Below are 56638 nucleotides of genomic sequence, written 5' to 3'. Positions count from 1 at the left end.
AATCATTCAGGCTGCCGCACTCCCTTCCCGGTATTTCCGATAAAGCTGCTAGCGTCTTGACACCCCCAACATTTGGCAGATGCCCACTACTGGTAGGGATACCGGCAGGCTGGATTTTTGTTGTTTGGTAAAGTGAACGCAGTTTCTCACGGAACGTTTGTCCAACGGTAAGTTTGGTCATGTAAATACTTCCTTATATTTCTGATGATGTTTTTTTAGAAATTTATCAGGAAATTATTTTTATTGGTTCAAAGTGTCATCAACCTGACGCCAAACCCTACCGAAGAAATACGTATAGGGCGACGGCAGCGCATAGTTTAGGGCAATATCATGGCGACGGCTGGGCATCCGATGCCCTGATGGGGCTTTAATGCTGCTTGTGCAAGCCTCCATCACTTAAGGGTTTACGCCTGCAATATAATTTGTATATAATTTAATCAGCATCAGCGCCCTGTAGGAGGGGATGGCTCCCGGTAGGTACTTGCCCCATCGGTTATAAGCTATAATCATGCTGAGCCTACTAATAAATATATAAAACAAGCCAAAATAAGGAATAAATCATGAAAAACAATGCACAACTAGCCACTCCAGTAAGCAACCGGGAAATGGAAAAGCGGCTGGCAAGTTTGTACAAACGCGGGGATGCAGGTGCCATGCGCTGGATGATGAGGGTGATAGCATCACAACTCCCCCCTGTTGCGGCCCCACACCCAGTAGCTTTATCTGGTTAATTGCCACGAAATAGCGCTATACACCCGTCGTGAATGCTGATGGGCTTCAGGTATCCTGATCGGGCGTGAAAATGGTTGCCGGGGCGGGCATCCCCGGCATAACCTAATAAGGCAGCAACAAATCCGGGAAAGGCAAGGATCGTACTGCTTGCTTTCCCTCAATACGCAAAACCCACTACGGGGCTTGGGTCTCCTGCCTATTTTTATTGTCATCACATTGGCACGCAATTGAATGTAGGCCGGATAAGGGATTTTGTTATGCCCATTTGCGGAATAGATGAAACTTTGTTCAATTGGCACAGTGCCATGGGCGGAAGTGTGTAAGTGCCGGGGGACATCAGGGACTGGGCATAACTGCCTCCCCAAAAACGGCAGCTTAGCAGGGGAAACTGCCTAAGCTGCTGAAGGTTGAGGGTGTGGTAAACCACATCGTTTTTGTTATTTTGGAAGGAGTAAATGGAAGCGCGGCAGGATACGCCCTACCCTACCAAGCGACAATTGCTATTGACCAATCCATTGATATTTGTCATTTACCCCAGCAACAGGCCACCCCAATGGGGCTGTGAAAAGGCACGGCATTGTGCCCATCTTTTATGGGTTTGTCTTGGCGAGGCGGAAGCCAACGTAGCTGCTAAGGTATTCAGGCGTGTTGTAGTTGCGGCTGGCGGCACGTAGGAACCATGGCCCGTTGTCCCATGACCCGCCCCGGAATACATGCGGGGCAGCCGCATCGCTGGGGCAAGTACGGGCACTGCCATCGTTTGGGGCATCCTTATAGCTGTTTACATAACAATCCTCCACCCATTGGGACACATTGCCCAGCATGTCATACAGGCCAAACTGGTTTGGCGCAAAACTACCCACCTCAGAGGTGTACTCCCATTGGTCTTTGCCACTGGCCTCCCCTCCGCAGCAATCCCCCTTACCGTAGTTGGCAAACTCATGGCTAGCTTGGTTGCCCCATGGATAGGTTGTGGCAGCCCCCGCCCTTGCGGCATATTCCCATTCTGCTTCCGTTGGCAGGCGGTAGGTTTTACCTGTCATCCTGTTAAGCCATTGGATATAGGTGTGGGTGTCCCCCCAAGTGACATTGAGCACAGGCCGGTTGCCCCTCCCCCAGCCAACGTCATCCACATGGGGGCAAGCGTTTGCTGCCTCACAGGCATCCCACTGTGCAAACGTCACATCAGCCGTAGCTAACTGGAAGGCACTGATACGGGTTTCATGCGCGGGCTTTTCATCATCGCTACAATTGCCAACCCCATTATCACGGTCTGGTTTGCAACCCATCGTGAAAGTGCCTGCTGGGATTGTCACCATCCCCGGCTCAATGGGTACAACGGGGAGTGCTGACGGGGGTTGCCCGTCACTGGCTGCTTGTGCAAATGGCAACAAGGGGAACAATAGGAGCCATAGAACCAACAACAGGGGGGAAGCCTTGGATGTCATGGGGATTCTTCTGCGGGGGTGGGTTATGTTGCTTTCTTTTTTAGCACCATTATAAACATCTTGCAAGCCGCATGACCCCGTAAGCACGGCGCTATCTGGGCCAGCATTCAAGGCTGGGGGGGACAGTGTTTTTCAAGACGGTCGTCGCCAACAGGACAAAGTAATTGGCGCGGGATGGCAATCCCCATTAATGCCTGCTGGCAGACAAAAAAAGGGGCACAGGCAGTGAGTCCGTACCCCAAAGGGTTAAAATAATCGGCGGGGCTTCAATGGATGTTGGATATGTTGGCTTCAGTTCGTGACGGGTGATGCCGGTGATGGGCTTGCACCGGCATCGTGTCACTGGACGGTAAAAGTGGAGTACCGCCCAATTCCCTCTCTATCCAAGATGTAGGAAGCCAGTTAGGGAAACTTCCATGTTATTTTGTCATTCCCTTGGTTGAGAATTGAATGGTAGAAAAAAATCAGGCTTATGGATGGCATTTGCCTGATTTTTTATGTTTCATCCGAAAGTACCGGGTCATCAGTGGTGCACCGTGTTTATCAGGGCCAGTTGTGGGGGAGACTCTTCCGGGAGACCCGCAATTCAACGCTGATGGACAGCAAGGCATTCCCGGAGGTGTCGCTGACAAACACTTGTACCAGTGTCCCGCTCCCGGTTGTCACTGCCCCGACGTTGGTGGTCAACCCGCCCCCCGTAGGGAGGCCGGAACGCCCACGCAGCAGCGCGGCAATCTCACCCGCCATTTCGCCCAATGCCTCTTGGTCTAACACATCCCCTCTCATGCGCGGATTATAAGCACATGATTGATTGTTGGGCAATTCCTATTCTGGCCTAGTCACCAAAAGTAAAAGGTCAACAACAACAGTACAAAGTTGGCTGCGATCACTAATAGGATTATTTTTATATCTTTCGTCATGGGGGTTTCCTCGTTTGGGGACGAAGATAGCCAACGGCGGCAACACCCGCCAGCCTATTCTGGAGCCAGCCGACCAACGGCAAACGGGGCTGACTGGCTCCCCCCTTACTGTCCCCTGACAATAACCCCATGACATGCATGGGCGTACCAAATTCAAGCCGGACAAATCCCAATATACCCCACGCCTTGGCGGGGCTGCGCCATCATCCCAGCCACCGTGTCACGCCACTGCGCGTAATGCGCAGTAGTCTTGTGGGCAGCAGCATCGGCAGCCGTTGCATAAGCTTCGTACAGTACGAACCGGCAGGGGTCATCGGCTGATTGCAGGATGTCGAAACGGTGGTTGCCCGGCTCTTGCACCGACTGTTCGTGGTTGCTGCGGCAGGCAGCGATGAAGGCATCAAGGCAATCAGGCTTGACATGGACATGGACAAGGGTGGTATGCATGGGTGTGGCTCCTGTTATTTGCTTTATGGCGCTTGCTCCTGACAAAACAGGCTAGGACTGTCGTGACACGTACTAAAGAGCAGATGATTTTAGCGGATTTTACAATTTCGGGGGATGGGTAAAGTTAGCCTTGATCAGCAGGGGGCAAAAAGAGAATTGCGGCAGCATATGCCCTTTGCCATTCTTAGCCCTTTCTGGGTAAGTCCTCTTCCTTTAATTCCCCCTTCCCTTACAAGCCCTTTTACCCTTTCCTTTTTACTTCACTGGAGGAGTTTAGGGTATACCGGCAATGCCAAGGCATTCGACATCAGGCGGAAATGCTTGTCTGAATAGTAAAGCCTGCACTGTTGTTGCTGCACATTAGACATTATTCCAAAATCCCGTACTTGTCCCCCAATCAGCGAATTGTTTGAAAAATCAACGGAAATGCGCTACAACCTATGATCAATGATCTTCTCCAAGGGAACGGGACACTCATGGCAGAGTACAGCTACAACGCCATCAAAGGCAAGGCTAAAACCTTCCGCGCCATGACAGGCATTGATCTGGGTGAATTCAACAAACTGTTGCCGTATTTTCACCGGGCATACACGGCACAGTTAATTGTTGACGGTCATGACAGTGAAACAAAGCGTGGTCGCCCCGGTAATTTGGCAACGATAGAAGATAAGTTATTCTCTATTATTTGAAGGCTTACCCGCTGCAAGAAGTGCTGGGTTATTCCTTCAACCTGTCACAAGGGTTAGCCAACCGCTGGATACATCGCCTGTGCCCCGTTTTGCAGTCGGGCTTAAAAAGCATGGGACATGCCCCAGCGCGGCTACCGGAAGAGGTATTGGAGCGCCTTTCCCATGAAATGCCGCAAGCCCTTGGGTTGGACGCAACAGAACGCCGCATCCAGCGTCCGGTTGATAGGGGTGTGCAGGAGGAATATTACAGCGGAAAAAAAATTCCATTCAGTGAAGAACAACGTGATAGCAGGCTTGGAAGACCGTGAAATCAAGTATTTGGGTGAAACGCGGCGCGGCAAAGACCATGACAAACGTATCGCAGATGAGGAAGGCGTGAAAGTGCCGGAAGGGTATGAGGTTTACCGTGACTTAGGTTATCAGGGGCATGATCCTGGTGACGGGGCAGTTGTCCATCAACCCAAGAAAAAGCCACGGGGTAAGCTATTGAGCGATAAGGATAAGGCGCATAACCGCGCCATTTCCAGCATTCGGGTGGTCATTGAGCATGTGAACAGCGGCATCAAGCGGTGTCGGTGCGTCAAGGACATCTTCCGCAATTACGTGGAAGACTTTGATGATTTAGTGATGGAAATCGCTTGTGGGTTGCACAATTTGCATACTGCCATGCGAATCCGAAACTATTGAATCTATCTATTTATCAATAAGTTGTATTTTTGAGATAATGTCTATTATGTATTTGATTATCTGCAAATTGCCAACCAGTTATTGAATTTGGTACGCCCTTCCCCATGCTTGCGAGGGCGATGTCACCACCGATATAAAACTGACCCACCCCATCAATTGAAAACTGACCCACCTCCTACAATGACCGCCCTGATTGACCCAACAGAGGAGCAGGGTGGTGCTGATACAGGAGCGTTATATGGAGATCACAATATTGCACCGACAAGGGTATGGAACCCGCCGTATTGCCCGCGAACTGGGCATATCCCGCAACACGGTGCGGGAGTGCCTGCGGCACGGTGACGGGTTGCCGCGCCGTTACTGCCGCCGCGTGGGGCGGGAAGCCAAACTGGCGGCATACCACGGCTATTTGACGGAAAGGGTGAAGCAGGCACAACCGCACCGCTTACCCGCCACGGTGTTGCTGGGTGAGATACGCCAGCAAGGTTACACGGGTGGTGTGACCATGTTGCGGGTATTTTTGCAGGGCTTGTACCCGGCGTTGCCAGTTGAACCCGTGGTGCGTTTTGAGACGGAGGCGGGCTTGCAGATGCAGGTGGATTGGACTGTATTGCAAAGCAAGCCGGTACGGTTGTCGGCATTTGTGGCGCCGCTAGGTTATTCGCGTGCTTACGTGGAGTTTGTCAGCGATGAACGTCTGGAAACGTTGCTGGCCTGCCATGTGGCGGCGTTTGGATGGTTTGGCGGCGTGCCCAAAAAGGTGCTGTACGACAACATGAAGACGGTGGTGCTGGCACGGGATGCGTATGGCGAAGATACCGTCTTGCCAGTCAAACATTTTGATAGCTTGGCTGGTAGTTTTGTTGGGTTTTCACGACCCCGAAGCAGAGGTGAACCAGTTTACGCATAGCCGCACCCAATGCAGACATTTTGGTCTTTCCCCGTGCCAGCAGGCGTTCATAAAGCGCCTTGACATGGGGGTTGTACCGAACCGCGACCACCGCAGCCATATAGAGTATTGCGCGGATATGTAGTGGTAGCAATACGTCGGATAGCTTTTGAGTGGTCGAAAATAGGTTGGATGCCTGCTAGATGATCTGGATACGCCCGACAGTAGTTCCGGGTCAGCCTGCAATACACTTAGTAAGGGGTTCAGAATCTCATCACCGTGCAAATTTTTCATTGACATGGCTTCAGAGCTAGGGTGCGGCGATATTTGACCGAGAACTGCTGTGCGCCCGATATTATGATCTTGTGCTTCATCACGGGAATTCCCGAAGAACAAAAATGGCTGGTATGTATTTGATGGCTGATTATATGCCATGTTTTTGGTAGACTCCGCGTCAAAATGCCAATGTGATGGTGTTTTGATCATGAGATGTGTTCTGTATCGAGAAGGGACTTTAATTTGAGGGTCATATCAATGCCCTGCTACGTGGCAAGTGCTCTTGTCTTGGGCTTTTCTGGGGTCGTCAATGCTGCCGACATAAGTACGGTGCGTCCCCAAAAGCCTTTTGGTATTTCCTATAGTATGGATACCCAGCAACAAGACCTCCGGTTGTCGGCGCTGGCGTTGAGCAATCCCCTACTTGCGCCCTTGGTTGCCGCTCAGGGGCAAATTCAAACCCGCAGCGACATCCAGTCCACGGGGATTAAGGCTGATTATTGGATTGCCCCCCACGTCAATGTTTTTGCCGCTGCCAATAAAATCACTGGGAATGTTATCGTGAAATTCCCCTCGCTGCCTAGTTTTGCGCCATTGCCGGACGTGACCATTAACGCGGATGGCACGACCTACAATGCGGGGGCAACAGTGGTGGCGGGGTCAGACAAACTGTTTGGTGCGTTGACGTATATCCATACCACCTATACCGCTGATGCCAGCGGCAAGACGGATACCAGCCAAACGCTTATTCCCAGTGTTGGACGGGGGTTGGGTGATGGCACTATTAACCTTGGGTTGCTTTATCAGAAGGCAGAAGCCCATTATGCCGGGCAGATGAATGTCCCCTTGTTGGGCAGTGTAACGGCCGACGTTACTGCCGAAAACAAACACAATGCCAGTTGGTTGGTTTCCTACCGCACCCATTTGGGAAGTGAAACATACCTGCGCACCAGTGCCGAATTGGGGGAGCGTGAGGGTATCCATTTAGAAGTGAGTAAACGCTTTTGATCAAAGTATTACTGGCAGATGACCACGCATTGTTTAGGGAGGGGCTAGCCATGGTCTTCAATGCATTGCTTCCACAAATGGAATTGTATCAAGTCAGCACATGGGGGGAAGTGCGTAGCACTTTGCAACAACGTTCGGTTGATCTGGCGTTGCTGGATTTATCCATGCCCAGTGAGTGTGCTTGGCAGGAAGAGTTGCCGCGTTTGTGTCAGCAATATTCCACGGTAAAATTTTGCATACTGTCTGCGTGCGCAGTACCTCAGGTGATTCAAGAAACTTTCCAATTGGGGGTTAAGGGTTATATCACCAAACTGATGGATATTGAGGAAATGCAGGCCGCCTTGGTGAAAATCATGGCAGGTGGTATCTACTTTCCACCCCAATTTTTCCCCGCCCAAGCTGCCGTTCCTGCTGCTAGCCCACCACTATTGACACGGCGGCAGCAAGAGATTGTCACCTTGCTGGCACGCGGCAATAGCAATAAGCAAATAGGCTTAACGTTGGGTGTGACGGAGAATACGGTTAAACGGCATGTTTATGACCTTTTCAAAGTGCTGAATGCCACAAATAGGGTTGAAGCGATTGAGGCTTCGCGGCGTAGGGGACTTATCGCCTGATGACCCTGAGCGGAACAACAGTACCATTAAGCCTGAAAAACGCCCTCGGAGGCAGGCTTAACCAACAACAATTAGCCATTTTCATGCGTAAGGCTATCCCGGAACTGAAGCGGGATTATGCGCAGCTTTGTCTGCATCTGGAAAACCAGCAGTGGGTGGAAGCATCAAAGGTCGCACACCAGCTAAAAGCCATCGTCAAACTGCTGGGCATGGATGAGTTACTGCCTTACCTGCAAACCGTTGAAACGGCTGCTGCTGAGGGTATCGACTCCCAACACTTGGCAGATGCACTCATACAACTCGGGGTACTCAAACGGCTTGCTTAGGAACGCATCCATGCCCGCCGCCCGCCCTGCCTGTTCAATCTGCGGCAGGGTATGGGCGGTCAGGGCAATGATTGGCAGTTTACGGTTGCGCCCGTAATGGCGTACCCACCGTGCCACTTCAAAACCGTTCATCCCCGGCATGTTGATGTCCAGCAGCAACACGTCGATGTCCTGCTGCCCCAGTTGCAGCACTGCTTCTTCCCCGCCCGGCGCAAATTCGACTTCAGCACCCATATTGCGAAGCATTTCCCCGCCGACAAAGCGGTTTGTTTCTGAATCATCCACCACCAACACCCGCAAGCCCGGTGGCAGGTGAAGTTCCGTCATTGTCTGTGCGTCCGGTAAAATACTTTCGGCGGAAACCAGCCCCAGTTGCACCTCGAAGGCAAAGCGGCTACCTTCCCCAACGGTGCTGTCAACGCTTAGCCGCCCGCCCATGGCTTCCACCAATTGTTTACTGATCGCCAGCCCCAAGCCAATGCCTTCCTGCCTTGCCGTGCCTACCGCCCGGATTTGGGAAAACGGCTCAAACAACTGCTCCAGCTTGTCTGCGGCAATGCCAACGCCGGTATCCGTGACCTCACAACGCACCTTCACCATTCCGGCCCCCACCGCCGAATTGACTTGCACGGTAAGTGTCACCTCCCCGTAGTCGGTGTACTTGATGGCATTGCCCAGCAAATTGACCAGCACTTGGGAAAAACGCACCCGATCACCCACGACGGCCACCGCAAGACTACTATTGCAGTCAGCATTATTTGCCAAAGTCAGTTCCAGCCCTTTCTGGGTGGCTTGTTGCCCCAGTAGCCCGATAACGGCATGGACGGCAATATCCAAGCGGAAGGGCTGCGCTTCCAGATGGAACGATTGGTTGCCGATCTTGGCGAGGTCAAGCACGTTACCCACCAACTGCAACTGGTAGCGGGCAGTGCGGTTCAGGCGCTCCACATAGTCTGCGGCAATCCCCCGCAGCGGTTGCAGCCGCAGCAATTCCCCCAAGCCGACAATCGCGTGTAAGGGGGTACGTAATTCATGGCTCATCGTCGCCAGAAACTCATCCTTGACCTTGTGTTCGGCTTCGCTATGTTGTATCCGTTCCCGCAAGCCACTGACGCGCAACATCTGAATCCATGACACCAAGAACATCAGGATCAAATTCGCCACGGCAATGCTTAGGTCGTGGGAAGTGTCCCAGCGGTTGTTATTGAAGGCGAGTGCCCACCCATTCCCCATCTGCAACAACAGGGCAGCGAGGTAGCTGAGGAAAAAATACGTGGCAATCTTGTTGCCCCGCTGCGCCAAGACCGCCCCGACACCCAAGTTCAAAAAAAATACTGCGGCGGTAATCCACACGATCAGTACAGTCCCCCCCGGAATGGCTCCAATAACACCGATCAGGGCAAGGACAAGCCACGCCAGCACCTGATAGAGCCTGTCCAGACGGGGGAGGTGCTGCTTAATGTCCAGCAAGACGCGGCTGAACCACAGCAGAGAGGCATCGCCCAGTAATGCCGGGGTGGTAAAAAAATAGGAATGGGTATTGCCCAAAAAGGCGAGGCTGGCAAAGACTGGGTTGGTGCGGTGGATGGTCGCCATCACCATCAGGATATTGAACGCGAACAAAAGGTAGCTGGTTTCGCGCAAGTTGAAAAACATCAGCAGTTGGTAGACCGCCAGCATTAGCATGGTGACATACAGGCTACCCAGCCACAGGTGTTCAGCAGCGCTGCGTTCCAGTATCGCACTGCTGGACAAAAATTCGATGGGAAGTTGGAGGATGGCATCGCCGTTGGTGGCACGCATGTAGACATCGAAGGTTTCGCCCTTGGGCAAATCCAGCAACCATGCCCTGCGCCGGTAATCGTCCAGCGGTTTGGCGTAGCGGGCGGTAGTCGTGGCATTCCCCGCTTGCGGGCTACCGGATGGAAATAGGTACAAGTCAAACTCATCGCCCAATAGTGCATCCAGCCGCAGATACCACTTTTCGCCAGTCTGGTTGATCACGGCAAAATGTACCCACCACGCGGAACGGGTGCGCCCGAAGTTCAGACGGTCGTTGGTGTTAGGGGTGAAATGGGCGGCAGTGGCGGGGGAGATGATTTGTTGCAGTGTCAGGTGGCGGGTGGGGTCTTCAAGGACTTCCGCAGATTTTGCCGCCGATAGTGACAATGTATGCGGGGTAAGCACGACGGGGGGCAGATTGGTCGCTACGGCAACGTTCAAGGCAAAGCAGCCCAGTAACAAGCACCATGACCAGAGAGTAGCTTTTGTCTTGCGCACTGCATCATCTCTTGGGGAAAGGTTAATGCCCAGTATATCAATGATGATCTCAGAGAACAGGAAATTTATGGGAACTATTGCTCCCCTTTGGCGGAAACTACAACTTTAGTTGTAATCGCTGGTACTTAATGCTTATTTTTCATTCAATGTGAATTTGTTAGAATTATGGAATCTATAGAAACAATGAATAGCATTCTCCTCGGCAAAGGGGAGATTCAAAATACAGCAGGATATAAGCACTAATATTTATGAACAACAGAATAATCCCGCAGAAGGGTGGCTTTCCTATCAATCCCCGCAGTTTTATCAGATGCTTTTTTATGGCGAGCCTATTAATTCCTACGATTACTTGGGCACAAACCCAAGCAGATGTTGACGCAGCACAACGTCAGTCAGAGATAATTCAGCGTCAAGAACAGGAACGGCTACGGCGTGATCAAGAAGAAGTCCGGCAACGGACTGAACGTGTCGATGGCATAGATACTAAAACATTACAACCGAAGATTGAAGTGCCAGCCATCGGTACATCTTGCCGTACTATTAGTAATGTTGTTATCAATAATGCTCCCAATCTTACCCCTTCGGTACGCCGACGTATTGCCGATGAGTTTAGTGGTCGTTGCCTTAATGCGGGTGATATTGAGCGCGTAATGGCTGAAATTACTAAGGATTACATTGACCGGGGTTATATCACCGCTCGTGCCTACCTTCCATCACAAGATTTAAGTAAAGGTCATCTTAAAATTCTTGTTGTTGAGGGGGTTCTAGGGGAAATTACAATAGATGATGATAATGCCAATAGCGTTTCAGTTAATAATGTATTTCCAAATCTCGAAGGAAATTTATTTAATTTGCGGGATATAGAGCAGGGTGTTGATCAGATCAATAGGCTCTCTTCTAATAATGCCAAGATCGACATCCAACCCGGAGAAAAGCCGGGAGTGAGTAATTTGGTAGTTCATAACCAACCCAGTTCTCCTTTTCATTTTAATATCGCCCTAGACAACCAAGGTTCTGAATCTACAGGTGCTACACAAGCTGGCCTTACTGCCAGTGCAGATAATTTGCTTGGTTTTAATGAACTGTTTTCTGCTACTCACAGGGAATCCACCCCAAGCGATCCGGGTCATAAAAATTCCAAGAGTGACAATCTAAATTTTAGCATCCCTTTCGGTTACACTACCCTGTCGATGGGTACGAGCCATTCAGAATATGCAAGCACGGTTCCCATGCCGAGTGGTCTTGCATTGGTGGCAAGTGGCAATAACAAGACTGATAATATCCGTATTGATCGGGTGATGTACCGTGATCAATCGACCCGCGCTTCATTGGCTGCAACAATTACCACAAAACAATCAAAGAATTACTTAGACGACCAATTTTTGGGGGTCAGCAGCCGTGACCTTACCGTGCTTGATTTAGATGGCAATATCAATACTAAATTTGCTGGAGGAACACTGACGCTGGATATTGGCTATGCCAAAGGTTTGAAATCAGCGGGTGCGCTACGTGACCCAGATAATTTGTTGGCTGATATGCCGCACGCCCAGTTCGGCAAGATCAAGGCTGGGATTAACTATGCACGCCCATTCAAACTCTTTAATAGGGATTTCAGTGTTACCAGTCAATTAACTGCCCAGAAAGCTGAGGACGTGCTTTATGGTTCCGAGCAAATATCCATTGGTAGCCTGTCTTCAGTGCGTGGTTCTGTCCGTAATACACTGGCGGGTGATGATGGTTACTACTGGCGCAACGAGGTATCTGTCCATCAACCGCTATCTATCGGGGGTGAAGCTGTTCCCACCCGCTTCTATGCTGGCTATGACACGGGTGAGGTGAAAAATATTGCCCCCAATATTCCACAGGGTCGCATGGATGGCATGGTGGTCGGCCTATCTGCAAAGCGGGGTAATGCCTCCTTAGACTTATTCAATACCCGCCCACTCAAACTACCTTCCTCAATGACCAAAGAATCTAGTCAGACTTGGGTCGGTATGGCGTATTCATTTTAGGAGCATCTCATGAATCATATCTATAATCTTGTCTGGAATGAAAGCCTTAGTTCTTGGGTTCCTGTTGCGGAAATAGCACGTTCCAAACACAAGGGAGGTCGTCGTTCTGCCTGCAAAGCAAGCCTTGCCGTATTGACAATTTCTGGTTTTTTGGCAACCTCCGTGTATGCTGAATTACCTGCCACCACGGTTATACCTGATGGCGGTAAAACTAATGCCTATATATCAGCTAATGGCGTACCTGTCGTGAACATCGAGACGGCAAATGCCGCTGGACTCTCCCATAACCGCTATACCCGTTACGATGTCGAGGCGAATGGCTTAGTACTTAATAATGGCAACAATGCTCAAATAGCACGTCAATCCCAGTTGGCAGGGCAAGTGATTGCTAACCCTAATTTGGTGCAAGAAGCCAGAGTCATCCTTAATGAGGTGACATCCACCAACCGCAGCACACTCGCTGGTTTTACGGAAGTGGTCGGGGGCAACGCTGATGTGATTGTCGCTAACCCTAACGGTATCACTTGCAAAGGTTGTGGATTCATTAACACTGATCGAGCCACTCTCACCACTGGCACATCCAATATTGCTGCTGATGGCAGTCTGAACGGTTTTACGGTGAACCGTGGTGACGTATTAGTGGAAGGGGACGGTGCAAATGCCAGTACGCAGCAAGTTTTTGATATTGTCGCACGATCAACCAAAGTGAATGGAAAAATTAACACAGCAGCGGGCGGTAGCCTTGGCATAACCACAGGTAAAAATGTTTGGGATTACAAGAACCGAAATGTAACGGGTACGACGGCGGGAAATGGTGCAGCCCCTTCTTATGCGGTTGATTCTACCGCGCTGGGTGGTATGTACGCAGGGCGTATCCGCATCGTTGCCACAGAGGCGGGAGTTGGCGTGCGCACATTGGGGGATGCGGCTGCCAGTGCTGATGATTTTACGTTGGACAGTGCAGGCAAAGTCGAAGTTAAGTCGGCAATCAGTGCTACTCGCGATATAAAAATAACATCAAGTTCGGACAGTGGTAGCCAAGATATATCGGTGAGCGGTGTCAATGGCAAACTGTCTGCTAACCATGACCTTGCGTTATCTGCGGCAGTGGGGGAGGTCAACTTAAACGAAGGGGAACTGTATGCAGCGAATAACCTCAACCTCACAAGCGCAACGCTGACGGATGTTTCTACCACTGGGAAAACCCGATTTGCTGGGGGTAACAATACACTGGCAACCACTGGGGCTACCAATATAGACGGCGGAACATGGGGTGCCGGAAATACACTATCGAGTACCTCAGATAGCCTTGCCATCGGGACGAAAGGAGCCACTATCTACGCCAAGGAAGGAACACTGGAATTAAAAACTACCCACAACCTTGCCTTGGCTAAAGCTAAAGTACGCTCTAAAGGGGACATGAAGCTTTCGTCCAACAATGCTGCAATCAGTACGGAGCACGGAACAGAGCAAGGTATACAAACTACGGCTGGAGACCTGACTCTGAGCGCAGCAACCGGAATCACCAATGCAGGAACAATTACTGCTGATTCGGGAAAGGTGACTGCCCGCGTTAGCGGAGCGTTAAACAATAGCGGTTCTATCCATGCGAAAACGATGCTGGATATTGCTGACCAAGCTAACGGCAGCACAGAAAGCGTCACCAACAGTGGTGTGCTGCTTGCAGACGGTGCGATGACAACCCGTGCTGCCAATATCACTAATTCTGGCTCAATACAAGCGACGACTGGAACAGTACTGAGTGCAAATAATCTGACCAATTCTGGCACTTTCATTGCATCAGATACTGCGGGAGCGGATGCGTCCCTTACTCTGTCCGGCACATTTGATAACCAGATTTCAGGCACGTTGCAGTCTAAAGGTGCGCTGACCGTTAATGCGACTGATACATGGAACAATGACGGCAAATTGCTGACACGTTCGGTCGCCAATGGAGGGAGTGCGGGCGCACTGACGTTATCGGGAAAAACGCTTATAAATAGCGGTACAATTGACGCGGCAGGCATCTCGCAACTGAGTGCAACGGGTAGCAGCGGCACCGTATTTACCAATAGCGGTATTTTGCAAGGTGTCGGTGCAATGATGCTCAATACAGAGGCGGTATTAAATAATATGGGTAGTATTATTGGTGATGCTGCCCTATCCCTTACTACGGGGCAAAGCAGCGTCAGTGTTGACAATAGCGGGCGGGTGCAATCCGGTGGGGCAATGACATTGGGTAGCACAAACCACGTTTTGGCACTCAGTAACCAGTCAGCAGGTGTTATCCAGTCTGGTGGCACGTTGGCACTGACTGCTGGTGCAATCAGCAATGCGGGAACAGTGCAGGCAGCGAGAGGTACAACGGCGAGCGGTACAACATTCTCCAATACCGGGGCTGTTGCCAAGTTCCTAAGCTCAACCACGGCAGGTTCAGAGGACAACCTGACATTTAGCGGTGCTGTTAACAATGAGGGTACACTGCAATCGGCTGGCCTCTTGGATGTCAACACTGCCAGCACCCTCAATAACAGCGGCACAATCAAAGGTACGGGCAGCGGTTTGGCACTAACTGGAACGGTATTGACCAACAGTGGCTTTATCGACAGCAGCGGTTTAACTATGCTTACCGCAACGGATACCAGTGGCACAACGATTAACAATAGTAAGCAGTTGCACAGCGACGGCGCACTCTCACTGGTAAGCGGCGGCAATGTAGTGAATACGGGTACGGGCAGCATCATCGGTGATGCGGCACTCTCCCTCATCACGGGTCAGGGCAGTTTCAACCTTGACAACAGTGGGCGGGTACAATCCGGTGAGGCAATGGCACTGGGCAGCGCAAACCATCTCTTATCGCTAGTCAATCAGGCTGCGGGGGTTTTATTCTCAAACAGAACTTTATCCCTGATCGGCAGCACCCTCAACAATCAGGGGAAAATGTACGCTAATTCTGGTACAACTTTAAACGTGGATAGCTTAACTAATGGGGGGGCAAGTAACAGTAGTGCGTTGATTTTTGGAGCGATGGACAACGGTGTCAGTAATATAGCTTCCAGAGGTATTATCAACAATTACGGGGCTATCCATTCCAATGATAACTTCACCATCAGCGGAACGGGCATTACTAACCGCGATACGGGGGGGGTGTCATCACTTAAAACACTGGGGCTGACTGCTAATACGGGTAATCTGGACAACTACGGGGCGTTGTATGCGGGTGAGCAATTGACCGCTGGTGCTACTTTGGGCAACCTGACTAATTATGTTTCCACAGGGAGGATGGACTCCTCTGGTAGCATGACGTTGACAGCAGGCAATACCTTCACCAATAACAGTGCGATCAACGCAAGCAATGATATTGCCATTACAGCCCCTGTCTTCCGCAATGAAGTTCCGGGCGGTGTCCCATCACGGTTATGGACACCAATTTCTTGGAATGCTACGTTTGATGGTGCACCTTATACGAACTGTGGGGACGGCAACCACTGTCACCACAGAGAAGGCTACACGCAACAGTACTTTGCAACGCCCCTACCTGATACTAAGCCGCAGATTATTGCCGGGCGCAATATGGGTATTACTGGTTTTAGCTCCGCATACAATACCGGGGCACTGTTGTCAGCAAGTTCTGGCAACATGACCATTAGTGGTGTGAATGGTAGCACTTTTACCAATGATGACCTTTCTCTACAAAGAATGGCTCCTTGGGAGACGTGGAGGAGGCAGGACGACGGTAACGATCCTTGGGGTACATATGATCAGGTGCGTGGCGACACCCCCCTGTCATCGTACTATGCAGCGGGGACGGGTCAGGGTGCAGGTATCTTCGCAAGAAACCTGACGGCGACAGGATTTGCGCTGGTCAACCAAAGCTCTGTTTGGGGGCCGTCAGTAGGTAGCCGTTCAGCAAGTGCGAGTACAGGTACAAGTGCTACGGGTGTAGATACCGTCAGTAGTTTAGGAATGGGTAGCAGGAACACTGTTGTGGCTGGAGCTAGCCTATCATTCGCCGGGCTTAATTTGACGTTGCCTTCCAGTCCCAATGGTTACTTCGTTGCCATCGTCAATCCGAGTGCTGAATACCTTATTGAGAGCAATCCGTTATTCAAAGTAGGGTCTGTTTTTGTCGGCTCAGACTACATGGCAAAACGTTACGGCTATAACCCGGATACTGTTATCAAACGTCTGGGGGATTCCAACTATGAGGCTTATCTGATTCGCCAGCAATTGATCCAGCAAACAGGCAATAATATGCTCAAGGGTTATGGCAGTGAAACGGCACAAATGCAACGCCTGATGGATCAGGCAGTCAAACAAGGCAAAGAATTAGGTCTTACTTATGGGAAGGCACTCAGCCCCAGCCAAAGCGCGGCTCTTAAGGAAGATTTGGTTTGGATGGAGGAAAGCATCGTTGCAGGGCAGAAAGTATTGGTTCCCCGTGTCTATCTCGCACAATCGACTAAGGACATGATTAAGACGGGTGCAGTCATTGCTGCTAACGACGTTAAGATGGATTTAACCTCACTGAGAAATACGGGTGGCACGATAGCAGGCAGTGATAAGTTAGACATCGCTTCCAAGGGTGATATAACCAACACCAGCGGCACTATCACAGGTGGAGATGTTAGCCTGAAATCTACCGAGGGCAGTATCAATAATGAAACGGTCACTTCCGGCAGTGGTAACGACAAAGAGTACAGAACCTCCATCGCTAGAACAGCAGGCATAACAGCCACAGGCAATCTTAATTTAGATGCCAAGAAAGACATCAAAGTAATCGGTGGCGATGTTGAAGCTGGTGGTGATGCCTCACTCTCAGCAGGAAAAGGTATTACTTTTGATACGATTGTGGATAAGAGTACAAGCACATCAAGAAGTGGCTCTAGTTCGTGGTTAGGAAGTTCTACCACAATCACTACTACAAGCACGGAGAAGAATGTTGGCTCTAATTTGAAAACAGGCGGTACGCTAACAACCAAAAGCGGTGGTGACACAACCATTGCAGGGAGTAATGTAGTAGCAGGCGGTGGTATGGATGTTGATGCAGGTGGTAGCTTCAATGTGCTGGCACGTCAGGACAAAACCACAACCCATACCACAAAAACCGAATCAGGATTTGGTGTCGGTGGAGGGCTTTATGGCAGTACCGCCACCACTACTGATAATTTTAAAGGCACTAACAAGGGGTCTACCATCCAAGTAGGCAGTGCTGAAGATCAGGAGACACGTATTTCGACTTTGCAATCATTGCGTGACAAGAGTAAGGAGTTGTCTTCATCCGCAGATAGTCTATTGGCACTTAAGGCCGACTACAAGAAAGCCACACCCGGTTCACCCGAAGCGGTTGCCATTAAGGAGAAATACCAAGCAGAACTTGCCACGTACAAAACACAACTTGCCGAATCCAAGGATATACAGGTGCAGCTTGATGCCATTCCATCAGGAGATTTGAAGGTCAAAGCTGAAAATTCCATGACACTGCAAGGCTCCAATTTGAACGTGGCAGGCGACGCAGACATTGATGCTAAAGAAGGTATTAACATTCTCGACGGACTGGATGAAACACGTACTACTAGCACCACGACTACCTCGACATTTATGAAGCTAGATGGTGGTGGAAGTCAGGCAGATGGCACTGCTTCTGGTAGTGCTTCTGAGACTGTTTCTGACACTGCTTCTGCCGCTGTTTCTGGTAGTGCTTCTGGTAGTGCTTCTGCTGATTACAATATGAAACTTACAGAGACAAGTACCACTAAGACTAATTCAGGCAGCAAACGTAGCGTTGCATCGAACTTGAATATTGGTGGTAATCTCCGTGCTAAAACTGATGGCACGATAACCGTTCAGGGTTCCAATGTCAGCGCAGGTGGTGACCTTGATCTTGATGCAAAAAATATTAATGTCCTCACGGGGCGTAATGAAACGTTCAGTGATACCCACACGACCACAGAATCAACGGGCCTTTACGCAAAAGGCAATGCTTCTGGTAGTGCCTCTGGTAGTGCTTCTGATACTGATTCTGGTAGTCTTTCCGGCAGTGCTTCTGGTAGTGCTTCTGGTAATGCAGCAGGTGCTGCGACCATTGGGGGGCGTACAGAGGAATCAAGGACATCTAGGTACAACCTAACTAACTCCAAATCCAGCATCAAGGCTGGTGGCAACATGGCTATTAAAGCTAAAAACGATGCATCATTTGTTGGTTCAGATATTGAGTCCGGTGGTGACATGAGCATTGATGCCAAAAGTATCAGAAATTCTGCTGCGCGGGATGTTTCTACTTCTACATCATCAAACACGCAAACTACTTCAGGACTCTATGTTGGTGCTGAGGCAAATGCCAATGGCAATGTGGATTCTTCGAGTCGCGCAGCTTCAGGAGCTGTTAACGCAGAGGCGACTGCTGGTATCCGCCAAGACCACGAATCTAGTAAAACATCAAGCCGCTCAGAAACCAGTATTACCAATACGTTTAAAGCAGGTGGTAACATTAAACGTGTAGCACAAGATACTATTCGCGATGAGGGAACGTCCCTTGATGCAGGAGGTAATATTGAACAATCTGCACGTGTGATTGAGGATGTTGCCATTCATGACACCACCGTTAAAAGTGCCAGTGCGGCTTCTTATGATGCACGACTTGGAGCTTCTTATAAATCAGGGGAAGGTTACGGCGTGAAAGGTAGTTACCAAGAATCGGGCAGCAGCAAGAATAGCGATACTAGTACCGCCGTGACCTCGAAGTACAATGCTGGTGGCAGTATTACGTCAAAATCCACCGAAAAAACAACGTTGGTTGGTACCAACTTTAAAGCGAATGGAGATGTCGATATAACGGCAGGTTCACTTGATTATCAGGATGCGAGTGATAGCACAAGCAGCACATCATCTTCAACAAACACTAATATGTCAGGGAGTGTTACGTTTAAGGGCAAAGGGGAGGTCAGTTCTAACTCCGAAGAAAGCAAGAGCAAAGATGGGTCGACCACTCGGCGGTCTGGCATCATTGAAGGGAGGAATATTACTATAAACAACGCCACTACTCCTATGGTCCCAGTTCAGGGTGTTGCTGCAAGTCAGCCTAGTGCTGTAATTGCCCCAGTTCGTGGTGGTTCTGAAAATAATATCCAGCCACCAAGTCAAGGGAGAAATATTAGTATAAACAACGCCATTACTCCTATGGCTCCAGTTCGTGGTGGTGCTGCACTTCAGCCTAGTGCCATAGACCCAGTTCGTGGTAGTTCAAATAGTTCCCCGCCACCTCAGTTCATACATCAACCACCAGATCAAGGTAGTGGTGTACCAGTGAAAGATATTGTCGGTGGTGGTCGTCCTGATCTTGATCTTGAGCGTAATCTTGAGCGTCGTCTTCTTAGTATTGGCACCGGAAAACCACCAGATCAGAATGGTGATGGACCAGATGTTAATAGTCTTGGCACTGATGAGCGTGGTCTTCCTTCGGGTCGTCCTAAGGATCAGGCTCCTAGTCCCCCACCACCACTTCAGAGTCGTGGTGTACCAGTGAAGGATGTTGTCGGTGGTGGTCGTCCTGATCTTGATCTTGAGCGTAATCTTGAGCGTCGTCTTCTTAGTATTGGCACCGGAAAACCACCAGATCAGAATGGTGATGGACCAGATGTTAATAGTCTTGGCACTGATGAGCGTGGTCTTCCTTCGGGTCGTCCTAAGGATCAGGCTCCTAGTCCCCCATCAGGTCAGGGGCGTGGGGTTCAACAAACACCACCTCTGTTCATGTAGGGTTTGCTGGCGGCATTCTTCTTGGTTGGCGGGTATCTTCCCAATGGGGAGTTTAAAATACCCGCAAGCTAGTCACCCCGTATCGTTATGCCTTGGCTAATCTAGCACAAGTTTGTGCCGCCCAAGATGACAGATTGTCGATTTTTTAGGGATAGACGGTATAAAAAGCCCTGCAAATTACGACTTTAGTTGTAGTTTCTGGGTCGTTCGGGTAATTGCTGCCCAGCAATGCGGCTGTATAATGAATGGTCATTCAGCTTGCATTAATGGATATTTTCAATGAAATCATTTTCCACACACACGAATACGCTACGCTCGGTCATATTGACTGGGCTATTCGCCATATTAACGCCATCCTCCCTGTGGGCAGCGGGTACGCCTTACGGCATCGAAGGCACCGAATCCCCCATTATTCAGGAGTCCGATACCAGCACTTGCTATGTTTACGGCAAATACCTCGTCCAAACGACAGTACCCACGGACGCAGTGGGCGAGGACATTCGGGTAACGGCACGCCAAGGCGAGGGGACTTCATGCGACCCCAAGTCAGCAACACTGTTTGAGTTAAAGAGGGGATTAGACGATAACAGCGATGCGGTTTCGTTTGCAGGTCTGTCAGGCAACTACTTGTTTCTTGATAACGGCACTGGCTCCAGTGGCAGAACCTTGGCTATCACTGACCTCAGCGACACCACCAAACCTCCCTACAGCAGTGCTTATGAGGGGGAAATGACCCTGAAAAACGGCGCAACGCTGTCTTTCCTGCAACCGCTGGGACCAGTCAAGTCGATCACCGAATGTCCCAACGCCAGCGACGCACTCAAGGCAATGATGCCGGATGTGGTGCTTGCCGAGCAAGTGCAACTCAATCTGTCAACTAGAAAACTCACTAAGACTGGAACAAAGGAATGTGTGCCAGTCCAGTAAAAAGTTTATCGGTGATTGTTTAATAATTTTCTAATTTAACGGTGATTTATGAATAAGGCATTTCTGAATGGTTTGGCTGCGGCTGTATTGGTTGGTATTAGTATTAGTGCTAGTGCGGCAGAGCCTAGAGCTTGCGATGACCAACAAGTCTATTTGGCTGTCATGGAAAGTGCCAGAAATGACCTCCCCTCCCCTTATTCTGACATGGATGTCAAAGGGTCTGATGGTGTTACCACATTAAAAAAGGGGCAATGTAAAATGGCCTTACTTTTAAATGATGGAAGTAGTAGTGAAGAACTAAAAAGAGTTGATGTACTGTACAAAACAACAGTTCCGCTTTCCCAAATCCGTGTAACACTGGCATCATCGGCTAAAACCACACAGAACACTTCAAATAAATGCACACCAATAAAATTTCAGCGTGGACATGTTTCTGGAACGGTTAATGGCTCTATTAAACCAGAAGCCACCCAATGCTACACTGTAGCGACAGGGGCAAATCAAACGATGGATGTTACGGTAACTTCGCGTGACAAAAATACCGTTGCAACTATCTTGGATGTTGGTGATGCACGCGACCACTTCGAGTTTTTAACGAAAAAGAAGACTTATCAAATTAACGTATTTCAGCTTATGCGTTCACCCAACGATGATAAATATTCGCTGAATGTTACAATTCGTTGAAGAAATTGACCGATGCCCGCACCGCACGTTTGTAGAAATACATTGATGACGGCTTGGGCGTGAAGATGGGCAACTAAATACCCTTGGATGAAACTAGGAAACCCCGCAATGCGGGGTTTCTTTTCCGAACGGGCATCAAGGAAGCGTGCCAGTCCAGTAAATTTACACACACGAGGAATACCCCAATGAAAATCCTAAACACCGTTATCGGTGCAACCCTGCTGCTGTTCTCTGTGACTGCGGCAACCGCTGGTGCAATAGAAAGCGCGGCGAGTGCTGGTGCAGCAGAACCCGCTTTCAAGTGCAACCCGAATGGCAACCAAGCCGAATTGAGCCAATGTGCAGCGGATGCTTACGCCGCGTCAGACAAAAAGCTGAACGATACGTGGCAAGCATTGATGTCCATACACAAGCATGAAGAAAAGGTACCCGCCCAACTGAAAAAAGCCCAAAAAGCTTGGGTTGCTTTCCGCGATGCCGAAGTCGAAGCACAGTTTGCCTGTGAAGGCGGTAACTGCTGGGGCAGCATGGAAGGTATGTTACGCAACGAGGTGTTGAAGGAATTGACCGATACCCGCACCGCACGCTTGCAGAAATATATTGATGACGGCTTGGGCGTGAAGATGGGTAACTAAATACCTTTTCATGAGTCGCTATTAGCAATATTCGGCGGGCAGTGTTGAGCTGTTCCGCCGCTTTTTTATCTGTCACTAAATTAAATTATTTGTCGTGATGGACAGCAGCGGCAACCTTTACATGGGTGTGGACAAAAGTGTGACTTTCTTCATCCGGCTTCGCCGTTACCCCCCCCCCCCACCCCAGTTCCTCTCCCTCAAGGGGTTGGGGGATGAGGGGTTGTTCGGAGCGCAATGGATGGCTAAAGCCACACTTTTGTTCACATCCTCCCAAACGGCACATGACAAGTTATTCTGGTGGAGGTTTCATAGCCATCGCGCTCTGGCGTTGCGCTTCGCGGAATTTCTTCAGCTTTTCCGCCACAACCGGGTCGTTATTCGCCAACATTGCTACCGCAAACAGCACTGCATTCGCCGTACCTGCTTCGCCAGTCGCAAACGTCGCTACAGGGACACCTCTGCACAATCGAATACAGTGAATCATCCCGTTCAAGGCGAAAGTGGCACATTGGCTGAAAAAAGGTCAACGGGTATCCATTAGCGCGGAGGAAAGCAGTCGTGCCTTGAATGCGGAAGCGGTGGCGATGGAAGATGGTGCAAATGCAGCCTTGATTGGCTGTGGGTGCGCTTCACTCAACAGGTTCAGGTAATATTCTGCCTCATTGTGATAGGGCAACAAAACCATTGGTCTAATTCGTCTTGAAATTATATAATATTTATAGGACAGTTGGTGCCTAACATGATAGGCATTGGTCGCAACCAGTGCTACTGGCTGAGGCTTTAACTCTTATGCGTAAGCCCCCCAAGGGCAGCAGCGGTGTTTCTCCAAGGGCTGGCAGCCTTTTTTATTTGCATTATGAGGAACAGGTCATGGCTGAATTCAAACGACTGGTACTTAATGGCGGGCATGAAATGGTTGAAGAAGGGAAAAGCCAGTGGCCTGACTTCGTAACCCTGGTGATCGTTGACCATAAGGAGGCGTTTAACCTTGCCATGGATATTCTCCGGCAAGTTGAGGCTCAGCAGTTCCAAGAAGATAAGCGCCCTATAAGCCTTTCACTTCCGGGACAGCTTGAGTCTACAGATGACTAATCTCATAGGGAAACAGGCAATGGATGCAGAAATGTTAGGGCGTTTTTGCGGGGTAGGGTCAAATTCTCCGTTTGTTACGCCATTCTTGGTGGATGGGTACTACTATGCCACTAATGGTAACGTCACGTTGCGCGTACCGGCAGAAATGGTCGAAGGTGAGGTTCTTGGATGCCAGCCATGTTCCCAATATGATTTGGAAGAAATTTTCTTGTACCAAAACCATCGGTCATTGAACGCCTTTGAAGACCTTGATGACGGTTTCCTTCTTGATGACCCAAACTATGCAAACTATGGGATGGTTGATAACTACCAGTTCAATCCACCCTCGATGGTCGGTTGCCACTGCCTTGATGGTACGGTGTTCAGTTGGGATGAGGCGGATGAAGGCCACGTTACTTGCCGTGTCTGCGGCGGCACAATAAAACATGCGTCAGTTGCCCATGATGGGGAGCAAAAGCAAGTCGTTTTAGTCCGGTTGGGAAATACCAGCTATGCCCATGCACCGCTCTATGCACTGGTGGCTGATGTCCTTGGGCGGGAACCCATGCCTGTCACAGCCTACCTTTCCAAGGATGCAAGGAAATGGGAGATACCCCATGTTTTTTGGTCAGGTGTAGTATCCATCACACTGTCACAGCCCTATTTGCCCTTGGCATCAGCAGAACCGCCAGACATTTACTGGGATGCGCCGGGTGGTAAGTTGGTGGTGGGAATGGGTGGTACAGATAATTTTTCCAGCCCGTTTTGATTTAGCCAAAGGAGGGTAAAGGTGGATATACAGGTTACTGATGCAGGGATATGGAAGCCGGATGCAGATGCTGTAATCGACAGGATGCTACTCGTTAGTGGCGTATCCAGCGACTCAGCCTATGCGGCTATGTATGGACTGCCTCGGTCTACAGTAGGAAACTGGAGGCGGCGGAAAGCGATCCCCTATGCGGAGTGTGAGCGTTTATTCCTGAGAGGGGTGTCGTTTGACTGGCTCTTGGCAGGTCAAGGCAATGCAAACAGGCATGAAACAGAAACAGCCAATACGCAGATGCAGATTCATATTTCTGCGGCAGGGAAATGGACACTGGAAGCGCCCCAGCAGGCATGGCGAGGGGAGGGCGGTGCAAGTGACAAGATAATGCAACGTGCCTTGTTCGCCGGGCAGGAAATGATTGTAATCAAGGAGGATGACGATGCCGACCGCTTTGGGCTGCGCTATCTGGGGTTCAGTGCCACCGGGTTCCTGACGATGGAGGCGGCAAAGCAGGCCGCACCGGAGTTTGCCCAGCGGGTGCTGGGGCGGATGGTGGAGATGGTTTCATAATGCTCATCGGGTATGCAAGGGACAATTCTGGGCAAGGTCTGGAGGTGCAGATAGGGAAGCTGCGGCAGTATGGCTGTGAAAGGCTGTTCCAAGAAAAGGAAAGTGCTGGCGGTAGGGCAGGGCACACGGAACTGACGGAGGCACTGGGATATGCACAGCAAGGTGATGTCTTAGTAGTCACGCACCTCAGCCAGTTAGCCCACTCCCTGCACGGGCTAGGGCAGGTCAGCCAGCAGCTAAGCCAACAGCAAGTACGGTTGGTGGTGTTGGATCAGGGGCTAGACAGTTCATCCCAAGCGGGCATGTACCAGACAATGTTGGCTGTGGCAGAATTTGACCGTAGCCTGATCAATGGGCGCATTGCCGAAGGTGTGGCGAAGGCCAAGGCGGCTGGCGTGAAATTTGGGCGCAAAGACAAGTTGGCTGCGGCAGAACTTGAGTTGCTGCGGCAGGAGTTTAATACACCGGGCGTCAACAAGGCGGCGCTGGCAAAGAAATATGGGATACACCGTTCCAGCTTATACAGGTTGGTTCAGGAGGGGCAGTTAGGATGGGCGGGGATTGCTGAACCCAGTAAATTATACTAAAGTATAACCTTTAAGTGGTGAGGATACCAAAGTATGGCTACAGCAACATTGCGGGCTGTTGGTGGCTCAATCGTGATGGCTATACCCAAACGGGTGTTGGAATTACTGGGGCTTCATGCGGGTTCACAGGTCAATGTCAACGTCCAGAATGGGCAGTTGGTGATAATACCAAGGGTAAAACCCCGCTACTCTTTAGGTGAGTTGATGGCCCAGTGTGATTTGTCACAACCTATTAGCCAAGAAGAACGTGAGTGGTTGGATGCCCCCCCTGTTGGCTTGGAGGACATCTGATGCGGACACCTGAACGTGGTGAAATCTGGTTCACTGACCTGAACCCCACCCTTGGTAAGGAACAACAAGGCGGAAGGCCAGTTCTGGTCATATCCACCAAGACATTCAACCAGTCAGGCTTGATGGTGATATGCCCTGTTACCCAAGGCGGCAACCAGTCACGCTTTGCCGGTTTTGCCGTACCGTTGATGAACACTGGCATGGATACCCAAGGTGTTGTCATGTGTAACCAACCCCGCACCATTGATTACACGGCGCGTAAGGCACGCTTTGTGGAAGCAGTGCCCAGTTACATTGTTGATGAGGCGTTGGCGAGAGTCCAAGCAATCGTGGAATAACGCTGTATCCGCCTTACTATGTGTTGAGGTTCCCTGTAAACGCCTTGGTAAATTTGGCCTCATTTGTTCCTGCTTCAATGCCGGATGGCAAGGATGTCCAAGTGGGACTCAAGGCACGGCCTACCCGCGCAATGTCGTCAGGATCACCAGAACGCAAATCCTCCAACAAATCCCGCCCACCCGTGTTCCGGTGGTAATCTTGCTGGGCAAGGTTCCAAGCCGCTGCGTCTTGGTTGGCTGGTGAGAAGTCTTTTAAGCCTAACTGTCCCGCCTGCTTATCCCACGTACCTTGGAGCATTTGATAACGTCCAGCAGCCGTACTGTCCAAGCCTGCATTCGGCCCTGACTCAATCCTTACAGGAATACGCGGATGGTCATCATAACTTTCAAAACGTTGCCCACCGTAAATGACGTTATAACCGGGTGATTCAGTACCTGCTATCGTATCAAGCAATGCCCGTGCTTCTGCTGGGAGGCTTTTGTTCACTGTCCCTCCCACATCACCGGACGATGCCGTAGGGTGATGACTGCCACCAGCCCCCCATTGGAATTGCTGGGGTTGGTGTTCTGCCCTGCTACCAAACACTTCACCCCTGATTTGCTGGGTAGAACCATTTTCAGATGCACTTAACATATCGCTGCCAACAACCCGGTTAAAGCCAGCCCCATAATCCGTACCCCAATCCTGTTCCCGGCCTGTGGCAGCACGTCCAACAGCACCCGCAATCCCTTGGGACAGCCCTGACGCGGTGGCGGCGATGTCCACCAAACCCTTATTGGCAAACTTGAGCGCATCACCGACAGGTTCCGGTACTGCCGCCAATACATTATCAGAGGTGCGCTCAAAACCCGCCTCAGATGCAGAACGGTTTGCCATGTCACCGATTAATGCCGCCTTGTGGTCATGTTCGCCCTGTAAACTGGCTTTGCCTGTTTGGATTGTCCCTTGGGTATCTGCCATGCCCGCTTGCGTATTCCCCCTGAGTGCCTGATAGCCAGCAGGCGAAGTGCTGCCCACATCCAAATTGGCAGCTCCCGTGGCTTGCCCCAGCTTGCCCGTACCTTCGGCCTGCAAGGCATCCATGCCGGAATGGCCTTGTGCGGTGATATCGGCTTGGTTGGCTGCATTGAAGTTATGCACGGCGCTGTCTGCCGCAGCACCTTGCAGCCCCACCAATTCACCACCATGCTGCGCCACAAACCGATCCACCAGACCATTGAGTTGCTGGTTTGCCTGCATGTCCCCCCGCTCTGCCCGCTGTTCAAGGGCAGTGAACTCAGTGCGGGACATGCCCGAGGCATCTTGCACTGCATTACTGATGTCCCCACTGAAGGAAATCCCGTGTTCCTCCATGCGTGACTGTACCTGTGACCAACTTTCGGAGCGTTGGAGGGATGCTGCGGCCTTCTGGGCCAGTGCATCATTTTGCTGGATACCTGCTTGGAGGTTATTGGCGGCGGCATCCGAAACCCCGTCCTGTTTGGTGGCAGCCAATTGGCTGGACAACTGGGTAGCTGTTTGCCAGTTTTCCTTAAAGCCAGTCTGTTCGGCGACCTCAGCGGCTTTGGCGTAGTTTTCTTTGGTTTGGGCATCTGCTTTGCCCGATAAGCCGATCCCCTTACCAATACTCCCCAACAGCCCCATACTGCTGTTGAAGCTCAAACCTGTTTGGGCGGAGAGGGTTTCAGCGGCTGACTGCATCTTGTCGAGTGATTGCGACAATTGGGTGGATTGCTGCTGTGTAGCGGTATCCGATGTCCCCAGTGACTGCTGGACTTGATGGTTGAACGATTGCATCTTGCTGAATACCGCCGATGAGGACGCCATGTGTTCCACCGCGTCGGTACGCGCAGCCTGTATGGACTGGCTGGCCTGTGTTGCCATGCTCGACTTGACCGCATCACTCATGTTTGCCGACATGGCGTAGCTGCTGACGGCCTGCTGGGTTATCGCACCACCATCGCCGGTAAAGATGTTCCTTGTCCCCATGCCATCAGTTTGGGTGAACGTACCAACGTTGCTGGACGGTGCAGTGTTGTGTGCGAAGTGGTTGGCATTGCCAAGGCTACTGTTACTTAAGGCGATGTTGCCAGTAGTCGCTTCTTCTGCCCCTTTTGCGGCAGGTGCTGCATAGGAGTTCATCACCCCACCGGCAAGCTGTGCCATCATTGCCCCACCTTGGTTGATTACCATGTAGCTGATCATCGGGATCGACATGGAGAGGTAGCCAGCAATCAGCCCCATATCCGCCAAGGCTTGGTGCAGCCCAGTATTGGTCGCCATCGACAAGGCCGTGCCACCTGCAATGGTGGTTACGGCACTGGTGGCGGCATGGGTGCTGTAGAGCGTCACCCCGAGGTTAAGGATGGCGTACAGCGGTGCCCACAGTTGCAGCCACAGCATTGCCTTGATGTAGCTCATGACCACCTTGCCTGCTGTAGGCAGCAGCATCAGTGCAAAGGCAAACGGGAATATCCCGTAAATGAACGCCTCAAAGATATTGCGGGTCAGCGGCAGTACCCGGCCTGCCAGCTCCCCCAGTACTGCGTAAGTCCTGCGCCGTTCGGTTTCTGCCCGTGCCACAGCAAAGTCCTGTGCGGCAGCGCCTGCATCCACCCGTGTGGCGAATGACTGCAAGCCACCACTCATGGAATTCGCCATCCACGCTTGGCGGATCGTCTGCTCGGCAGACAGGCTCATGCCCGTGAGCCGTTGGTAAGAGGATGGCATCGCGGCAGCGAATTGTGCCGCTGCGGCGGATGGGTTTGCCCCTTTCCCCAGCTTCTGCCCGTAATGTTGTTTGGCGGTTGCCAGTGCCGCCGTCAAGTCAGGTGTCAGTGCCGATACAGCCCCTGCGCGGCAATTCAGGATATTGGCGCGGCTCCCGGAACTGTCCTTATAAGCAAAACTGCGGGATTGCGAGGTGTTGCTTTGGATGAATGACCACGTATCGGGTGCGGACAGCAGGGTATCCCACTCATATAGCCCCAGCAGGATGTCGTAATACACGCAATCCTGCCAAAACTCGCTCAGGTTTGCCGCCAAGCGCGAATCCGTCACCTCAAAGCGGGTGGAGGCCATCACCAGTGATTGCCCAAACAGCAGCCCGGTCTTGGAATAGCTCAGGTCATCCGGCAAGGCAAACACCGTGTCAAAGGTGCGGGCGAGGTAATCGCCGATCTTGCTGGTTGTCCCGGCGGTTGCCGCCAACCCAAACGGCACATTCGCCACCACACGGGTGAAGGCCGGGTTCACGCGGTCAACCACCGTGACATTGGCCTTGGGGACCATGAAGCCCATGTAGACAAAGATCATGATCAGCAGCCACTTGTAGTTAAGCTCCTTACCGAATGCACCCTCCAACATCACCCAAATCAGCCCCACCATTGCCACCACTGCCAACAGGCCGGTGTAGTTGCTGTTTTGGGTGATCGCGGCGACGGCGTTGAACACCGTGCCAAGGTATTCACCGCCGCCGTAAGTGAAGACTTCCCAAGTGGGGCTTGCCATGTTGCTTACCCCCTGCCTTAGTTCGTGCCAAACATGACGGATTTGAAGATGCTGGGTGACAGCCGCGTGATGATCTGCTTTTCCTGCTGCTGGGTACGCTCGGTGAACGCCAATGACTCGTCGAATGCCTTCACCACATCATCTTTGTACCTGCGCACTTCGGAACGGGCATCCAGTAGCCCTTGCTTGAACTGTGCCAGCTTGTCGTCATCTTTCTCATTGGCCTTGAGCAGCGCCGAAGCCGCCACCATCTTGCCCAGCAAGTCGCTTAAGTAGGTCGCCAAAATGTCCTTGGCAATCAGGGTGGCGTACTGGGTGATCTCATTGCTGGCACTGGAGGGCAGCAATGCCGCCTGCACCGTCAGGTACTTGAATACCGGCAAGGAGGTGGCGGCAAGCAACCCCTGTTGTTCGGCGGTCAGCTTGGTGTCACCCATGATATTGTTGTTGATTGCGGTGAGGATCGTCTCCACCTTCTTCACCAGCCCATTGCTTTCGGTAATGGCGATGGTGAGGTTGGAGGTCACTTGCAGGCACTCCATTTCCCCCTTGCCATCGGCACAGCCCTTGATGGGCACACTCCCACCGCGCAGCAGTGCATTGAGCAGTTGCGTCCCCCGGTTATCCGTCAGGATGGAGGGCAGGGTGTTGGAAACCGTCAGGGCATCTTCCCCACCACCGTCCTTGTAAGTGACGACCGTGCCGGACAAGTTCATCATCACTTGCGCAATGTCGGTGTTGGTCTGGAAGAAGCCATTCTTCATCAATGCCCGCCACGCGATGTTGCCTTTGGTGGCGTTGATGGCATTGCCCGCCGCATTGGGGTCTTTGTTGTTCAGGGTGCTGTTGCGCTCACCCCCGGAGGTGCAGGCCAGTAGCGCATCGGCGTAGTTGCTGCCGCCCTTGGTTTTGGCGGTGATGCACTCGCCCTTTTCCTTACTGAACATGGACAGCGCACCACCCACCAATTGCGCCCCGGATTCGCAGGAGTCGATCTGGAAGTTGTTGAACTTCTGCGCCCAATCTTGGAGCTTCTCCAAGGTGGCGGTCAGTTGCGGTGACAAGGAACGCATCCCCACCATGAAGGCGTAACTCACTGCTGCCGAGCCTATGTTACGTAACATCGCCACCAGTTGTTCCTTGTTGATGAAGGAAAAACCACCGGCAAACAGGTCAATCCCGCCACACCCGGCACGGAAGGAAGGGAACTGGATGCTCCCCAAGGTGTAGCTGCGCGACGGGACACGCAGGAATACGGAACCCCCGGTGTAATAGCTTGCCCCTTGCCCTTGGTACTCACCGGCTGGGGTGACATTGGCGTAATTGAGGTCGCCAAAAAAGCTATTCATATCGCCTTCCAAACTGCTGCCTGCCGTGGCGGGCAAGGCCATGCCCAACAGCAGGGTTGCCAGCGCAATGGCTTGCAGGGCTTTTTTAAGTTTCTCGCTCATGGTGTCATCCCCTTGGGGGTTGGTTGGCTTTGCAGGTAGTGGTTGTATTGTTGTTCTTGCGCCTGCAACGGGTTGGCGCTGTGCTTGTTCAGCACCGTGTAAATGCGGCTGCGCAATTCATCCCAAGTGATGTAACCGTAACTGATCGGCTGGATGTCACGCTTTTTGGGGTTCACAAGGAAGATTGCCGGGGTGGATTCCACCTTCAGGGCAATGCCTGCCTGTTGCCCACTCTTGAATTCGGGGTATTCCGGCAATCCCGCCCCGTCCAAGGAAACCGGCACGACATGGAAGCCGTACTGGGCTGAGAACTGCTTAATGACCGGCGCTATCTTGATGCAATACGGGCAGGTGGACTTGAAGAAGAAAAACAGCCCGTATTCTTTGGAAGCTGCCCGCATCCCCTCCTCATTGATCACCAGCTTGGCATCATTGACCGCATGGATAGCGGCGTCATCCACGGGTTTCACCAGCCGGTAATCCAGTTGCGGCGTGCCCAACAGCACCTGCTGCCAAACTTCGGCGAATTTGCCTGCCCGCGCTTGGGTTTGGGCATTGATGAGCATGAATGCCTGCACGTTTGCCGGGGTCGGGTCTAATACTGCCCGCGCTTGTATCCGCTCTAACTCCTCTTGGAACAGCTTCATGCGCACCAACGGGTCATTAGGGTCTTCTTCCGGCTTGGGGGACGGTGCGGCAGGCACGGCAGCGGCGGCAACCACCGGCTTGGGTTCCTGCGGCTTTTTCTTGGCAGGTTTGGTGGGTGTTTGCTCGTACCAAAACCAGCCTTTTTCCCCAGCCTTGTAGTACGGGGTTGGGGGTAGGGTAGGCAGGGCTTCGGCGGCATCCGTGCCAGCCGGTACAGTGGTGGCGGCGGTTGTGGCATCCGTGCCTGTTGGGCCAGTAGCTGCTGCCACTGGCACGCAGGCACAGGCCAGCCATGCCAACAATACCAGCAGCAGGTATAGGGGGAGGGGTGGGTTATGGTGGTGCTTGCGTGTCATTTGGGCAACAGCCGGATAACTTTGTCTTTGATCAGGTTGCCAAGGTCGCTGCTGCCCGGCTTGATGGCCTTGTCCGCATTCGCCAAGGCATCCGCAAAGAATTCGCTGAAATCTATCTTGCTGAAGTCAATTTTCTCCAGCTCCTCCGGCGTGAACCCACGGCAAACAGGGTTCTTGGCATCCCCCCAGCCCAAGGGGACATAAGGGCGTCCCTGTTCGTGGATGATCCGCGCCAGCTTGGAGTTGAAGCAGCAGAACGACTTGTAACGGTTCCTGAACAGTGAGTTGTCCTTGTAATCCCCCACGTAATGGCATAAGCCCGCTGCCAGCTTTTGCCCAAGGATTTTTTCATCCGCCGAACACTGGGTCAGTTTGATGGACATGCCCCAGCCTGAATTCTTGCAGCAGTTCTTGAAGCCAAACGGCATTTGCTTGCACGTCAGCCCCTGCCCAGCAAAAATATTGAAGCTGCCGTCAAAGTCCTTTGCCATTGCCTCGGCAGCGGCAAGGTTGCTGGCAGCAACGCCAAAGTCCCCGTTGGCCTCATAAGCGCCATCAAAACAGTTGCCGTCTTGGCAGTAATTGGCGGCGGAGCAATCCTCCACAGTACGGTCTTTGCCCGGTACGCTGCATTGGTAAGCCTGTTCCCACGCCACACAACGCCCGTATACAGAATCGTTGCAGGTGGAACTGGATTGGGTGCAGCCTGCGGCACGGAGTTCCGCGCAATAGTCATCTTCGCCCTTGCTGCCAGTGTCGTTGTAGCACTGGTACGTGTCAGTGTATTCCCAACAAGTGCGGGTGACGGCAACCCCATCCACGATCCGGGGGTTGTTGCTGTTGGTGCAGGTGCTGGATTTGGCCTCACACAGCGGGTTGGTGGCATAAGCCCCGCAGCCGTTTGTCCAAGTGTCTTGCCAACTGGTGCAGGCATAGGTGCAGGAGGGGCTGTTAAATTCAACGGTGAAATCCACCCAACCCGACCCAGCAAAGTCCATCGTCACACGGGGGTAACTGTACAGGGTGGATTTTATGTCCGAACCGTTGGGGACGACGCTGTAATATCCCCCACCTCCCGGTGGCCGCTGGAAATACATATTCCAGCTCCCGTAACTGTAGGCAAGCCCAGCTTGGGCAGTGACCTTGATGGACTTGATATTGGAGTAATTGCTGATGGTGAAATAGGCGGCTGCACCTTCACCACCCGATGCCCGGATAACAAGGTTTGCCCCCACCATGCGGTTGCTGATGCTGGCAGCGGGCAAACTGCTTGACCAGTAAAAGCCACTGGCGCTCACCGATCCGGGGTTGGTGCAGGTGGGGTTCCCCCACCCAGCACACGCCACACCCAAGGTGCGCTTGCAGGTGTTGTCAACGGCCTTGAGGTATTCCATGCAGGTGTCAGTGCCAACAACCGGCGGGTCTTTGATGGTCAGGGTTTTGCAGGCAGTGCCTGTGCCCGTGCCGGGGTTGTTTTCCGCGTCAGTGATCAGGTTGTCGGTGTGCTTCACCAACGGGTCTTCCCGGTCAAGGCTAAAGGTGGGGCGGGTGGTGATGCTGTTGAAGGTTGACCCTTCCGGGCTGTCAGGGCTGGCAACCAACAGGTGCGAACGGGCAGTGTCCTCCAAGCCGATCCCGGCACTTTGGTAGGCGGTTTCGGGGGGACTGGCGGTGGTGAAGCCCGGCAGGGTGTTGGCATCCACCGCAGGCAGGGCAATGCTTGCGCCACTGCTGCCCATAAGCTTGCCCGCATCCAAGGCTTGCGCTTGGGTCATGCCTTCCGCCCACGCGGACTGCAAGGCCAGCACCAGCCACAACACCAGAGCCAATGCCGCCAGTTTTAGGGCAAAAGTCCGGCTGGTAGCCACGCGCCCGTACACCGTCATGGTTTGCCCCCTTGCAAGGCATCCAGCCATTGTTGGTTTTGTTGTTTTAGGGCAGGGTAGCTATCCAGCGTCCCGCCCAGTTTTTCCAGCGCATAAGCAAGGCTGACATCCCCGCTGAGGCGGACATGCCGGAAAGCCGGGCATCCGCTGTCCTGCGCACAGGTTTGTACGGGTTCAAGCGGTAATACGAAGGTCGGCACTTGCTGGATAGTGAGGCGCTCAAACAAGGTGGGGTCAATGCCCATGCCTGCCACATCTTGCCTATCCGCAGGTAATGCGGTGGCTTGCGGGTCAATGCCTTGGACTGCCAATAGCTTGCGGGAAGTGGCTTTCACATCATCATCCACCAACCCACGCAACACCAGTTGTGCACCGATTTTCCCGGCATCACTGAGCAGTTGCTTGAGGCTGGCATCGGGCATAGAAAACGACACAAACACCAGCGGCACTAACGGTTCAGGCGCATTGGGGGCTTGTGAAGGGGATTTGGCGCTTGCCAACAATTTGTCAATGACAGACTGGGCTTGTTGCTGCTGCTTTGCCCCGGCCTGCATGATCGCGCTGATGTCGGGCATTGCCGTGCCGGGCTGTACGGGCTGTTGGTCGAGCCGTTGGAGGGTTGCCTGCCAATCCGGGCTGTGCGTATCCGCACCAAGCCCTTCGGTGGGCAACCCAGACAGCAGGAAGGCGGGCAATAGCAGGGTCAGAAGGCGCAACATAGGCGTTTCCTGAAAATGAGGTAAGCAAAATCTTCGCGGGTCGGGTACTCCTTGCCAGCCCCGCTGAGGAGGGTACTGCGCCCAAAGGTGTTCAATCCTTTGCCGGGTATCCCACCCTTGGTGGCAGGGATCGGGTACAGCATCTGGAGCTTGTACTGGTTCTTCATCACGATGGGTGCGGGCTGTGTCTGGCACATCGCGGCATTGGTGCTGGTGTTGCGTGCCAGCAATTGCTTGTGCATCTTGGTCAGCATCCGCTGTGTCAGCAAGGTGGAAGACTCCACCCCGCCGGTATGGTGGTGGCTGCTGCCACCCATTGGGTAGTTCGCCCCTTGGCAACCGGAACACCAAAACAGTTTGTCTTGCGGGAACCCGGCAGTGGCGGCGGCACAATCCACCCCACAGGCGGCTTGGGCAATGGGGTTGGCAAACAAGGCCGCTTCCGGGCTGATCAGTATGTTCAGCTCATCGTCCTGCCACAAAGGGTCAAGCTCGGTGATGTAGAGCATGTCAAAACTTTCCGGTTGCAGGCAGGTGATTGAGGTCAGCAGGTTCATCCATGCCAGCAGTGGATAGATATAGAAATGCGCGTGGTACATGGCCTTACGTTCACCGCTGGCATCGTTCGTGCCTTGCGCCACCCCAAAATCACCGAATGTGACCCCACCCAACAACGGCGAGCAGAACGGCTTTTTCACCACCTCGGATACCCGCGCCGGTTCCCAAAAGCTCACCCCAATACCAATACGGATAAACAGCGGCGCGGGGGCAGGGCAGGCACACAGGAGGGACGGCTTGTCCCCTGAATCTTCCTGCCCAAAACTGGCATTGAGTGGCCCAATGCGCAGCGGGAAAATGCCTTTCCAGTAAATGTCGGTGATTGGGTTGGGGAACTTGCCCTTGCAGGTGTTGGCCTGTAGCGGGGCAGGCAACACCAGCAGCAGTGCCAGCAAGGTACACAGCAGTTGGGTCAGGCGCTTAGTCATGGACTAATACCTCCTGCATTTCCAGCATCTCCCCGCGTTGGTGCAACACCACCGGCACGTATTCCACCCGGAAACGCTGTGCGAGGTAGCCACCTTGGTCAAACCACAGTTGGGTTTTCCAATCCTGCATCAGTTCCAGCACCTTGCCATCCGTCAGGATCGGTTTGACCGGCTTGGTGCTGGTGGTGATGTACTGTTTCGCCCACGCCGCTTGCGCCGCATCCGTAGCGTCAAACAGCAGGATGTCCTTGGACAGTTGCATCATCGCCAAGGGGTTTATGGTAGTGCCTGCCGGGGCAAACACATTGCCGTCTTGGTCAGACAAGTCATGGTCGAGTGTCAGGGTCATGTCGAGGGTGCGGGTACGCGCCTTGGGCGCACGCGGGAAATGTTTGCCGGGGGGCTGTTGCGTGTAACTTTGCCACTTTTGGCGGGCATCCCCTTCGATTTTTGCCAGCTCCCCGGAGGCTTGTGCCTGTTGCAGGCGCTGCATCAGCACGTCCAAAAAGCTGCGTTCGGCAACCGGGTAGACCTTGCCCACCACCCCCAAATCGGTGCTTGCCTGCACCACCAACGGCTGGGCAGCAAACAGCTTGCCAGCCAGCAGCAACAGCAATGCGCAAGGCAATAGCCACACGCTGGGTTTAGAACAGGCGCTGTGCACGTCCCACCACTTGGCTGTTGGGTATCAGCCCCATGTCGGCATAGCGTGAATCAAACGAATCCGGGTGCGGTGTCCAGACAAACACCGCGCCATCAGGAACCGTGCCTGCCGGGGTGTGCTGCAATGGCTCACCCGTGCGGGCTTGGGGCTTTGCCCTGCCAAATTCTTGCCCATTAATGTAGAACGTTGTCCCTGCGGGGTAATCTTTGCCCCATGTCAGCCTGTCACCGGCAATGCCTGCCACCAGCTTGATAAACAGGAAGCTGGGTGGGTAGAAACGGTTGGGTGCTGGGTAGAAACCAATGGTGTCACCCACTTGCAGGTGCGCCTTGTCACCGGGGTAGGCCACGTACACCCAACCGGGCAGGCTGTCGCTGGCATTGATGCCGATGCGGATGTATGGGGATAGCTGCCATGACCCCCACCAGAGCAAGGCCGCTATGCTGCCAGCCAGTGCTACCAGCCGGGCAAAACGTGCCAGTACCGCCTTGCGGTTCATGGTTGCCCCCCTTGCGGGCTGGCGCTACCCACGGCAGGGGTTCCCCAAAAGGCATTGGGTGTGGTGCTGGAAGGGGGAACTGGAAGCGTTGCACCCTGCATGGGGTTAGCCAGTGCAGGGGCAGCCGCGCCAGATTGGACAGGTTGGGCGGCAACAGGTGTTGCCAGTTTCATGATAGAGGGTGGGGTAGCAGCGGTGATCCCTTGGGTTGCCATCGCCACTGCCACCCGCTGGCGGAGTTCTGGGGTAAGGTCGGGTACGCCACCCACCACTGCCGGTGCTGCCAGCACAATGGCATGGTAATCCGCAGCCATGGCGCGGGACTGGACATCAAGCTGCTTGGCAAAGGTGGCACTGGCTTGTGCTTTGCCTGCATCGTCCATGTCTTGGTGTGCCACGAGGCTTTGGGCTTGCTCCTTGACCACGCCTGCCAAATCCAAGGCGATAAACGTCGGTGGTGGGAAGGCCAGCCGGGCAACCAGCAAGGCCAATAAGCCGCCCACCAATCCAAAAGCCAAGCCACTTGCCATGGGCTTCAGGGATGCCCAGACGCTTGCCAGTATTTTCATGCTAATCCCCCTAACGTTTGCGGCTTTGCGCCACCAGTTGCCCAACCGCTTGCGTCAAGGACAAGCCCCGCACCTGCATGTCACGGATGGCCTGCACTTCCTGCGCCTTGGTCGAGTAAAGTTTTTCGGTGAACGGGTCAACGATCAGCCGCCCCACCGCTGTGCCACCCGGCCCCAGTATGGCGATTTCGGAGTACTGGCCTGCTTGGGTGTCAATGCTCAACAACAGTTCTTTCAGGCTGTCATCCATCATCATTTGCCCTTGCCGTTGTGCTGCCGCAATAGATTCTGGCGATTGGCGCATCAGGAATTTCCAGTCGGAGTTTGCCAGTGCTGCCTTGGCGGTGTTGGAGCTGTAATAGTCATCAATCCCTTGGGTGATGGTCATGAATGCGCCGCCAAATTTGCGTGCCGTGCGGTAGCCACGCATGATGAAGTCCCCCGCATTGCCGCTGCCCATCAGCCGCCACGCCTCATCAATGATGCACAGCTTGCGCTGGCGGCGGTCGCCCAAGTACATCGCCTCGGTAATGCGCATCATCAGGATCAGCAACACCACCCGTTGCAGGTCGGGTTTGGCATCCAGCTCGCCCAGTTCCAACACCACGAAGGCATTGTCCAAGTCAACGTTGGCCTTGCCATCAAAGATTGCCCCGTATGTCCCCTCGCGGGTATAGGGGTACAGCATCTTTCCCACTTCCTTCGCCGATTGGTCAGCTGATGCGGACAGCCATGCTGCCACGGCGGTGATGTCAGCATCATTCCCGCTGGCCTGCCACACCTGTTTGATCGCTGTTTCAAGGTCTGACATTTGTGCCGAGTCCAACGGTTTGTTGGGTGATGCCATTAGCGCCAGCAGGTCTTTCAGCAACGGCATTTCCATGTCCATGCGTGCAACCCATGTAAACGGGTTCAGGCGGATATGGGCGGATTCAGAAAACTCCAAGAATGTCCCGCCCACCAGTGTGCACAACTGCTCGTATGAACGCCCGGAGTCGATTACCCAGCAGCGCCCACCCGTGCCCAAGGTGCTGGCGACCATTTCTTGGGTGAAGAACGATTTGCCCGCCCCGGAGGTCGCGGCAACCGCCACGTTGTAGTTACCCTTCTCATTGTCGAATGGGTCGAGGTACATCAGTTGCCCACGCCGCCCCACCAATTGCAGCAGCGGGGTGGCAGTGCCTTGCCACTCCCCAACCAGCGGCAGGGTGTTGATGGTTGACCACGTAAGGAAGGTGCGGAAACGCCCCATCCTGCGCATCTCCCCGTGCCACGCAGGCCCCGACATCAGCGGCAGGGCTGACAGGAAGGCGTGCAACGTAATAAAGCGGTCACGGCTCAACACCCAACCTTGTGACTCAAACAATGCCTGTGCGCGTTGGCACGCCTGTTCCGCGTCGCCTTGCCGGGTAAACAGCACCAACTGGAAATGGGTGTCGAGGATTTTGTGGCCTGCGCTTAACATGCGGTCAACGAACTCCCACTCTTGCTTGCGTTCCCGCCATTGCGGCAGGAATTTCCCCACCGGGGAATCCGCCATCTGGGTGGCGCGTGCCGCCTTCATCTTGGCGTTGCCCGCCGCACCCATGGGGTCAGGCACATCAACGGTGACACTGGCGATGAATGGCCCGGTGTAACGCAAGGTGTTGCTGAACAGGTCGCCGATCAGGTCGCCCATCCGCCATGCAGGCCATGCCGTGGGGAACTGGCGCACCGAGAACGGGATCACTTCCACCTCATGCCCCTCATGCACCAGCCCTAAGCTGTCGCGCCCCACCATCAGCACCGTGTCAGGGTCTACCGCCTGCTCCCGCAGCAAATGCCGCCCATCCCAATCCAGATGGCGGCGCGGGCGGTCTTTGGGGTTGAGGATGGTGTCCAGCAGGTTGACCAAACCCCCCGCATCCATGTCTATGGCGGGCATACCCGCCGATTGCAGGATGCCCAAGAACGAGGCACGGGTACGCCGCAGCCATGCGGCCTCTTCCGGGTCAGCCCCGCCGTGGGTGGCAACCCCCAAGGGGCGTGTCACCGACATGAACAGCCTAAAATTCCGCAACAGCATGGGCTGTCCCGACAACAGCGATTGCCAGTTGCCATGCTGCAAATAATCCAAGCGTTTTTGTGCCAGCTCGCGGAAAATGCCGCCGCTGGTGCGGGCATCAGCCCAGCGTTGCAGCTTGGGGTGGATGTCCGGGGAGGCATACAGCATCACCTGTATGCCCGTGCCTTCCTTCAAGCCTTGGGTGAACAGCCCGGTCAGCACCTTTATTTGTGCCTCGCCCAAGGCTGTCGCCGGGGCAACCTCCAACAGGAAGCCCACGCTGTCCTCGGCATAAAATAGCCCAGTCTGTTCGTCATACGCCTCATACGGCAACAGTTCAGCCAGACGGTGCGTATCCACCAACCGCTTGGCCTCCCTGATGGAAACGGGCATTGCCCCGGCGGCATAGGCATCCGCCGGGCTGGTTTCCTTGAACAGTTGGCGGATATGGGCGCTGACCCAATCACGCAGTCTTCTTAGGCTCATTGCAGCAACCACCGCCCACTGTCCAACCGCAGGTAAAGGTAGGTTTCATCGTGCAGGTCGCCATCCTTGTCTTCCCAACGGTCAACCCAGATGCGGATTTGGCGCGGGCGGGTCAGGATCGGGTTGCCGGGTGCAACCGTCTCCAGTACGCCGCTGTTGCCCCCCACTGGCACACGGGCGCTTGCCCGCAGGGTGGCAGGATGGCTGCTGGCCTTATTGCCGCCAATACCCAAGACATCATCCGCATCGGTAGTGGAGGTGGCAAAGGTGATGCCGCCGCCGGTCGTGCTGTTGGCGCTTGTTGCCGCCTTGCTGTCCTTGAGCCTGCCAGCGGTGGACAGTTTGTACACGTCACTGACGGGCTTGCAGCCCACCCCGTTGGGCAGGCCGCAGGTAAACTTTGCCGGTTTCATGTCACCCAAGACGGAACAGCCCGGCAAAACTGCCAAGCTGGACAAAACCAGCAGGAGGGGGATAAGTGTGTTGTGCCGTGTCAGTGCCATTTTTTGTATCTGCCCAATCGGTTAAAAAGAGGGGAAGCCCGCCAAGCAAGCCTCCCCAAGCGCTAGGGGAAATGAAAGTTATGGGGGGCTTGCCGGTTGCAGCAGCCAATCCCGCAGTTGTTGGGCGCTGCCCGCGCCTGCCTGTACCCGCCCGTCACCCGCCACCAAGGTGGGTGTGCCACCAATGCCAAGGTTCAGTGCGGTTGCCACCACCGCATCCAACTTGCCCAAGCAAGGGTTGGCATTGGCATCCATTGCCGGGGGATTGCCTGCGAACGCGGCATCCAACGCGGCTTTAGGGCGGTTGGCGCACAGCACCGCTGCCATTTCAGGTTTTGCTTCGGTATGTACCGGGAACAGGATTTCGTAAATGTCCAACTCAGCGGCTAGCGGTTGCAGTACTTGGTGCAATTGCTGGCAATACGGGCAATGCGTGTCTGACCAGATTGCCAGCTTGGGTTTGCCCGGCGTGCCCCAATGCACCGCACCTTCCAGTGGCAGGCTGTACCAACTGATCCGGTTGGCTAGGTTGGCTGTTGCAGCTTCCGGTTCTGGTTGTGGCTCCGCTTGGCCTGCGGTGGCAGTGGCTTGCCCTTGGCGGGTATCCGGCGCACCTGTTGCCGCGCTTGCCACCGCTTCACCTTCCGATTGGGTCAGGTCTTTGGCGGTTTTCAGGTCATAGATATGCCCCACCACCAAGTAACGCCCGCTGGCATCCGCGTACAGGGTGTTGCCGCTGGCCTTGATTTCGTACAGCCCACCAATGGCGGATGGCTGGACGCTGCTGATGGTGGTGGAGGGCAGGGCAGTACGGATATGCCGCCCGGCCTGCCACTCCCCAGCCCAACCCCACGCCAATGCCACCAGCACAATGGCGGCAAGGTAGGCGCACACTAGGCCGCTAAGCCTCATGCCAACGCCATTCACTCATCACCCGCCGCATCGCCATCACCAGCCTCTTTCAGGATGTCCACGTCACCAAAGTCAAAGCCCTCATTCAGCACGATGTCCACCGCCCGACCGCTGGCAATCTCAATCACTGGGTAGGTTTCATTGGCGCGTTGCAAGTACCAGTCCGCCACTTTCTCCAAGGTCTTGCCAAAGCCGTTCGCCACCCCGAACTGGGCGATCTTGGAGGGGTCAACGGTGGTGGTCGTGCCGGTGGTGGCACTGGTCGAAATGCTGCTGTAGGCTTCCGAAATCCCGGAACCAATGCCGCCTGCCACCCCGGACACCAATGCCTTGGCAATCATCTGGCCTTGCTTGCTGACCAAATTGCCGCGCATCCCGGCCTTGCCGTCCTCCCCGGAAACGAAGCCTTTGACCGGGCTGTCCACGACCTTGCCGTCCAACATCACACACGACATGCGTTCCAGCCGGAGGTAAGCCCGCTCAGAGGATATGTCCCCGTAGCCTGCCGCCGTCATGTGGCAGGATTTCACGCGGGAGGAAAACTGGTTGGGCAACGTGCCGCCGTCCACCAGCCGCAACAGCACTGGCTGCGGGTTGGATTGCGCCTGCCCACCCGTAGGGGCATCCAACCCCGACAACAGCACCGCCTTGACGAAGCTGCCCGCAGGCAGGTAGGTGTTGATGCTGTGGTTGCTTGGCTTGCCACCGTCTGCACCCGCTGCCGGGGTTTCCCCATCCTTGCCCTTGTCGCCTTCCGCACCCAAATCGTGCCCGTTTTTCCAGTCTGCCCCCAAGTCAATGCTCAGGATGCCGGGTGGTTTTGCCGCGTCGGCTTGCCCACCGGGTGGGGCTGGCATCATGCCGGGCATGGCAGCAGGGTTGGCAGCGCCCGCCGCAGGTGGCGGGGGTGGCAAGTTGGCAGGCATGTTGTCTTGGGGTGCGGGTGGCAGCTCACCCAAGTTGCCGCCTGCCAGTTCCGCCTGCCCCGCGCCTTGTTCCCTAGGTGCGTCGGCGGGTGGTTTGCCATCCGGGGCGGGTGGCAGTGCATTGGCATCAACTGCCGCTTGCCCGTCCACGGGTTTCCCTTCCTTAACCGCCTTGGCCAGTTCCGCCAGTTGCGCAGCCAAGGCATCGTTCTGTTTCTTCATGTCTGCCAGTTGCGCCTCAGAACGGGTGATCCACACCTCGCTGGGGTCAAGCACGGCGGTGGGCGTGGTGTAGCTTTTGGTGACGGCCCCGGCATCGGCTGACTGCGCGGCGGCATCCACCTTGCGGTTGGGGTCAGACCACCACAACCCGGCAATGACCAAGCCCACCAACAGTGCCAACACTGCCCCGGCGATGGCCATTTGGCGGGTTTTGACAGTGGCGCTGGCATCCATTACAAATCCTCCCCGTTGGCCTTGACCACGTAAATGCGGGTGGTTTGCCCATCAGCCAAGGCCATTTCGTCAACCGCCACGGCCTTCACGTCCGCCCCGTTGGTGACGCTGGTGGCCTCGAACTGGCGCTCATCCAGCGTGGTCGCCCCACGGGCGGTGAATTCGTAAACCTCGCCGGTCAGGTCGCCGTTATAGCGTTCCAGCAGCACCAGCGTGCCGGGCATGTCAATGTTGATGGTTTCGTTTACTGGCTCCGCACCGGGTAATGTCCCCAAGGCCATGCCCCGCATCATGCCCTTGAGGGTGTTGACCCAGTTGTACGGCCTGCCATTAACGGCAGAATATGCACCACCGCCATAGCCGTGGCTGTCGGCTTCCGTTTGGGCATCCGGCTTGGCCTGCGCGTGCAGCACCACCGAGTCAGATGGCATGTCCTTTGGGGTTGCCAATACCGTGTAGGTGGCTCCTGTACCATCTTTCACGAACACCGAGAACGGCTCTTTCTTGCCATCGAGCAAGCGCACAAACAGTTGCCCACCTTCCTTGTCCGGCTCCACCGCAAAGCGGTCATCTGGCCCCCAAATGCGGGTGATGCGCCCTGAAGCCATTGAGAAGCGCGTCAGTTCCTTGGTGGAGATGTCCGCCGCCACGTTGTCGCCATCCTGCACGGTCAAGTCCTGCACTGCCCATGCGCTGGGGGTTTGCCCCAGCAACAGCAGCAGCCCAATGCCCCATGCCCGGTTGAAAGTCCTCTGTGCCATTGCGTTTAGCCCTATGCGTTTACGTTATTGCGGTTGCGGTGCGGTCGGCGTTGCCACAGCAGGTGGCTTGCCGTCCACGATGGGGATTTCTTGGAAGGCAATCACCAGCGGCTGTTGTGCCCCCATCTCCATGTCAATCCGGTATTTGCGCTGCTTTTGTTCGGTGATGTTCTTGCCAACAAACACCGTCTGGATGCCCACGAACGTGACTGCCAGCCCGCGTATGTCCACCGATTGCGGGTAAAACACCGAGGATAATTGGTTGCGCACAACCTTGCCCACGTCATCGGTAAATTTGCCGGACAACTCGCCAAACACTGTCGGTGAGGCGAACTTCAGGAATTGGCTTGTCTGGTACTGGATGTTTTCAGGGCTGTAGTTGAGCATTAAAGTGGCGTAGTACATGCCCATCTGCTCCAGATACTCTGGGCTTGCGGTGTCACCTGACACCCAGAAGGAGCGCTTGAAATCCGGCGGCACAACAATGGTCTTTTGTGCTTGCCCGGTGGCTGACATCAACATTACCAGCAGCAGGACATTGGAGAGCAGCAGCCCCGCTGCGAGCAGTTTTAATGCCCCCTTTTGGTAGCCGGTGTCCGCCAGTTTTGATAAATATTGGCTGCGCCTCATGATGCCCCCCTAGCCGATGAATTCGCGTTGCCACGAGGCCGCACGGCTTTTTAGCCACCAATCCGATGGCGTGTACCAATACAAAAAGCGCACCATCATCCCTTTCCCGCCATCGTGCTTGAGGCGTGAGAATGCCCGCGCAATGCCGACGCCAAGGATCAGGCCGGGGATAATCAGGCCGAACAGCCCACCCAAGAGGATGAAGGCAATGGCAATCACCGCCACATCCGCATCCCAAAAGAACAACTGCGGCATGTCATCCAAGCGGCGTGGGATCAAATACTTTTCTTGCCCGTCCATGATTACCCCGGAACTGGTGGTTTAGAGGGTTGCCGAGGCAAAGATTGCGTTAATGATGGTCGGGCCAATCGAGCCGAAGATCGCCAACACCACGCCCAAGATGGCAATGGTGGCCTTGCCCGTACCTGCTGCCACGCCAAGCATGATCAGCCCGCCCGTGATCGCAAGGCCGCGCCCCAAGTAACCTGTAGCCGCGCCGTAAACGAAGTCGTAAAACGCCTTAAACTCCGTGCCACTTGTCCCGGCATAGGCCAGCACGGGCAGGCATAGCGCCATCAGCAGCAGCGCCCGCTGTTGGGTGCGCGTCAGGTGGAAGGGGGGAAGTTGCAATGTTGTACCCATAAGGGTTGTCTCCTGTTGTTAAAAAAATCGGCCGTTTTATTGTTGGTTTTCTGCCGCCATGCTGTCCCAGATGGGCAATTCGGTGAGGGTATTGTCCCCAACAGCATCCGGCATCGGCGGGGGCAGGGTATCCGCAGGCACGCCCACGGGGGCTGCCCCGGCAAACACGTACACTGCCGACCTTTCTGCGTAACCAGCGGGGCGTTGGAGGACTGCTGGGAAGGCAAACACGGGGACAGGTGGCCTTTTTGCCGGGGGTTTGGCGGGGAATGTGGGCCGTTTCCACGGGAGGGAAGTGCCGTCTGCACGGCATCCTGCACCCGCAAGGAATGGGTTGGGGCTAACGCTGCAAGCTGCCAGCGCTGTTGCCAAAACTGCCATCAGCACCCATGTGCTTTTGTTGGGATACCTCACCACTGCTTCGCCTATGTCCTTGTTTAAAAAGCCCGGCAATTGTCACAAGCACCCAAACGGCAAGCAATTTTTCATCCCCAGCACAAAATTCATGCCGTGGGCGAAAACTTGACAATAGAATTTACTTATGATTTTGGCGGATGGCTGTCGGCAGGCAAAAAAAACCCCGCACAAGGCGGGGTCGGCTGTTAAGGGGCAGGTAAAGGCTACTTGCCCAACATCCGCTTGGCGAGCGCCACCTCTACGGAATCACCGTTGGGGTTGAGCACATCCAAGCCAGTGTCGGGCATGTCGCCACTGGTGCTTTGGCTGACCGCGATCTTTTCCGCCATCAGCGCCAAGCACGCGGTTTGTGCGGTGTTTTCATAACCGAGGAAGTACACAGCAACTGGCAACCGCTGCCCAATCCGCCAAGAACGGCGGGCAGCTTGCTGGAGCGTATAGACGCTATAGCCGGTTTGCATGAACACGATGGTTGGGAACTCCAACAAATCGAGGCCAGTTTTCACCAGTTCCGGGTTGCACACCAGAACGTCGATACCACGGTCAACGCGGTCGAGTATCCAGTCTTCCCTTTGTTCAGTGGAAACGCTGGAGCGCAGCACATCGGTTTTCAGGCCAGCAGTACCCAACAGCGTTTTGAGGCGCTGGGAGGTGTCCTGTTTGCCGGTGTAGGTGGTGTACACCAACACGCGGCGTCCTTTGGCCTTTTCAGCCTTGCAGATGTCCAGCAGCTTCTGTTCCTTCGGCGTCCAACGGGCTAGGCTATCCACTTGGACAGTGCCGCCCGGCAGGATGCTTTCAGTTTCACCAAACAGCGCAGGCGCTCCTGCCAAGATGTCCCCAGTGCGCGGGTGGCGCACGGTTTCATCACGGAAGCAGGTTTCAGGCCAACGCAGCAGCGCATTCAGCACCACACCCAGCAGGGTAGTGTCGCCTTTTGCCAATGCCCTACGCATTTCATACGTCAGGTCTGCTGACAGGCTTTCATACGCATCCCGCTGCCCGTCCTCCATCCCCACTTCAACATAATGCTCATCGTAACTGGGCAATACGTTCCCACCGATGTCCTTGAGTTTCAAAAACACCGTGTAAGGCAGGATGAAACGGCAAATGCCAGTCGGGCCGAAGCCCGGTGCTTTGGAGGTGCGCTGCGAGTCCTTTTCCCCGCGTGAGGTTTTATGGCTCCCGCCCGTTGTGCTTTTGAACACGTCTTTGAGGATGCCGTGGTCACGCATGAATGCCATCACCGCACCACCCAAAGAGCGGTTGCGGTATTTGTATCCATCTTCGATCATACGGCGTGGGTTGGCACGGAACAGCAAGTGGAACAGGTCATCCGCATAACCGCCCATCAGTGTGCCAGTCAGAAGAAGCACCTTGCGGGCTTTTGCTGCCAACACTCCAAAGGCTTGGCCTTGTGCGGAATCGCCGTTCTTGAACTCATGCGCCTCATCAGTCACCAGCAAGCTGAAATAACCATCGGGCAATTGCCGTTTGATAAATTCGGTTGGCTGGTAGCCGCCTTGCCCAAACGAAATCTCGGTTTTACCCAAGGCCCGTTCAATGCGGTCGGCTTGGCGGTCGTTGAACACCATATTGCCTTCATCATCCATCAAGTTGACGAACTCATGGATGTTGTCAGCCAACATATTGCCCAACATCTCCTCACCAAACATGGCAATCAGGCGTTCTGCCGTCTTGTCACCAATGGTGGGGAGTTGCTTTAACCCGTCCAAGACCAGCTTGCGCTTGCCTCTCAGGGGTTCCTTGCGGATCAGTGTCCACAGTTGCTCACCGCAGGTATGTTCCACGCCGTCATCATCAACGTGCTTGTGGTTGCAGGCCAGACGTTTGTCAGGCAAACCCCGTTCAGTACGGTAAACTTGGCCTTCTGCATCACGGTAAACCGTGCCGCATTTGGGGCAAGCCAACAACTTATGGGCGAAAAACTCACCCGTGTCAGGGTTACGCCCGCTGACCAGCTTGTGGGCAAAAGCGTGCTTCCATTCATAGCCCATGCGCATCCGCACACGTCCCATGACGAAGTACTCAGGCGCATTGTTGTTGCCCCCGGTTTTCACCATTTCACGCAATTGCAGCAGACGCGCCAAAGTGTCCACACCGTTCAATACCCAGACGCGGGCATTGGGGACAGTATCCTTGATCTCACGCCGCCACTTGTAAACCAAGTGGGGAGGGCAGATGACCAAGGTGCGTGGGTAGCCTTCAGCTTGCAGTACCGCAGATGCACAAATGGCCATCATGGTTTTGCCAGTCCCCATTTCTGCGTTGATGATCCCGGCTTTTTCACCTTGATCCACCAATAATGCAGCCATGGCATGGACAGCCTCACGTTGCGCCGCAAACGGCTTTCGCAACAGCCCATCCATCACCGCATCGCGGGCCGGGCGGGCATCTTCCGGGTGGAAGATGGGCGGGTTTTGTTGGTCTACGGCATCACGCAAGGCAGTGCCGAAGTCTTTTACGAAGTCTGCCAAGGAAATGGCAGGGGTGGTGTTGGCGATAGTAGTCATGGTGTTTCTCCTTGAATTGAAAATTGGGGAGAAACATCCCCCAGCGGGTTGTTTGCCCCCGCGTGGGTTAAAAATAAAAAAGCAGTAAAAAGCCCGGCAAGGGGCGGATGAAGTTAAAGGAAGGCCACCAACATACCCGAAGGTATGCCGCCCAGTGCTAGTGGCACGTCAGGGCTTTATAGGGTTTGCTGCAAAACCGTAAGGATTGGCAGCTAGGGCGCGTTCAAGGTGGAACGCCACACATAGGAAACCTTGCCGCCCGGCACTGGTGCTGACCAGTCAACGGCTGGCAAGGCCACCACACCCGCAGGTGTGGTAATGCCCCAAGTTAACGTTAGTGGGTAATGTTAGTTGCGCGATTGGCGCAAGAGTCCCTTGCGCATGGCGATAACCCCACGTATTTCACGGAGCCGCGCAATGCTTTCCCGGACACATTCACGGTTATGCTGGGCATCACCGTTGTGGCGCTGCCCAAACCAGTCATGGACTTCCCGTAAGGCATTGACGCCTTCACGCAGCAGGGTTTTCCACCAGTTACGGACGCTAAGCCGCCACGGGTGGTTGATGGCAGGTGCCAACGCCAATAACCGCAGCGGGCAATCTGCCGCGTAATGGACATCTTTGGCATAGCTCAATTCCGCTTCACCCTTCCGGTCTAGCCCAAGCCAGTGCCGGTTTGGGTCAAAGAAGACAAGTTCCTGAACCATCAGGGCAGGGATGCCACCCACGCGGTGGACGTACCACAACCGGCAATCATCAGGCTTCCCATCACCCGTTACCTCATAATCCACCACATCAAACAGTTGCAGGTGGAGTTCCAAGTAGCCATGTAATGCTGCACAACGGCTGGCATCCATCGGGATGCCTAAATTCAAGTCGATAGGTTTCATGCTGTTTCTCCAAAGTAAAGTGCGCCGGAGAAACAGCCACCCCGCAGGGAGTGGTTGCTCCCCGGCAGGGTTGGTTAATGGGTTAATCCCAACTTTTGGGTTGGTTGTCGATGTGTGGGTAACGCCGTTTCAGTTTTGGGTTGCGCAATAAGTTGCGGCAACCCGGATGGCGCACCCGGTCACGGTAATAGGCGTTGATATGGCGTGCATCCGCCTGCATGTCGTGGCAAGCCTGTCCGCCCCGCTGGGAGAGGGCAGGCAACCCACGGCTACACTTAGTTTGTAACCCCCTATGCCAGATATTCCGCAGGAAATACTCCCCAGTGATAGGAAAATCACCGGGGACATTGATACGGATGGAGGGGTTTTGTTTGCTGGCTGCAAGCACATCCAGCAAGGCACGGATGGATTGGACGCGGTACCTTTTCATATCCAGCAAGGCAGGGATGGATTTGACGGTTGCCATCACACATCCCCCGCCGCATTTGCCCTTTCCGCATTGCGCAGCAACACGAAAGCAATGGCTCTCCGGCAAATCTCCTCACCCGCGTTTTCGACAAAGTGTCGGGCAGCTTCGTCACTATCAAAGCGTTTGGATTCATCATAACGCTGGATTTCTAGCTTCCCACCAACCTCGACGATTGCCCAGCCTTGGCTTAACGCTTTTTCCTGACTGGCACCTGACCAAAAGACCGTATCCAGTGGGATTGCGTCATAGAAAAAGTGGGATACCTCAACAATGATGGATCGTCCGCCATCCACTTCAATGATTTGCCCAACGTTGTATTCGCCTGTCATGTGTTTCTCCTTGAATTGATAGTTGGGGAGAAACATCCCCCAGCGGGTTGTTTGTCCCCGCGTGGGTTAAAAATAAAAAAGGCAGTAAAAGCCCGGTAAGGGGCGGGTGAAGTTAAAGGAAGGCCACCACACCCGAAGGTGTGGTAATGCCCAATGTTAAGCGGGGGATTTGAAGAACAGCCCACAGTTTGGGCAATCATAAAACCCTTCCCAATCTGGCAGGCCAGTAACCACGGCCCCGCAACCCATCATTTCTGGGGCATCAGTTGGGCAGATAACAGCTTTGCCTGTGCCAAGCTGGCTTGGCGTTATGCGTGTGATGGGTTCCCCATCAGCCACTACATCAATCGGGATGTCCGTAACCATGATCAAATTTCTCCAAAGTAAAATTAAGCGGTCAGGCAATCACCCAACTGCCCAATGTCCAACGTGTATAAATGGCCTGCGTATTGCCCCTGTAAAGGGTAAAGGCTAGTGATTTCAACCAAAGGGACTTCATCAAGCCCATTGACTTCATACCAATGCCCGACACGGGCATCACCAACCGGGAACAGTTCGCTGAAAATAGCCAACCCCTTCCTTATAGGCTGGTGGTATGTAGGCCACTGGTCATAAAGGAAGACCGCAGAAAAAAGCCCGTCCGTGACTTCAAACAGCCATTGGTTCCAACGTTGTTTAAGCACAGTTTGCCCCCTCAATTTACGGACACGTAAACCGCTTTCACGGTGTACCGCCCACTCATGGTCGGCCACTACGATGGTTTCATCCAGCGCAGTGGGTTCAGCATTCCAAGGTTCAGGTTTCATGCAACATCCCCTTGCTGGCGCTTTTCCCGGTAAAACGGGTCACAGCGGGCAAGCCCGGCCCGTGTCAGCGTGTAATACGCTTCCCCGTCGGTAACGGCATCGGTTTTATGTTCGACCAAGAATTGCAGGAGACGGTCGCTTTCCGCCCTTGAAAGGTTTGTGCCTTCAACGGTTTCTTGCCAAAAATCCCAGAAATCCTGCGGGTCAGCACTGGGGAGATGATCCATTGGGACTGCCTGAAACTGGTATGTGACACCTACGAATGTGGTGATGGTGATTGCCGCACTCATGCTTCACCCCCTTGAACCAGAAAATACTGGCTTTCGGTGATGGCACTGTCCGGCAACATCCGCCACAAGGTATCCAGATAGGACACGATGAAATCATCGCGGCCTATCAGGGAGTTGGCATCCCAATCCTCCAATATCTCCATATTGCATTGGAAGACGTGCGATCCGAAGACCAACACTGCCCTACCAACATCAACGATGGATGTGCCACTCAAGTCACATTTGCCAACTGCCTCAGTTGTCCAAAGCGGCTGGTCGGGTTGGTAATTGAGTAAGCCACCCAACACAGTGTTGGTGGATACCCCATCCCTGTTAAAGACAAACAGGCGTTTAAAGTTGCCATCTTGGGCAACGGCTGCCCGGTATTGGTGATTCATGATGTTTCTCCAAAAGTAAAAGCACACCGGAGAAACACCACCCGCAGGGAGTGATGCTCCCCAGCAGGGTTGGCCGAACGTTAAAAATCACCGGATCATCAGCATGTCCCCGTAGGTAGGGCTGTTGGGGGTGAAGTCGAGGGCGCGGATCACCGGCACGAACACGTCAGTGTCGATGCGTTCTTCCGTTTGTGAGCCATCAAGGTTTTCATGGATGCGGGTTTCAGTGCGTTTTTCTTTGTGCGTGCTGCCCTTGATCAGGTACACACGCCCATCGTCGGAACGCACCACACCACCCACTTGCCCTGCGGCAAGTGCCAATGCCGTGTGCCACCCCGTCATCTGGCGCAGTGGTCGGCGGTTGGCTTGGGCAGCAGCCTGCTGGAACAACCCGGTAAACTGCTGTTCCAGCGCACCTTGGTGCTTGGCAAGCTCCTGTTGCAGTTGCGCCGCATCCAAGGATGCCGCAGCAAACTTGAATGGGCGGCGGGTCTCAGGCACGGCAGGGACGGTATAAGGCTGGAAAAACCACGTTTCAGGCAGTTCGTCTGGCACAACATCACCCACCCCAATAGCCAGCAGGTGCTGGCGCAAAGCGGTGTCAATATTGCCATTACTGCGCTGCTTGATGCCAAACAGCACGGTTTGCTTGAACTTGTTGGTGGCAGCGCAGAATACCTTCACTTCCCGGAAATGGGTGGCAACCCAAGCCGACAATTGCTTGTCGTAACTGGTTGAGGGCAGGATCAGCACCATCACACCACCAACCTGTAACAGGCCGTGGGTGCGTTGGTAAAAGTGCTTTTCCAAGCGCGGGCGGCTGTCCTTGAACAGGCCGTTTGCGCCATTGCCTTCATCGTCTTTCACCATATCCCCGTAAGGCGGGTTCAGCCACAGTAGGCCAAATGAACCGGGGGACACAACGCAGCCATTGAAATCACCGTGGATACAGTGGTCCAGCACGGTTTTGGCGTGCCAAGCGCGTTCAGCGTCGTATTCAATGCCGAAGGCAACGGTACTGCCTTTGCCCAATGCGTGTTTGCATTCAGCCAGGGCCACACCTTCACCCGCGCACGGGTCAAGGATGCGAAGTTGGCCTGCCCCATCCTCTGCCGCAACAAGTGCGGACAAGGTACGGGCAATGGTCACATCATCAGTGGGGTAGTAACCGTTCTTGATAAAGTTTTGCGCAAGGCGCGGGAACATAAGTGCTTTAGCCATGATAGTTTCTCCTAAGAATTGACATTCGGGGGAGAAACATCCCCTGTTGGGAGTGCTTCTCCCAGAGGGTTAAAAATGAAAGGTCGCGGCGGGATGGTCAGGCTTGCGTTTCCGCTTGCACTTGTACCTCCAGAGCCTTCACATAAAAGGACGGGTCATCCCCAGCAGCGGGGACTACCCACCAACCGGCATCTTCCGGTTGGTCTGCCGCAAAAGCGTTCAGGACAACCTTGGATATGCCATGCCTGCGCAACACTGCCAGCGCAGCAGCGATTGCTTGCCGTGCCTCAGGGATGCTGCCAGTAATAGGCCCGCCGTTTTTCTTGGTGCGTTCCATACGTTTCCCCTTAAAGGATATTTGGGGAGAAACATCCCCCAGCGGGTTGTTTGCCCCGCGTGGGTTAAAAATTAAGAAAGGCAGTAAAAGCCCGGTAAGGGGCGGATGAAGTTAAAGGGAGGCCACCAATATACCCGAAGGTATGCCGCCCTGTGCTAGTGGCACGTCAGGGCTTTATAGGGTTTGCTGCAAAACCGTAAGGTTTGGCAGCTAGGGCGTGTTCAGGGTGGAACACTACACATAGGAAACCTTGCCGCCCGGCACTGGTGCTGACCAGTCAACGGCTGGCAAGGCCACCACACCCACAAGGTGTGGTAATGCCCAAAGTTAAAGCCGCCTTCAAACCCGCTGCCATTTGCCATGCTGGACAATCCCATCCGGCAAATAGGTCACAGCCCGCACTATCCCGTGCAGTTGTGCAGCACGGAAAATGGCAAGCCGCTTTTGGCGGTGTAACGTTACATTTGCCCCAGTTCCTGTGGCAGACTCCCAGCGGCAGTGACCGTTGGGCTGTACTACAGGCTTGGTTTTTGGCTTGTGTTTTGGATGTACAGTGATGCCATTGAGTTTCATGCTGACACCCCCTCATCCAATGCGCACTTGAGGACATCCCAATTGATGCCGATCTCGGCATTATGGGTACGGTCAATCAGGGCAAACAGTTTGCGGGCATGGTCGCGGTCAATGGGACATTCTTCCCCGCGATCCTCCAAAACAGAATCAAAGTCCTCGGTGTACCAGTAGGATGTGACCATCGGCTCATCCACGCCGTTGTTGGCGACCAAATGCACGAGGCGGTTGAGGTAGTGGGCGGCATTACCCGGCATATCCGTTTCAGGGATTTCAGCCAAAGTAGCCATCATCGCCTCAAGTTGCTGGTTAAGCAGTTCAGTAGGCGTCATCGTGTTTCTCCAGAAAAATTAACGTAAAGGTATTACGCCGGACAAACACGTCCCCTACGGGAAAGCATTTCCCGGCAGGGTTAAGAAAAGAAGTTAGAAAATTAAACGGTCAGGCTCAGTCCTCATCGGGAAGCATGATGGTTATGACATGTTCGCCATTATCACCACCACCAGAATGCAATTTGAGGTTGATCTTGCGTGCATTGACACTGCGTCCGTCACGCGGGATGGCATACAGTTCATACAGCAATGTACCGCCTTGGTTTTTGGGTGCAATACTGATCCCGTACCTCGCCATGTAGAGGACATCCCACAACCGTCCGGCAGTGCTTTGCCCAAGGCGGCGTTGCACGGCAGCAACTTCGTCATTATCCCACTCGACAAAGCGATTCCAAACGGCGCGGGTTAATGCAACTGGCACACGAAAACCCGCTTCATGGGCTTCGCTGGTATCCGATACATCAACCAAATCACCGTCTTCAATCGCTTGCGCACGTGGGTAAGTGTGCATGACTTCTGCGTCATCCCAGAAACCATCACCCCCATCGCCACCTTGCGGTGGTTCTGACGGTACGGGTTCAGGTGGTGTGCGCCCGTAGTCGGGGTCAAGCGTGAGCTTGCCCATGTGGGCGCTGCCATCGGCACACAATGCGCCGGAACGGACATTGGCGCTGATAATGGCAGACATTTCGCTCCCCAATTTGGCGTAGAGTGCATTGCAGTTGAAACCAACCAAGGGTTTCATCCAGCCAAGCGGGGTTAACATCGCCATCACCACATCACGCCAAGTGTCCAGCAAGGGCACTTCACTGATGTTCCTGACCACGTTCCAAAGGTCGTAGTAGCACTGGTCTTGCCCACCCCCCATAAAAGGCAGGGCTGCTGTTTGGTTGGACTTGTCTGGCGTGGTCATGAGCGGGTGGTACAGCACCATCAGGGACAATTCCCCAAACAGGTCTGTTGGGATTTTTGAACCGTGGTACTGCATTTGCCCAAGCCACTCACGGCTGAACCAGCCGCTACCAACCTGCTTGCCACTACCAAGTTGCTTGCCATCTTGGCGGATCAGGAAAGAGCTGAGCTTACCGGCTGACATCCTGCCCCTCAGTTCCTGCAAGGCGGTGTCACGGCCTATTAGGGACAAGTAGAGGAACTGCCCGTCAGGGTTGGTTAGCGCCCCAGTACAAAAGATGTTGCTGGGGAAGTAGGCATCACTGCCCGGCCCGGCCTCAATGTTGGCGACAGAAAATAAAAGGTATTGGGTATCGGTAATGGTTGTGTTTGCAATGGCAGTCATGGTGTTTCTCCTATGGGACATTTAGGGAGAAACATCCCCTTGGGAGTTGTCTCCCAGCGGGTTAAAAAATAAAAAAGGCTTAATGATGGGGGACAACGATTTCCCCGTACAGGGCATCGCTGCCGTCATCCGGCATGGCACGTACAACCAATGTGCCGTCAGCATCCTTGCGGATGTAAACGACATCAGCGCCGACTTTGACCCATGCCAAATTGTCGAAACTGTCAGGGTCTTCAACCACAAGGATATGGTCATCAGCGCATTCGGAACCGGGGTCTTTGATGATGGAAGCCATCATTCACCCCCTTCCACTACCGTGGAATCCCATTCCCCGTAGGTCTTGGAAAGTTGCCCAGCATTTGCCATGTCGTCGGCCTTGTCTTTGGCCTCCTCTGGCGATCCTGCGTGGATTTCGATGGTGTACACCTCGGTGTAACGCACCTCTACGGTATAGGTCTTTTCTGTCATGGCATTTCTCCTCAATCGGTTTGATGGGGGAGGAAATACCGCCCCACAGGGGAGCGGCACTCCCCGGTAGGGTTGGTCAGGTTTACAGTTTTTCCCACACTTGGCGGGCAGCAATGAACTTGAAGCCCAAGGCTTTCAGGCGGTCGCACTGCGGACGCAGCTTGTTACGGCCTACCGTTGGGTCGAGTTTTACTTCGTCCCCAACGTTGGCTGCATGTACCTGCGCCCAAAGTTCAGCCCCAAACGTGTCCTTGTCCATTTGCTCCAAGCGGAACGCTTGCTCTTCCTCAACAGACATCACTTTTATGTTGTCCGCTGGGGCAGCATCAGGTTCTGGCTGGGCTTCTTCGGCGGCTGGGGCAGCAACTGGGTTGCCGTCCTTTACCTCAACGCCCACATAGCCTTCCCCACGGGTGGGGACAAGCCGATGGGTTTTTACTTCAAAGCCCATGCGCCGCGCCATCTCCTCTGTTGGCTCACCGTCATCATCAGATGCTGGGACAGCTTCCTGTTGGGTAGGCTGGCTTGCTGGGGCAGGTTCGGGCTGGGCTGCATGTGCAGCTTCCTCCTCCTCTGCCGGATCAACCTCTAACGGCTCCACCTCACCTGTTTCATCATCGAAACCGGCAAGGACAAAGCACGACAGGACAGCACGCATTTCAATGACAATCTTCCCGCCAGCCATGTAGTGGGAGGGGTAAATTTTGTCAATGCAGAATTGGCCTGTGTAAGTGCCCGCATCATATTGGTCTAATTCAGGGTTTTTAACCTCGAATTGCCCGATATGGGTGGATAACTTACCGACCTTGAATGACCCACCAGCACGTTTAGGGATGTCGCGGATCATTAGTGTGCCATTAACAACAACAGCTTCAGTAGATTGGTTCATAGATGGTTTCATGGTGTTTCCCCTTGGATTGAAAAGCATTGGAAATTTGGGGGGAAACATCCCCCAGCGGGTTGTTTGCCCCCGCGTGGGTTAAAAATAAGAAAGGCAGTAAAAGCCCGGTAAGGGGCGGATGAAGTTAAAGGAAGGCCACCAACATACCCGAAGGTATGCCGTCCTGTGCTAGTGGCACGTCAGGGCTTTATAGGGTTTGCCGCAAAACCGTAAGGCTTGGCAGCTAGGGCGTGTTCAGGGTGGAACACTACACATAGGAAACCTTGCCGCCCGGCACTGGCTAAGCAGTCACCGGCTGGCAAGGCCACCACACTGAAATGGTGTGGTAATGCCCAATGTTAGGTGCAAGTGGGCAAAGCCCACTTGGCAACCAACCGCGCCTACAGTACGGAGCAGTAGGCTGGTTGGGTCATTGCGATTGTAACACTGGCTGCGCAGCTTCGGCATTCGGCGGTATTCAGCGGTAAGTTAACATCAGGCCAACATACGTTGGCTTTCTGCTTTGCCGTTGACGCCGTGGTGCAGGCGCACGCGGGAACCCGCATCCAAGCCAGCTTGGACGCCATCGGCATCCAGATGGTTAGCCTTGCGCGGCTTGTGGCTTCCCAGTTTGCCGTACTTCTGCGCCATCCAATTTTTTATGTCTTGGTCTGGTGCAGGTGCGGCAAATTCACGGACAGCCACTGCCACATTGTGCAGCCAGCCTTCCACAAAGGAGGCCGTTGCCTTACGGGCATCCTCCCGCGCCCACTGGAAGCGGTGTCCATGAAGTTCAGCGTCCCACGCCGGGTCG

At 53.9% G+C, this 56638-nt stretch carries 59 protein-coding genes and 2 pseudogenes (1 of these 61 cut by a window edge); 18 read left to right on the top strand and 43 right to left on the bottom strand.

From position 1 onward, the window contains the following. The 4 genes from PHE17_RS17895 to PHE17_RS17880 form a co-directional block, all read right to left on the bottom strand. Positions 1 to 181 carry the 5' portion of a hypothetical protein gene (locus PHE17_RS17895; RefSeq protein ID WP_301017276.1) on the bottom strand. The gene continues 68 nt to the left of window position 1, outside the view, so only the first 181 of its 249 coding nucleotides appear in the window; it begins with the start codon at positions 179 to 181; the stop codon falls past the left edge of the window. 1141 nt (positions 182 to 1322) lie between these two features. Next, complete coding sequence (locus tag PHE17_RS17890; protein WP_301017275.1) at positions 1323 to 2180, bottom strand: formylglycine-generating enzyme family protein; 858 nt, start codon at positions 2178 to 2180, stop codon at positions 1323 to 1325. A gap of 543 nt (positions 2181 to 2723) precedes the next feature. Further along, a complete protein-coding gene (locus PHE17_RS17885) occupies positions 2724 to 2954 on the bottom strand; it encodes a hypothetical protein (protein WP_301017274.1) in 231 nt (76 codons plus the stop codon). Between the two features lie 299 nt (positions 2955 to 3253). Next, positions 3254 to 3547: an antibiotic biosynthesis monooxygenase gene (locus PHE17_RS17880; RefSeq protein WP_301017273.1), complete on the bottom strand. Its 294-nt coding sequence runs from the start codon at positions 3545 to 3547 to the stop codon at positions 3254 to 3256. 476 nt (positions 3548 to 4023) lie between these two features. On the opposite strand from PHE17_RS17880, the gene PHE17_RS17875 reads away from it, so the two are divergent. The 4 genes and pseudogenes from PHE17_RS17875 to istA form a co-directional block, all read left to right on the top strand. Continuing rightward, positions 4024 to 4236 (top strand): hypothetical protein, encoded by a 213-nt coding sequence (locus tag PHE17_RS17875; protein ID WP_301017272.1) that lies wholly within the window; start codon positions 4024 to 4026, stop codon positions 4234 to 4236. Continuing rightward, entirely contained in the window at positions 4233 to 4544 is a 312-nt protein-coding gene (locus PHE17_RS17870) for a hypothetical protein (protein WP_301017271.1), read from the top strand. The genes PHE17_RS17875 and PHE17_RS17870 overlap by 4 nt, the downstream gene beginning before the upstream one ends. Then, complete coding sequence (locus PHE17_RS17865; protein ID WP_301017270.1) at positions 4519 to 4923, top strand: transposase family protein; 405 nt, start codon at positions 4519 to 4521, stop codon at positions 4921 to 4923. The genes PHE17_RS17870 and PHE17_RS17865 overlap by 26 nt, the downstream gene beginning before the upstream one ends. Positions 4924 to 5161: 238 nt before the next feature. Beyond that, positions 5162 to 5734 (top strand): annotated as a pseudogene (gene istA, locus PHE17_RS17860) (IS21 family transposase); the annotation flags it as partial. Positions 5735 to 5753: 19 nt separating this feature from the next. Here the strand turns inward: istA and PHE17_RS17855 are convergent. Further along, a pseudogene (locus PHE17_RS17855) lies at positions 5754 to 5951 on the bottom strand (IS110 family transposase); the annotation flags it as partial. 395 nt (positions 5952 to 6346) lie between these two features. On the opposite strand from PHE17_RS17855, the gene PHE17_RS17850 reads away from it, so the two are divergent. Genes PHE17_RS17850 through PHE17_RS17840 form a run of 3 tightly spaced genes read left to right on the top strand, consistent with a single transcriptional unit; the run spans position 6347 to position 8039 of the window. Next, positions 6347 to 7096, top strand: coding sequence for a hypothetical protein (locus tag PHE17_RS17850; protein WP_301017269.1), 750 nt, complete (start codon positions 6347 to 6349; stop codon positions 7094 to 7096). Next, positions 7093 to 7713 carry a response regulator transcription factor gene (locus PHE17_RS17845; protein WP_301017268.1) on the top strand — a complete coding sequence of 207 codons (621 nt, stop codon included), beginning with the start codon at positions 7093 to 7095 and terminating at the stop codon, positions 7711 to 7713. The genes PHE17_RS17850 and PHE17_RS17845 overlap by 4 nt, the downstream gene beginning before the upstream one ends. Beyond that, entirely contained in the window at positions 7713 to 8039 is a 327-nt protein-coding gene (locus PHE17_RS17840; protein ID WP_301017267.1) for a hypothetical protein, read from the top strand. The genes PHE17_RS17845 and PHE17_RS17840 overlap by 1 nt, the downstream gene beginning before the upstream one ends. On the opposite strand, the gene PHE17_RS17835 is transcribed toward PHE17_RS17840, so the two are convergent. Then, positions 7932 to 10319, bottom strand: a complete 2388-nt coding sequence (locus PHE17_RS17835; RefSeq protein ID WP_301017266.1) for a hybrid sensor histidine kinase/response regulator — start codon at positions 10317 to 10319, stop codon at positions 7932 to 7934. The two genes, PHE17_RS17840 and PHE17_RS17835, sit on opposite strands and share 108 nt — an antisense overlap. 248 nt (positions 10320 to 10567) lie before the next feature. Between PHE17_RS17835 and PHE17_RS17830 the strand changes: the two genes are divergently transcribed. From PHE17_RS17830 to PHE17_RS17810, 5 genes are all read left to right on the top strand, one after another. Further along, entirely contained in the window at positions 10568 to 12331 is a 1764-nt protein-coding gene (locus PHE17_RS17830; protein ID WP_301017265.1) for a ShlB/FhaC/HecB family hemolysin secretion/activation protein, read from the top strand. Between the two features lie 9 nt (positions 12332 to 12340). Further along, positions 12341 to 20089, top strand: a complete 7749-nt coding sequence (locus PHE17_RS17825) for a hemagglutinin repeat-containing protein (RefSeq protein WP_301017264.1) — start codon at positions 12341 to 12343, stop codon at positions 20087 to 20089. A 279-nt stretch (positions 20090 to 20368) separates the two neighbouring features. Then, entirely contained in the window at positions 20369 to 21016 is a 648-nt protein-coding gene (locus PHE17_RS17820; RefSeq protein WP_301017263.1) for a hypothetical protein, read from the top strand. 48 nt (positions 21017 to 21064) lie between these two features. Next, on the top strand, positions 21065 to 21700 hold the full coding sequence (locus PHE17_RS17815) for a hypothetical protein (RefSeq protein ID WP_301017262.1): 636 nt from the start codon (positions 21065 to 21067) through the stop codon (positions 21698 to 21700). Between the two features lie 185 nt (positions 21701 to 21885). Next, positions 21886 to 22335, top strand: a complete 450-nt coding sequence (locus PHE17_RS17810; protein WP_301017261.1) for a lysozyme inhibitor LprI family protein — start codon at positions 21886 to 21888, stop codon at positions 22333 to 22335. A 289-nt stretch (positions 22336 to 22624) separates the two neighbouring features. Here PHE17_RS17810 and PHE17_RS17805 read toward each other — a convergent pair whose 3' ends face one another. After that, positions 22625 to 22801, bottom strand: a complete 177-nt coding sequence (locus tag PHE17_RS17805) for an AIR carboxylase family protein (protein ID WP_301017260.1) — start codon at positions 22799 to 22801, stop codon at positions 22625 to 22627. A 57-nt stretch (positions 22802 to 22858) separates the two neighbouring features. Continuing rightward, positions 22859 to 23020, bottom strand: coding sequence for a hypothetical protein (locus PHE17_RS17800; protein WP_301017259.1), 162 nt, complete (start codon positions 23018 to 23020; stop codon positions 22859 to 22861). 185 nt (positions 23021 to 23205) lie between these two features. Here PHE17_RS17800 and PHE17_RS17795 point away from each other — a divergent pair, with 185 nt between their 5' ends. The 6 genes from PHE17_RS17795 to PHE17_RS17770 are packed head-to-tail and all read left to right on the top strand — an operon-like array spanning position 23206 to position 25958. After that, entirely contained in the window at positions 23206 to 23427 is a 222-nt protein-coding gene (locus PHE17_RS17795; protein ID WP_301017258.1) for a hypothetical protein, read from the top strand. Continuing rightward, on the top strand, positions 23420 to 24175 hold the full coding sequence (locus tag PHE17_RS17790; RefSeq protein WP_301017257.1) for a hypothetical protein: 756 nt from the start codon (positions 23420 to 23422) through the stop codon (positions 24173 to 24175). The genes PHE17_RS17795 and PHE17_RS17790 overlap by 8 nt, the downstream gene beginning before the upstream one ends. A 21-nt stretch (positions 24176 to 24196) precedes the next feature. Beyond that, positions 24197 to 24742 (top strand): helix-turn-helix domain-containing protein, encoded by a 546-nt coding sequence (locus tag PHE17_RS17785; RefSeq protein ID WP_301017256.1) that lies wholly within the window; start codon positions 24197 to 24199, stop codon positions 24740 to 24742. Continuing rightward, complete coding sequence (locus tag PHE17_RS17780; RefSeq protein ID WP_301017255.1) at positions 24742 to 25329, top strand: recombinase family protein; 588 nt, start codon at positions 24742 to 24744, stop codon at positions 25327 to 25329. The genes PHE17_RS17785 and PHE17_RS17780 overlap by 1 nt, the downstream gene beginning before the upstream one ends. Before the next feature lie 33 nt (positions 25330 to 25362). Beyond that, on the top strand, positions 25363 to 25620 hold the full coding sequence (locus PHE17_RS17775; protein ID WP_301017254.1) for an AbrB/MazE/SpoVT family DNA-binding domain-containing protein: 258 nt from the start codon (positions 25363 to 25365) through the stop codon (positions 25618 to 25620). Next, positions 25620 to 25958 (top strand): type II toxin-antitoxin system ChpB family toxin, encoded by a 339-nt coding sequence (locus PHE17_RS17770; RefSeq protein WP_301017253.1) that lies wholly within the window; start codon positions 25620 to 25622, stop codon positions 25956 to 25958. Before PHE17_RS17775 ends, PHE17_RS17770 begins: the two co-directional genes overlap by 1 nt. Positions 25959 to 25974: 16 nt before the next feature. Here the strand turns inward: PHE17_RS17770 and PHE17_RS17765 are convergent, their stop codons facing one another. The 35 genes from PHE17_RS17765 to PHE17_RS17595 all read right to left on the bottom strand — a co-directional run. Continuing rightward, entirely contained in the window at positions 25975 to 29469 is a 3495-nt protein-coding gene (locus tag PHE17_RS17765; RefSeq protein ID WP_301017252.1) for a conjugal transfer protein TraG N-terminal domain-containing protein, read from the bottom strand. A gap of 17 nt (positions 29470 to 29486) precedes the next feature. Continuing rightward, the gene (locus PHE17_RS17760; RefSeq protein WP_301017251.1) at positions 29487 to 30920 is read right to left on the bottom strand and encodes a conjugal transfer protein TraH; all 1434 of its coding nucleotides are present in this window, start codon (positions 30918 to 30920) and stop codon (positions 29487 to 29489) included. After that, complete coding sequence (locus PHE17_RS17755; protein ID WP_301017250.1) at positions 30917 to 31924, bottom strand: conjugal transfer protein TraF; 1008 nt, start codon at positions 31922 to 31924, stop codon at positions 30917 to 30919. The genes PHE17_RS17760 and PHE17_RS17755 overlap by 4 nt, the downstream gene beginning before the upstream one ends. Then, positions 31921 to 33810: a conjugal transfer protein TraN gene (locus PHE17_RS17750; protein ID WP_301017249.1), complete on the bottom strand. Its 1890-nt coding sequence runs from the start codon at positions 33808 to 33810 to the stop codon at positions 31921 to 31923. Before PHE17_RS17750 ends, PHE17_RS17755 begins: the two co-directional genes overlap by 4 nt. Beyond that, positions 33807 to 34529 carry a type-F conjugative transfer system pilin assembly protein TrbC gene (trbC, locus tag PHE17_RS17745; RefSeq protein WP_301017248.1) on the bottom strand — a complete coding sequence of 241 codons (723 nt, stop codon included), beginning with the start codon at positions 34527 to 34529 and terminating at the stop codon, positions 33807 to 33809. Before trbC ends, PHE17_RS17750 begins: the two co-directional genes overlap by 4 nt. Next, positions 34514 to 35515 (bottom strand): TraU family protein, encoded by a 1002-nt coding sequence (locus tag PHE17_RS17740; protein ID WP_301017247.1) that lies wholly within the window; start codon positions 35513 to 35515, stop codon positions 34514 to 34516. Before PHE17_RS17740 ends, trbC begins: the two co-directional genes overlap by 16 nt. Continuing rightward, positions 35508 to 36179 (bottom strand): type-F conjugative transfer system protein TraW, encoded by a 672-nt coding sequence (traW, locus tag PHE17_RS17735; protein ID WP_301017246.1) that lies wholly within the window; start codon positions 36177 to 36179, stop codon positions 35508 to 35510. The genes PHE17_RS17740 and traW overlap by 8 nt, the downstream gene beginning before the upstream one ends. Continuing rightward, entirely contained in the window at positions 36160 to 36678 is a 519-nt protein-coding gene (locus PHE17_RS17730) for a S26 family signal peptidase (RefSeq protein ID WP_301017245.1), read from the bottom strand. The genes traW and PHE17_RS17730 overlap by 20 nt, the downstream gene beginning before the upstream one ends. After that, a complete protein-coding gene (locus tag PHE17_RS17725; protein WP_301017244.1) occupies positions 36675 to 37247 on the bottom strand; it encodes a TrbI F-type domain-containing protein in 573 nt (190 codons plus the stop codon). The genes PHE17_RS17730 and PHE17_RS17725 overlap by 4 nt, the downstream gene beginning before the upstream one ends. A 10-nt stretch (positions 37248 to 37257) precedes the next feature. After that, positions 37258 to 39777 carry a type IV secretion system protein TraC gene (traC, locus tag PHE17_RS17720; protein WP_301017243.1) on the bottom strand — a complete coding sequence of 840 codons (2520 nt, stop codon included), beginning with the start codon at positions 39775 to 39777 and terminating at the stop codon, positions 37258 to 37260. After that, positions 39774 to 40280: a type IV conjugative transfer system lipoprotein TraV gene (gene traV / locus PHE17_RS17715; RefSeq protein WP_301017242.1), complete on the bottom strand. Its 507-nt coding sequence runs from the start codon at positions 40278 to 40280 to the stop codon at positions 39774 to 39776. Before traV ends, traC begins: the two co-directional genes overlap by 4 nt. A gap of 78 nt (positions 40281 to 40358) precedes the next feature. Further along, the gene (locus tag PHE17_RS17710) at positions 40359 to 41192 is read right to left on the bottom strand and encodes a DsbC family protein (protein ID WP_301017241.1); all 834 of its coding nucleotides are present in this window, start codon (positions 41190 to 41192) and stop codon (positions 40359 to 40361) included. An 11-nt stretch (positions 41193 to 41203) separates the two neighbouring features. Continuing rightward, a complete protein-coding gene (locus PHE17_RS17705; protein WP_301017240.1) occupies positions 41204 to 42574 on the bottom strand; it encodes a TraB/VirB10 family protein in 1371 nt (456 codons plus the stop codon). After that, positions 42574 to 43335: a type-F conjugative transfer system secretin TraK gene (locus tag PHE17_RS17700; protein ID WP_301017239.1), complete on the bottom strand. Its 762-nt coding sequence runs from the start codon at positions 43333 to 43335 to the stop codon at positions 42574 to 42576. Before PHE17_RS17700 ends, PHE17_RS17705 begins: the two co-directional genes overlap by 1 nt. Positions 43336 to 43359: 24 nt before the next feature. Continuing rightward, positions 43360 to 43965: a TraE/TraK family type IV conjugative transfer system protein gene (locus PHE17_RS17695; protein WP_301017238.1), complete on the bottom strand. Its 606-nt coding sequence runs from the start codon at positions 43963 to 43965 to the stop codon at positions 43360 to 43362. A gap of 9 nt (positions 43966 to 43974) precedes the next feature. Next, positions 43975 to 44265, bottom strand: coding sequence for a type IV conjugative transfer system protein TraL (gene traL, locus PHE17_RS17690; RefSeq protein WP_301017237.1), 291 nt, complete (start codon positions 44263 to 44265; stop codon positions 43975 to 43977). 21 nt (positions 44266 to 44286) lie between these two features. Beyond that, a complete protein-coding gene (locus PHE17_RS17685) occupies positions 44287 to 44607 on the bottom strand; it encodes a hypothetical protein (protein ID WP_301017236.1) in 321 nt (106 codons plus the stop codon). Positions 44608 to 44643: 36 nt separating this feature from the next. Then, positions 44644 to 45021, bottom strand: a complete 378-nt coding sequence (locus tag PHE17_RS17680) for a hypothetical protein (protein WP_301017235.1) — start codon at positions 45019 to 45021, stop codon at positions 44644 to 44646. 206 nt (positions 45022 to 45227) lie between these two features. Continuing rightward, on the bottom strand, positions 45228 to 47558 hold the full coding sequence (locus PHE17_RS17675; protein ID WP_301017234.1) for an SNF2-related protein: 2331 nt from the start codon (positions 47556 to 47558) through the stop codon (positions 45228 to 45230). Between the two features lie 347 nt (positions 47559 to 47905). Further along, entirely contained in the window at positions 47906 to 48448 is a 543-nt protein-coding gene (locus PHE17_RS17670; protein ID WP_301017233.1) for a hypothetical protein, read from the bottom strand. An 82-nt stretch (positions 48449 to 48530) separates the two neighbouring features. Then, entirely contained in the window at positions 48531 to 48914 is a 384-nt protein-coding gene (locus PHE17_RS17665; RefSeq protein WP_301017232.1) for a hypothetical protein, read from the bottom strand. After that, positions 48914 to 49246 (bottom strand): hypothetical protein, encoded by a 333-nt coding sequence (locus tag PHE17_RS17660; RefSeq protein ID WP_301017231.1) that lies wholly within the window; start codon positions 49244 to 49246, stop codon positions 48914 to 48916. The genes PHE17_RS17665 and PHE17_RS17660 overlap by 1 nt, the downstream gene beginning before the upstream one ends. A 156-nt stretch (positions 49247 to 49402) precedes the next feature. Then, complete coding sequence (locus tag PHE17_RS17655) at positions 49403 to 49612, bottom strand: hypothetical protein (protein ID WP_301017230.1); 210 nt, start codon at positions 49610 to 49612, stop codon at positions 49403 to 49405. Between the two features lie 23 nt (positions 49613 to 49635). Next, positions 49636 to 50052 (bottom strand): hypothetical protein, encoded by a 417-nt coding sequence (locus tag PHE17_RS17650; RefSeq protein ID WP_301017229.1) that lies wholly within the window; start codon positions 50050 to 50052, stop codon positions 49636 to 49638. Next, positions 50049 to 50342 (bottom strand): hypothetical protein, encoded by a 294-nt coding sequence (locus PHE17_RS17645; protein WP_301017228.1) that lies wholly within the window; start codon positions 50340 to 50342, stop codon positions 50049 to 50051. Before PHE17_RS17645 ends, PHE17_RS17650 begins: the two co-directional genes overlap by 4 nt. Continuing rightward, positions 50339 to 50719, bottom strand: coding sequence for a hypothetical protein (locus tag PHE17_RS17640; protein ID WP_301017227.1), 381 nt, complete (start codon positions 50717 to 50719; stop codon positions 50339 to 50341). The genes PHE17_RS17645 and PHE17_RS17640 overlap by 4 nt, the downstream gene beginning before the upstream one ends. Positions 50720 to 50806: 87 nt before the next feature. Then, positions 50807 to 51940: a DUF6094 domain-containing protein gene (locus PHE17_RS17635; RefSeq protein WP_301017226.1), complete on the bottom strand. Its 1134-nt coding sequence runs from the start codon at positions 51938 to 51940 to the stop codon at positions 50807 to 50809. Between the two features lie 97 nt (positions 51941 to 52037). Further along, positions 52038 to 52277: a hypothetical protein gene (locus PHE17_RS17630; RefSeq protein ID WP_301017225.1), complete on the bottom strand. Its 240-nt coding sequence runs from the start codon at positions 52275 to 52277 to the stop codon at positions 52038 to 52040. Positions 52278 to 52616: 339 nt separating this feature from the next. Next, positions 52617 to 52850: a hypothetical protein gene (locus PHE17_RS17625; protein ID WP_301017224.1), complete on the bottom strand. Its 234-nt coding sequence runs from the start codon at positions 52848 to 52850 to the stop codon at positions 52617 to 52619. After that, the gene (locus tag PHE17_RS17620) at positions 52847 to 53179 is read right to left on the bottom strand and encodes a hypothetical protein (RefSeq protein WP_301017223.1); all 333 of its coding nucleotides are present in this window, start codon (positions 53177 to 53179) and stop codon (positions 52847 to 52849) included. Before PHE17_RS17620 ends, PHE17_RS17625 begins: the two co-directional genes overlap by 4 nt. Positions 53180 to 53294: 115 nt before the next feature. Next, positions 53295 to 54476, bottom strand: coding sequence for a DUF6573 family protein (locus PHE17_RS17615; RefSeq protein WP_301017222.1), 1182 nt, complete (start codon positions 54474 to 54476; stop codon positions 53295 to 53297). Between the two features lie 79 nt (positions 54477 to 54555). Beyond that, positions 54556 to 54774, bottom strand: a complete 219-nt coding sequence (locus PHE17_RS17610) for a hypothetical protein (protein ID WP_301017221.1) — start codon at positions 54772 to 54774, stop codon at positions 54556 to 54558. Further along, positions 54771 to 54944 carry a hypothetical protein gene (locus tag PHE17_RS17605; protein WP_301017220.1) on the bottom strand — a complete coding sequence of 58 codons (174 nt, stop codon included), beginning with the start codon at positions 54942 to 54944 and terminating at the stop codon, positions 54771 to 54773. Before PHE17_RS17605 ends, PHE17_RS17610 begins: the two co-directional genes overlap by 4 nt. 82 nt (positions 54945 to 55026) lie before the next feature. Continuing rightward, positions 55027 to 55845: a DUF3275 family protein gene (locus PHE17_RS17600; RefSeq protein WP_301017219.1), complete on the bottom strand. Its 819-nt coding sequence runs from the start codon at positions 55843 to 55845 to the stop codon at positions 55027 to 55029. A gap of 474 nt (positions 55846 to 56319) precedes the next feature. Beyond that, the coding region (locus PHE17_RS17595; RefSeq protein WP_301017218.1) for a hypothetical protein at positions 56320 to 56638 on the bottom strand (319 nt) is incomplete at its 5' end.

Origin of the sequence: Thiothrix sp., from assembly GCF_028714775.1 — a bacterium.
In the GTDB taxonomy this organism is placed as follows: domain Bacteria; phylum Pseudomonadota; class Gammaproteobacteria; order Thiotrichales; family Thiotrichaceae; genus Thiothrix.
Note: the sequence above shows the minus strand (reverse complement) of the source record. Positions and strands in the feature narration are given on the sequence as shown.

Excerpts from the sequence above, each read along its gene's own strand:
- PHE17_RS17650 (WP_301017229.1), bottom strand. The coding sequence starts at position 50,052 with ATGAAACCTGAACCTTGGAATGCTGAACCCACTGCGCTGGATGAAACC.
- PHE17_RS17710 (WP_301017241.1), bottom strand. The coding sequence starts at position 41,192 with ATGAGGCTTAGCGGCCTAGTGTGCGCCTACCTTGCCGCCATTGTGCTG.
- PHE17_RS17700 (WP_301017239.1), bottom strand. The coding sequence starts at position 43,335 with ATGGCACAGAGGACTTTCAACCGGGCATGGGGCATTGGGCTGCTGCTG.
- PHE17_RS17605 (WP_301017220.1), bottom strand. The coding sequence starts at position 54,944 with ATGACAGAAAAGACCTATACCGTAGAGGTGCGTTACACCGAGGTGTAC.
- PHE17_RS17765 (WP_301017252.1), bottom strand. The coding sequence starts at position 29,469 with ATGGCAAGCCCCACTTGGGAAGTCTTCACTTACGGCGGCGGTGAATAC.
- traL (WP_301017237.1), bottom strand. The coding sequence starts at position 44,265 with ATGGACGGGCAAGAAAAGTATTTGATCCCACGCCGCTTGGATGACATG.
- PHE17_RS17795 (WP_301017258.1), top strand. The coding sequence starts at position 23,206 with ATGGCTGAATTCAAACGACTGGTACTTAATGGCGGGCATGAAATGGTT.
- PHE17_RS17705 (WP_301017240.1), bottom strand. The coding sequence starts at position 42,574 with ATGGATGCCAGCGCCACTGTCAAAACCCGCCAAATGGCCATCGCCGGG.
- PHE17_RS17635 (WP_301017226.1), bottom strand. The coding sequence starts at position 51,940 with ATGGCTAAAGCACTTATGTTCCCGCGCCTTGCGCAAAACTTTATCAAG.
- PHE17_RS17610 (WP_301017221.1), bottom strand. The coding sequence starts at position 54,774 with ATGATGGCTTCCATCATCAAAGACCCCGGTTCCGAATGCGCTGATGAC.
- PHE17_RS17740 (WP_301017247.1), bottom strand. The coding sequence starts at position 35,515 with ATGACTAAGCGCCTGACCCAACTGCTGTGTACCTTGCTGGCACTGCTG.
- PHE17_RS17770 (WP_301017253.1), top strand. The coding sequence starts at position 25,620 with ATGCGGACACCTGAACGTGGTGAAATCTGGTTCACTGACCTGAACCCC.
- PHE17_RS17600 (WP_301017219.1), bottom strand. The coding sequence starts at position 55,845 with ATGAAACCATCTATGAACCAATCTACTGAAGCTGTTGTTGTTAATGGC.
- PHE17_RS17630 (WP_301017225.1), bottom strand. The coding sequence starts at position 52,277 with ATGGAACGCACCAAGAAAAACGGCGGGCCTATTACTGGCAGCATCCCT.
- PHE17_RS17750 (WP_301017249.1), bottom strand. The coding sequence starts at position 33,810 with ATGACGGTGTACGGGCGCGTGGCTACCAGCCGGACTTTTGCCCTAAAA.
- PHE17_RS17695 (WP_301017238.1), bottom strand. The coding sequence starts at position 43,965 with ATGAGGCGCAGCCAATATTTATCAAAACTGGCGGACACCGGCTACCAA.
- PHE17_RS17820 (WP_301017263.1), top strand. The coding sequence starts at position 20,369 with ATGAAATCATTTTCCACACACACGAATACGCTACGCTCGGTCATATTG.
- PHE17_RS17880 (WP_301017273.1), bottom strand. The coding sequence starts at position 3,547 with ATGCATACCACCCTTGTCCATGTCCATGTCAAGCCTGATTGCCTTGAT.
- PHE17_RS17875 (WP_301017272.1), top strand. The coding sequence starts at position 4,024 with ATGGCAGAGTACAGCTACAACGCCATCAAAGGCAAGGCTAAAACCTTC.
- PHE17_RS17840 (WP_301017267.1), top strand. The coding sequence starts at position 7,713 with ATGACCCTGAGCGGAACAACAGTACCATTAAGCCTGAAAAACGCCCTC.
- PHE17_RS17640 (WP_301017227.1), bottom strand. The coding sequence starts at position 50,719 with ATGAATCACCAATACCGGGCAGCCGTTGCCCAAGATGGCAACTTTAAA.
- PHE17_RS17675 (WP_301017234.1), bottom strand. The coding sequence starts at position 47,558 with ATGACTACTATCGCCAACACCACCCCTGCCATTTCCTTGGCAGACTTC.
- PHE17_RS17660 (WP_301017231.1), bottom strand. The coding sequence starts at position 49,246 with ATGACAGGCGAATACAACGTTGGGCAAATCATTGAAGTGGATGGCGGA.
- PHE17_RS17725 (WP_301017244.1), bottom strand. The coding sequence starts at position 37,247 with ATGAAAATACTGGCAAGCGTCTGGGCATCCCTGAAGCCCATGGCAAGT.
- PHE17_RS17760 (WP_301017251.1), bottom strand. The coding sequence starts at position 30,920 with ATGAGCGAGAAACTTAAAAAAGCCCTGCAAGCCATTGCGCTGGCAACC.
- PHE17_RS17620 (WP_301017223.1), bottom strand. The coding sequence starts at position 53,179 with ATGACGCCTACTGAACTGCTTAACCAGCAACTTGAGGCGATGATGGCT.
- PHE17_RS17790 (WP_301017257.1), top strand. The coding sequence starts at position 23,420 with ATGACTAATCTCATAGGGAAACAGGCAATGGATGCAGAAATGTTAGGG.
- traV (WP_301017242.1), bottom strand. The coding sequence starts at position 40,280 with ATGGCACTGACACGGCACAACACACTTATCCCCCTCCTGCTGGTTTTG.
- PHE17_RS17850 (WP_301017269.1), top strand. The coding sequence starts at position 6,347 with ATGCCCTGCTACGTGGCAAGTGCTCTTGTCTTGGGCTTTTCTGGGGTC.
- PHE17_RS17825 (WP_301017264.1), top strand. The coding sequence starts at position 12,341 with ATGAATCATATCTATAATCTTGTCTGGAATGAAAGCCTTAGTTCTTGG.
- PHE17_RS17800 (WP_301017259.1), bottom strand. The coding sequence starts at position 23,020 with ATGGTTTTGTTGCCCTATCACAATGAGGCAGAATATTACCTGAACCTG.
- traC (WP_301017243.1), bottom strand. The coding sequence starts at position 39,777 with ATGAGCCTAAGAAGACTGCGTGATTGGGTCAGCGCCCATATCCGCCAA.
- PHE17_RS17775 (WP_301017254.1), top strand. The coding sequence starts at position 25,363 with ATGGCTACAGCAACATTGCGGGCTGTTGGTGGCTCAATCGTGATGGCT.
- PHE17_RS17810 (WP_301017261.1), top strand. The coding sequence starts at position 21,886 with ATGAAAATCCTAAACACCGTTATCGGTGCAACCCTGCTGCTGTTCTCT.
- PHE17_RS17830 (WP_301017265.1), top strand. The coding sequence starts at position 10,568 with ATGAACAACAGAATAATCCCGCAGAAGGGTGGCTTTCCTATCAATCCC.
- PHE17_RS17815 (WP_301017262.1), top strand. The coding sequence starts at position 21,065 with ATGAATAAGGCATTTCTGAATGGTTTGGCTGCGGCTGTATTGGTTGGT.
- PHE17_RS17625 (WP_301017224.1), bottom strand. The coding sequence starts at position 52,850 with ATGAAACTCAATGGCATCACTGTACATCCAAAACACAAGCCAAAAACC.
- PHE17_RS17780 (WP_301017255.1), top strand. The coding sequence starts at position 24,742 with ATGCTCATCGGGTATGCAAGGGACAATTCTGGGCAAGGTCTGGAGGTG.
- PHE17_RS17665 (WP_301017232.1), bottom strand. The coding sequence starts at position 48,914 with ATGGCAACCGTCAAATCCATCCCTGCCTTGCTGGATATGAAAAGGTAC.
- PHE17_RS17685 (WP_301017236.1), bottom strand. The coding sequence starts at position 44,607 with ATGGGTACAACATTGCAACTTCCCCCCTTCCACCTGACGCGCACCCAA.
- PHE17_RS17615 (WP_301017222.1), bottom strand. The coding sequence starts at position 54,476 with ATGACTGCCATTGCAAACACAACCATTACCGATACCCAATACCTTTTA.
- PHE17_RS17655 (WP_301017230.1), bottom strand. The coding sequence starts at position 49,612 with ATGGTTACGGACATCCCGATTGATGTAGTGGCTGATGGGGAACCCATC.
- PHE17_RS17670 (WP_301017233.1), bottom strand. The coding sequence starts at position 48,448 with ATGAAACCTATCGACTTGAATTTAGGCATCCCGATGGATGCCAGCCGT.
- PHE17_RS17890 (WP_301017275.1), bottom strand. The coding sequence starts at position 2,180 with ATGACATCCAAGGCTTCCCCCCTGTTGTTGGTTCTATGGCTCCTATTG.
- PHE17_RS17755 (WP_301017250.1), bottom strand. The coding sequence starts at position 31,924 with ATGACACGCAAGCACCACCATAACCCACCCCTCCCCCTATACCTGCTG.
- PHE17_RS17730 (WP_301017245.1), bottom strand. The coding sequence starts at position 36,678 with ATGAACCGCAAGGCGGTACTGGCACGTTTTGCCCGGCTGGTAGCACTG.
- trbC (WP_301017248.1), bottom strand. The coding sequence starts at position 34,529 with ATGTTGCGCCTTCTGACCCTGCTATTGCCCGCCTTCCTGCTGTCTGGG.
- PHE17_RS17645 (WP_301017228.1), bottom strand. The coding sequence starts at position 50,342 with ATGAGTGCGGCAATCACCATCACCACATTCGTAGGTGTCACATACCAG.